Here is a 55,051-nt window from a genome sequence, read left to right as displayed (position 1 = left end):
GCCGAGACGGTGAACATGTTGATGTACTCGGCGAGGAAGAACATCGCGAACTTCAGCGAGGAGTACTCGGTGTGGAAACCACCGACGAGCTCCGACTCGGCCTCGGGGAGGTCGAAGGGCGCGCGGTTGGTCTCACCGACCATCGAGATCATGAAGATGATGAAGCTCGGCAGCAGCAGGATCGCGTACCAGCCGGGCACGTTGAAGTTGAGCTCCATGCCTAGGAGAGACAGCTGGATCGGCGGGTTCTCGCCCTGCGACATGACGATCTCGCTCGTCGACATCGACCCCGACAGCATGAACACCGCGACGATCGACAGGCCGAGCGCGACCTCGTAGGAGATGACCTGCGCGGCCGAGCGCAGCGCGCCCAGCAGCGGGTAGGTCGAGCCGGATGCCCAGCCGCCGAGCACGATGCCGTAGACGCCGAGGCCCGAGCAGGCCAGGACGACCAGGACCGCGACGGGCACGTCGGTGATCTGCAGCGGCGACCGGACGCCGAAGATGCTCACCTCGGGACCGAACGGGATCACCGCCCAGGCCGTGAACGCGCACATGATCGAGATGATCGGCGCGATGAAGTACACCGCCTTGTCGGCCAAGGTCGGCATGATGTCTTCCTTGAGCGCCAGTTTCAGCGCGTCGGCGACACTCTGCAGCAACCCGAAGGGGCCGTACCGGTTGGGACCGGGACGGTGCTGCATCCGGCCGACGACCCGGCGCTCGAACCAGATCATGAGGATCGTCGAGACGATCAGGAAGACGAAGACCGCGAGGATCTTGATGATGACCAGCCAGAACGGGTCATGGCCGAACGCGTCGAGGCCCATCAGGCTCCACCTTCTTGCGCAATTCGGTCGCCCGGACCAGCTGTGGTCAGGGGGCGAGCTCCGTACCGCTCTTCCCTCATCACGCCGTCCCTCCAACCGAGGCGATCGAAACAACAGAACCCGCGGTGACCCCGAGCGTGCGATTCACGCCGGAGCCCGGGGAGTTCGTCGGCAGCCACACGACACCGTCGGGCATCTTCGTGACCTTCAGCGGCAGCGTGATCGCGCCCGCGTCGGAACCGACCGTCACGCCCTGACCGTCGGCCGCGCCGACGGAGGCGGCGGTGGCCGCCGACAGCCGCACCACGGGGGTGCGGGCCGTCCCGGCCAGGTTCTCGTCGCCTTCCTGCAGGCTGCCCGCGTCGAGCAGGTGGTGCCAGGTCGCCAGAACCGCCTCGCCGTGCCCGGGAAGCGTCGCCGAACCGGCCGCGACCGACGGGCGCGCCGCGCGCGTCCCGGCCTTCGGCAGGCCCGCGAGCTGACCGCGCACGGTCCGCACGTCACCGGTGTCGATCTTGGCGCCCATCAGCGCGGCGATCGAGTCGAGGACCCGGCCGTCGGCCATCGCGCTCGAATCGAGCACCGCGTCGAAGACGCGCAGGCGGCCTTCCCAGTTGAGGTAGGCACCGGCCTTCTCGACCGCCGGGGCGATCGGGAACACCACGTCGGCCCGCTGTGTCACCGCGCTCGGGCGCAACTCGATCGACACGACGAAGTCGGCGGCGATCAGCGCGGCCTCGGCGGCCTTCGGGTCGGCCAGGTCACGAGTCTCGACGCCCGCGACGACCAGGCCCGACAGCTCGCCGCCCGACACCGCGGCGATGATGCCGTCGGTGTCGCGGCCCTCGCGCTCGGGCAGGTTCTCGACGTCCCAGTAGGCCGCGAGGTGCGCTCGGTCCTCGGCGCTGGCCGCGAGGCCGCCACCGGGGAGCAGGTTCGGGAGGACACCGGCCTCAACCGAGCCGCGGTCACCCGCCCGGCGCGGAACCCACGCGAGCTTCGCGCCGGTCGTCCGCGCCAGCTTCGCCGCCGCGCTCAACGCGCCCGGCACCGAGGCCAGGCGCTCGCCGACGAGGACGACCGCGCCCGGAGTGCGCAGCGCGTCGCCGACCTCGCTCGGCCCGAGGAGGGACTCGATCAGTTCGGCCTCGCCGCCCGGGACGGTCGGCAGGAGCGTCCCGCCGATCTTCTCGGTGCCGCGCGTGGCGTAGGGCGCCACGACGTAGGCCGACAGCCCGTTGTTCTGGTTCGCCTTGCGCAGGCGCAGGAACAGGATCGGGCACTCCTCTTCGGCTTCGAGGCCGAGGAGGAGGACGGTCGGGGCCGTCTCGATCTGCTCGTAGGTGACACCGCCGTTGCCGGGGTTGACGCCGACGACCGCGTGCGCGAGGAACTCGGTCTCCTCGGCCGACAGCGGCCGGGCCCGGAAGTCCACGTCGTTGGTGCCGAGGGCGACGCGCGCGAACTTCGCGTACGCGTAGGCGTCCTCGACGGTCAGGCGACCGCCGGTCAGGACACCGACGCCCTTCGACGCCTTCGCGGCGGCGAGACCCTCGGCGGCCTTGCGCAGCGCCTCGGGCCAGCTCGCCTCGCGCAGTTCACCGGACTTCGCGTCACGGATCATCGGCTGCATCAAACGGTCGTTGGCGCGGACGTACTGGAAGGCCCAGCGGCCCTTGTCGCAGTTCCACTCCTCGTTGACCTGCGGGTCGTCACCGGCCAGGCGGCGGGTGACCTTCCCGCGACGGTGGTCGGAGCGCTGCTCGCAGCCCGCCGCGCAGTGCTCGCACATGCTCGGCGAGGACACCAGGTCGAAGGGCCGGGCCTGGAAGCGGTACTGCGCGCCGGTCAGCGCGCCCACCGGGCAGATCTGCACGGTGTTGCCCGAGAAGTAGGACTCGAAGGGCTCGTCCTCGTAGATGCCGACCTGCTCCAGCGCCGAACGCTCCATCAGCTCGATGAAGGGATCGCCGGCGACCTGCTTGGAGAAGCGGGTGCAGCGCGCGCAGAGCACGCAGCGCTCGCGGTCGAGGAGGACCTGCGAGGAGATCGGCAGGGCCTTCTTGTAGGTCCGCTTCTGCTCCTCGAAGCGCGTCTCCGTGCGGCCGGTCGACATGGCCTGGTTCTGCAGGGGGCACTCGCCGCCCTTGTCGCAGACCGGGCAGTCGAGCGGGTGGTTGATCAGCAGGAACTCCATGATCCCCTTTTGCGCCTTCTCGGCGACCGGGGAGGTGTTCTGCGTCTTGACCACCATGCCGTCGGCGACGGTGACGGTGCAGGAGGCCGCGGGCTTCCGCTGGCCCTCGATGTCGACCAGGCACTGGCGGCAGGCGCCGACCGGTTCGAGCAGCGGGTGGTCGCAGAAGCGCGGGATCTCGACGCCCACCTGCTCGGCGGCGCGGATGACCAGGGTCCCCTTGGGGACGGTCACCTCGATGCCGTCGATGGTGAGCGTTACCGTGTCGGTCTTTTCAGGAGTGACGGTCATTTAGTGCGCCCCAACCAGGTCGGCTTCGTTGAGCAGGGGACGGCGGTGACCCTCGATGTAGTCGAGGTAGTCCTGCTTGAAGTACTGGAGCGAGGACGTCACCGAAGACGTGGCACCGTCGCCGAGACCGCAGAAGGACCGGCCGAGCAGGTTGTCACAGGTGTCCAGAAGGGTGTCGAGGTCGGCGTGCGTGCCCTTGCCCGACAGGATGCGGCGGTAGGTCCGCGTCATCCAGTAGTTCCCCTCGCGGCACGGCGTGCACTTGCCGCAGGACTCGTGCGTGTAGAACATGAGCCAGCGGTAGGTGGCGTACACCGGGCAGTCGCGGTCGGAGAAGATCATCGTCGCGGTCGTGCCGAGGATCGAGCCCGCCTTGGCGACCCCGTCGAAGTCCAGCGGGACGTCGAGGTGGTCGGCGGTGAGCATCGGCGTCGAGGAACCGCCGGGCGTCCAGAACTTCAGGTTGTGCCCGGGGAGCATCCCGCCGGCCAGCTCGATCAGCTCGCGCAGGGTGATGCCCATGCCACACTCGTACTGGCCGGGGTTCTGCACACGGCCCGACAGCGAGTAGATCATCGTCCCGGCCGAGTTCTCCGAACCGAGCGATTTCCACCAGGCACCGCCGTTGAGGACGATGTGCGGGACCGAGGCGATCGAACCGACGTTGTTGATGACCGTCGGGCAGCCGTACACCCCGTGCGTCGCCGGGAACGGCGGCCGCAGGCGCGGCTGGCCCCGGTAGCCCTCCAGCGAGTCGAGGAGAGCCGTCTCCTCACCGCAGATGTAGGCGCCGGCACCGGAGTGGATCACGATGTCGAGGTCGTGTCCCGAACCGAGGATGTTCTTGCCCAGGTAGCCCTTGGCGTAGGCCTCCTCGACGGCGTTGCGCAGCCGCCGCGCGGCGTGGATCGCCTCCCCGCGGATGTAGACGAAGGCCTTGTTCGAGCGGATCGCCCAGGTCGCGATGATCATGCCCTCGATCAGGGCGTGCGGGTCGTTCATCATCAGCGGGAGGTCCTTGCAGGTCCCCGGCTCGCCCTCGTCGGCGTTGACCACGAGGTAGTGGGGCTTGCCGTCGTTCTGCGGGATGAAGGCCCACTTCATGCCGACGGGGAAGCCCGCGCCGCCGCGACCGCGGTGACCGGAGTCCTTCATGAACGCGATCAGGTCGTCCGGGTCGGACTTCAGCGCCTTGCGCAGCGCCTGGTACCCGTCGAGCTGCTCGTAGGTGTCGATGCGCCACGCGTCGGGCGACAGCCACCGCTTGGTCAGGACCGGCGTGAGCTTCGCCAGCAACTCTGGCCGTGGGCTCGTCATTTCTTCTCCACACGGATCGGTGTGTTGAGTTCGACGTCGCCGACGGGGGCGGCGACACCGTGCTTCTCGGCCAGCCGGAGCCCGGCGAGGGTCGCCTCGCCGATACCGGTGTCGGCGAGGGCGTCCTTGCGGTCCTCCGACCAGCCCGCGAGCTGCCTGGACAGCTGCTTGAGCGTGCACAGGCGGGCACCGCGCGACGGCTGCGGGAGCTTGCCGTCCTGGAGCTCACGGACGGTCGCCAGCGCCTGCTCGGGGTCGACCTTGTCGTAGAACTCGTAGTTGACCGTCATCACCGGCGCGAAGTCGCAGGCGGCGAGGCACTCGGCGTGCTCAAGGGTGATCTTGCCGTCGGCGGTCGTCTCGTCGTGCCCGACCTCCAGGTACTCGCTCAAGACGTTGTAGACCGTCTGGCCGCCCATCACGTCGCACATGGTGTTCGTGCAGACGCTGACCAGGAAGTCACCGGTCGGCTTGCGCTTGTACATGGTGTAAAAGGTCGACACGGCCGCGACCTCGGCCTTGGTCAGGCCGAGCATCTCGGCGCAGAAGCCGATGCCGTCACCGCTGACGTAGCCGTCCTCCGCCTGCACCAGGTGCAGCATCGGCAGCAACGCCGAGCGGGACTTGCCCTGCGGATAGCGCGCGATGATCTCGCGGGCCTGGGCCTTCAGTTCCTCGTTGTCCAGCAGCATCAGCGATCACACCCACCCATGACGGGGTCCAGCGAGGCACCCATCGGGCACAGCACGTCGGCGATTCGCCCGCCGACGAGCTCAACCCAGTGGGAACCTTCCAAACCGAAAACTTCTGCACTCATCGGTCGCACCCACCCATCACCGGGTCGAGCGAGGCGCCACCCGCAATAACGTCAGCGATGAGCGCGCCTTCGGCCATGGCCGGGATGGCCTGGAGATTGATGAAACTCGGTTCCCGCAGGTGCACCCGGTGCGGCCGGGTCCCACCCTCGGAGACGGCGTGCACGCCGAGCTCGCCGCGGGCCGCCTCGATGGCGGTGTAGACCTGGCCGGGCGGTACCCGGAAGCCCTCGGTGACGAGCTTGAAGTGGTGGATCAGCGACTCCATGGACTGGCCCATGATGTGCTTGACGTGGTTGAGCGAGTTGCCGAGACCGTCGGTGCCCAGCGCGAGCTGCGCGGGCCACGCGATCTTCTTGTCGGCGACCATGACCGGGCCGGGCTCAAGACGCTCGACGCACTGCTCGACGATCCGCAGCGACTGCCGGATCTCCTCCATGCGGACCATGTAGCGACCCCACACGTCGGCGCCGTTGTGCGTGGCGACGTCGAAGTCGTAGGTCTCGTACCCGCAGTACGGCATGGTCTTGCGCAGGTCCCAGGCCAGTCCGGCCGACCGCAGCACCGGGCCGGTCACGCCGAGGGCGAGGCAGCCGGAGACGTCGAGGTAGGCGACGCCCTGCGTGCGCTCCTGCCAGATCGCCGACCCCGACAGCAGGTCCTCGTACTCGCGGAGGTGGCCGGGCATGTCCTTCAGGAACTGCTTGATCTTCGCCAGGCCCTCCGCGGGGAGGTCCTGGGACAGTCCGCCGGGACGGATGTAGGCCATGTTCATGCGCAGACCGGAGGCGGACTCGAAGATGTCGAGGATCTTCTCGCGCTCGCGGAAACCGAAGATCATCATGGTCAGCGCGCCGAGCTCCATGCCCGTCGTGGCCAGCCAGATGAGGTGCGAGGAGATCCGGTTGAGCTCCATCATCATCACGCGGATGGTGTTGGCGCGCTCGGGGATCTGCTCGGTGATGCCGAGGAGCTTCTCGACACCGAGGCAGTAGCCCGTCTCGTTGAAGATCGGCGCGAGGTAGTCGCAGCGGGTCACGAAGGTCGTGCCCTGCGTCCACGTGCGGTATTCGAGGTTCTTCTCGATGCCGGTGTGGAGGTAGCCGACGACGACACGGGCCTCGGTGACCGTCTCGCCCTCCAGTTCGAGGACGAGGCGGAGCACGCCGTGCGTTGACGGGTGCTGGGGGCCCATGTTGACGACGAGCCGCTCCTGGCTGAGCGGGTCGATCGCCTCGGTGACGCTCTCCCAGTCACCGCCGGTGACGGTGAAGACGCGTCCCTCGGTGGTGTCGCGCGAGTCGGCGTACTGGTCTTGGGTTTCGGCGCTCACTTGTACGCCCTCCGCTCATTCGGCGGCGGAATCTCGGCGCCCTTGTACTCGACCGGGATGCCGCCCAGGGGGTAGTCCTTGCGCTGCGGGTGACCCGACCAGTCATCGGGCATGAGGATGCGGGTCAGGTTCGGGTGCCCGTCGAAGACGACGCCGAACATGTCGTAGGTCTCCCGCTCCTGCCAGTCGGCGGTCGGGTAGACGCTGGTGACGCTGTCGACGTGCGGGTCCTCGGCAGTGACGGCGACCTCCAGGCGCACGCGGCGCCGGTAGGTCATCGACGTCAGGTGGTAGACGACGTGCAGGCGGGTGTCGCGGTCGGGATAGTCCACCCCGGACACCGAGTTGCACAGCTCGAAGCGCAGCGACTCGTCGTCGCGCATGACCCGGCAGATGTCGCGGATCGCGTCGGGCGCGACGTGGATCGTCAGCTCCCCGCGGTCGACGACGACGGCCTTGATCGTCTCCTCGGAGATCTCGTCGTGCTCGTTGAGGATGTCGACGACCTCGTCGAAGTACTCGCCGAACGGGCGGGGCGTCGACACCAGCGCCGACGCGGCGGTCGTGTGCCGGACGAGTCCGCCGAAGCCGGAGGTGTCACCGGTGCCGGAGACGCCGAACAGGCCCTTCTGCGAGGACTCCTGCGGCTGGACCCGCTCGGAGAGCTCGGCCGGTTCGCCCGGCGGACGGCTCTCGTTGGGCTGGCTCTTGTCGGTCACCGCTTCCCCTTCCCGGAACGGATCGCCTCACGGTCGGCCATCCATTCGGTGATGCGCAGCTGCTCCTCGCTGCCCTCTTCGACGGCCTCGCGCCACTTGGCGGCCTTGGCCTTGTTGAAGCGGTAGCTCGACGGCATCGAACCGAGGGGCACCGCGGGTGCGTCCTCCTCGGCGACGATCACCCGGCGCTTGTCCCCGAGGGGCTCGGCCTGGACCTTCTCGTGCAGCTTGAGCAGCGCGTCCATCAGCATCTCCGGCCGCGGCGGGCAGCCGGGCAGGTACATGTCGACGGGGACGATGTGGTCGACGCCCTGGACGATCGCGTAGTTGTTGAACATGCCGCCCGACGAGGCGCAGACGCCCATCGACAGCACCCACTTCGGTTCGGGCATCTGGTCGTAGATCTGGCGGAGGACGGGGGCCATCTTCTGGCTCACCCGCCCGGCGACGATCATCAGGTCGGCCTGCCGGGGAGTCGCGCGGAAGACCTCCATGCCGAAACGGCCCAGGTCGTAACGCGCGCTGCCGGACGCCATCATCTCGATGGCACAACAGGCCAGGCCGAAGGTGGCCGGCCAGAACGACGCCTTGCGGCTCCAGTTGACGACACCTTCGACGGTTGTCAGCAGGATGCCGGCGGGGAGCTTTTCCTCTACGCCCATGGTCCCTAATCCCAGTCCAGGCCGCCGCGCCGCCACACATAGGTGTAGGCGACGAAGACGGTGACGATGAACAGAAGCATCTCCACGAACCCGAACATGCCGAGCGAGTCGAAGGCGACGGCCCACGGGTAGAGGAAGACGATCTCGATGTCGAAGATGATGAACAGCATCGCGGTGAGGTAGAACTTCACCGGGAAACGCGAGCCGCCCGGAGGGGTCGGCGTCGGTTCGATACCGCACTCATAGGCTTCCAGCTTCGCCTTGTTGTACCGGCGAGGGCCGATGTAAGGCGCGATCGTCACCGAGAAGAGCGCGAACAGCGTGGCCAGCGTGAAGAGCACGACCAGCGGTACCCACTGCGAAAGCGACATCCCTATGTCCCCTTTGTCCACATCATGCTGACGGTACCGCCTTGCTGAGGGTGTTGATCACACGGTCGTGAAGATCGCCGCCGCGAGTCTCGGTCAGGTTGGCCAGCAACTTGAGCACGAACTTCATCAGCGTCGGGTGGTTCAGGCCGTGCTCGGTGCACAGGCGCATGATCTTCGGGTTGCCGATGAGCTCGACGAAGATCCCGCCCATCCGGTAGTAGCCGCCGAAGCGCCGCTGAAGTTCCTTCGGATACCGGCGAAGGGCTTCCTCGCGTCGCGGTCCGGCCTTACGTGCCAGAGCGTCGGCGGCGATCTCGGCGGCGACCTCGCCACTCTCCATCGCGTACGCGATCCCTTCGCCGTTGAAGGGATTGACCATGCCGCCGGAGTCGCCGACGAGCATCAGCCCGCGAGTGTAGTGGGGCGTCCGGTTGAACCCCATCGGGAGGGCCGCGCCGCGGATCGGGCCGTCGGCGTTGGTCTCCCCGCGCAGGCCCCACTCCTCGGGAGTGGCGTTCAGCCAGTCCTTGAGCATGGCCCGGTAGTCGGTCTTGCCGAAGCCACTGGAGGAGTTGAGTACACCGAGGCCGACGTTGACGCGCCCGTCGCCGAGGCCGAAGATCCAGCCGTAGCCGGGCAGTGCGACCTGGGGGTTGTCGGCGCTGCGCAGTTCGAGCCAGGACTCCAGGTAGTCGTCCCGCTGCTTCTCGGCGCAGTAGTAGTACCGGCGGACGGCGACGCCGATGGGCCGGTCGTCGCGCTTGGCGATCCCGAGCGCGAGCGCCAGCCGGCCCGACACCCCGTCGCAGCTGAGGACCAGCGGCGCCCGATAGGTGACGGGCTTCTTGTCCTTGCCGTGCGTCCCCGAAACGCCGACGACCCGTCCGGCGCGATCCAGGACGGGTTCGAGGACGTTGGTGGCCGTGACGAGTCTGGCCCCCGCGGACACCGCCCGCTGGGCGAGGACGTCGTCGAAGTCGAGGCGCGTACGGGTCAGGCCGTAGCTGGGGTAGGCCGCCAGGGTCGGCCAGTCCATTTCGAGGGTGGTCTTGTTCGTGACAACGCGCAGACCGCGGTTGCGGACCCAGCCGGCGCTCTCGGAGGTGTCGACTCCCATGCGCAGCAGCTGACGCACCGACCGGGGGGTCAGTCCGTCGCCGCAGACCTTCTCGCGGGGGAACTCGGTCTTCTCCAGGAGCAGGACGTCGAGGCCCTGTTTGGCGAGGTAGTACGCCGAGGCGGACCCGGCGGGGCCGGCGCCTACGACGATGACGTCTGCGGTGTCGGTCACGGCGTTGTCGCTCATGACGCGGCGGCCTTTCCGGCGGCCGGGCCGCCGAGGTGGGTCAGTGGTGCGGCGAAGTCTGCCGGGGGCTCGCTCGCGGGCTTACACACTGGGTCCTCTACTAAGGGTGATCGTCTTCTTGTGAATGCGTTCACAAGCTTCCGGCGCGAGTCTAGAACCCTTACCGGAGCGGACATGTACTTAGGTTTGCCTTAGTCAGTACTGCGGGAACTCCCGCCGGGCTTCGTGGCGCGGTGTAGCGCCACGACTCCGCCGGTGAGGTTACGCCAGGCCGCCCGTGACCAGCCCGCGGCACCCAGCAGCCCGGCGAGCTTCGCCTGGTCGGGCCACGCACGGATCGACTCCTGGAGGTACTGGTAGGCCTCCGGGTTGGAGGAGACGACGCGGGCCGCGAGCGGGATGGCCTTCAGCGCGACGTTCTCGTAGGCGAAGCGGAACGGCGCCCACGAAGCGCGGCTGAACTCACAGATAACAATCCGGCCACCGGGGCGCGTGACCCGCAGGAGCTCGGCAAGCGCACGCTCGGTGTTGGGCACGTTGCGCAGCGCGAAGGAGATCGTGACGGCGTCGAAGACGCCGTCACGATAGGGAAGTTCGAGCGCGTTCCCCGCGACGAGGGGGACGCCGCGGTGGCGCCCCGCCCGAAGCATCCCGAGAGAGATGTCGGTGCCGATCGCGTAGGCGCCCTCGGCGGTGTACTCCACAGTGGAGACGCCTGTACCGGCGCCGAGGTCGAGGACGCGGTCGCCGGCCCGAAGGGCGAGCGCCTTGCGCGTGGCCCTGCGCCAGAGGCGGTCCTGGCCGAGCGAGATGACGGTGTTGGTCAGGTCGTAGCGCTTGGCCACGCCGTCGAACATCTCGGCGACCTCGTGCGGATCCTTGGCGAGGGTTGCTCGGCTCATGGGTGCCACTGTGCCACTCGCGGCCGGATCGGCCGGGGGCGGGGTTTTGGGGGGTCCACGCCGCGACGCGAACGGCGCCCCCACCTCGCGGTGGGGGCGCCGTGGTCACGGCTGTGCGCCGTTACTTCTTCTTCTTGCCGTCGCCGGTTCCGGCGTCGCCTTCCGGCGCCTCGTCGGCGTCCGCCTCGGCGGCGGCGGCGGGCTCTTCGGCCTCCGCCTTGGCGACCTTCTCGTCGGCCACGGCGGCGGCCTCGTCCACCTCGGCCTCGGCCTCTTCGGCGGCCGCGGCCGCTTCGTCGGCGTCGGCGCTGCCGGCGGCCGCGGCCTCGTCGGCTTCGACCGCCTTCTCGGCGGCGGCCTCGGCGGCTTCGACGGTCGCGGCCTCCGCTTCGGCGGCCTCTTCCGCGGCCTCTTCGGCGTCGGCGGTCCCGCCACCGGCACCGGCGTCAGGACCGGCCCCCGCGACTCCGGACCCGTCGGGGCCTTCCGCCACGGCGGCGCGGCGCTTGCGGCCGAGCAGCACCAGTGCGCCACCGACGGCGAGCAGCACGGCCGCGGCGATGCCGGCGATCGTCAGGTTCTGCCCGGTCACGGGCAGTCCCCCGCCGCCACCGCTGAGGACGTTGACGACGACCGCGGCGGCGTTGTTCTTCTCGTCGGTGTCGGCGAACCTGGCGACGACCTCGGCCTTGCCGTCCTCGACGGTCCCGCCGTCGATCTTGAGCTTGAAGGTCCCCTTGTTCTCCTTGCCGACGGGGATGGTCGCGTCGGTCGTGCAGACCCACACGCCCTTCGACTGCTCCTTGCAGTCGTCGGGTGCCGACACCACCGACGTGCCCTTGGGCGCGGTGAAGGTGACCTCGGCGCCGCCGGGCGAGTCGGCGGGCCCGTTGTTGCCGACCGCGACGACGACGGAGACCGTCGCGCCGACCTTGCCCTCGGCCTCGGTGGAGGTGACCTTCACGTCGGCGGGGTTGGCGGTGGTGAACACGGCCCAGCTCACGACGTTGTCGCCGGGGGCCTGGTCGTCCTGCTCGTCGGCCTTGGTGAGCATCTGCCCGGAGCCGGCCCCGCGCATCTCCTGCGGTTCGAGCACGCCGAGCGCGGCGGCGGTGGCCGTGGCGTCACCGATGCTCAGCGGGCCGGGCGCGTTCTTCGCCACGGTGATCCGGAAGGGGGTCTCGTCGGCGATCGCGAAACCGTCCTGGTTCTCGGCGAGCTGGTGGTCGTAGGAGCAGTTGGCCTTGCGGCCGTCGGCGCTGTACTCGCAGTTGCCGTAGTCCTTCTCGAAGGACGCGTACGCGGGCAGCGTCAGCGACAGGGAGATCCCGTCGATGGGGGTGTTGCCCTCGTTGTAGACCTGCACGAAGCCGTCCCCGGCGAAGGAGGCGGTCTTGCCGGGGTCGATCGTCATGTCGGTGCCGATGTAGGCGGACACGTCGACGCCGGCGTCCACGACGGTGATCGTGAAGGGCGCGGAGTTGTTCTTCTCGTCGTCGTCGGGAGTCTCCGACTCGACCGACGCGACGCCTTCGACGACGTCGCCCTCGGCGCCGATGCCGTGCTCCAGCTGGAGGAACGCGAGGTTGCTGACCGCGCCCGGGGCGAGGGCGTAGTCGGGCTTGTCGCTGAGGTCGCAGGTGAACACGACGTCACCGGTGGCGGGCGTGGGGGCCGTGTCGCAGAAGTCGCCGGCGCCGGTGAGCTCGTAGCCGTCGGAAGGGTCGTAGTCCTTGATCGCGAAGGTGACCACGGGGTTCTTGGCGGGCTCCGGGCCCTTGTTCTTGACCTCGACGGTGATCATCTTGCGGACGTTCGCGGCGCCACCGGGCGTCGACTCGCTCGACCGGACCTTGACCGACAGGTCGGCGCCGGTCGCCATGGGCTTGACGTCGGGATCGGCGGGCGCGGGCGCGACCGTGGGCTCCCCCGAGGCCGCGGGTTCGGTGCTCGGGTCGGGATCGGCGTAGGCGGGCGCGCTGAGGGCGAACAGCGCCGTCATGGTCGCCGCTGCGCAAGCGGCCGCCGCCGCGCGCGCACCCCCTGATCGTGGTGACCTCATAGGGGGTCCCCCGTCCTCTTTTGAAGAGATGCTGACGCGGCGGAAACATAGCCCCGTCCACAGAGGACGTCCAGCTTAGGGCGGGTCTATCCCAAACCCGTTGATAGCGTCGGTTACCGACCGTGTTCGATCATCCACCGTGGACGATACGGCCGCCGACGGCCGTGGCGACACAGGTTCCGGCGCCCTCGTTGACGAGCGCGGCGTAGGGCGCGCGGGCGTCGGCGGCGGCGAAGACGGCGAAGTCGGCGCGTTTTCCGGGCGTGATCGTGCCGTACTCGGCGAAGCCGCCGAGGGCGCGGGCGCCGCCGGCGGTGGCGGCGGTGAACAGCCAGCGGTCGAGGTCCTCCTCGCCCGATCCCTGCGACAGCGCCATCTCCCGCAGGACGGGCAGTTCGCCGAGGATGTCGAGGTCGGGCGCCGAGGCGAGGGAGTCGGTGCCGACGGCGATGAGGTTGCCTTCGGCGCGGTAGTCGGCGACGGGCGCCCGCCCGCATTCGAGGCGCGCGTTGGAGCGCGCGCACAGGGCCACGGCGGTGTTGTACCGGCGGAGCGCGGCACGGTCGGCGGCGTCGGTGTGCACGCCGTGGGCGACGTGGCAGTCCTCGCCGAGGGCGCCGAGGACCTCGTTCTGCAGCGTCGGGCTGTGCCCGGTGCCGCCGCTGGCGAGGATCTCGAACTGCCAGCCGATCCGGGCGACCATCTCGGCGAACGGCCCGGATCCACTGTGGACGTACAGGCTCTCGGCGGGGCTCTCGGCGACGTGCGGGTGCAGGCGCAGTTTCCGTTCGCGCGCCAGCGCCAGCAGTGCAACCTGCACCGAGGTGCTGAGCGTGAACAGGGTGTGGGGACTGACACCCACGGTCATCCCACCGCCGACCTGACCGATCGCCGCCTCCAGCGCGGCGGTCCACACCGGGCCCTCCACCGCCCAGATGGAGTCGTCCGCCCCGACCACCTCGTAGAAGGCGGTCCCACGCAAGTCCGAGGAGAGGAGGACCTCGAAGGACGCCGCCGGAGTGACCACATCGGACACGGCCGTGACACCGGCCGCGATCGACCGCGCGACCCCGTCGGCCGTCGAGGCCCGCCAGTCCTCGGGCGTCATCGACGGGTTCTGCCGGGCGAAGCCCTGGATCCACTCCGGGAAGGCCAGTCCATTGCCGTAGAAGTCGGCGTAGGCCGAGAAGCACAGATGCGTGTGAGCGTTGACCAGACCGGGCGTGAGCGTCCCGTCCCATTCGCGCACGCGCGCGCCGGGATGCGCGGGCAGCAGCTCGTCGGCCGGGCCCACCGCGAGGACCAGACCGTCGCGGACGATCACCGCGCCGTCGGCGATCGGCTCGCCGTCGACGGGCACGACCACGCGCGCCCGGTGGGCGCTCGTCCCGGAGAGGGGCTCCGTCATGTTCTCGATACCTCTTATACGCGCGGGCTAGTTCTTCGCGAGCTGATCTTCCACGGGCCGGTCACGCTCCAAGATCGGCAGCGCGATCGAGGATACGTGCGAGCGCACCCGGTCGTCCGTCGGGTCGTCGGCCGGAGTCCAGTGCACCGACAGGTGCTCGTAGAGGGTGTTCCGCTGCGCCGGGATACGCCCGGCGGTGCGGATCAGCTCGACCAGCTCGGTCAGCCGCGAACGGTGCTTGGCGCCCGCCGAGGAGATCACGTTCTCCTCCAGCATGATCGACCCGAGGTCGTCGACGCCCATGTGCAGCGACAGCTGACCGGCCGGCTTGCCCGTCGTCAGCCACGACGACTGCAGGTGCGCGACCTCGTCGAAGAACAGCCGCGCGACCGCGATCAGCCGCAGGTACTCCAGGGTCGTCGCCTGCGTGCGGCCCTTGAGGTGGTTGTTCTCCGGCTGGTAGGTCCACGGGATGAACGCCCGGAAACCGCCCGTGCGGTCCTGCACGTCACGGATCATCCGCAGGTGCTCGATGCGTTCGGCGTTGGTCTCGCCGGTGCCCATCATCATCGTCGCCGTCGACTCAAGGCCGTGCCGGTGCGCGACCTCCATGATCTCCAGCCAGCGCTCGCCCGACTCCTTCAGCGGGGCGAGGGCCCTGCGGGGGCGCTCGGGCAGCATCTCGGCGCCGGCGCCGGCGATGGAGTCGAGCCCGGCGGTCTTGATACGGGTGATCGCGTCCTCGATCGACACGCCCGACACCTTCGCCATGTGCCCGATCTCGCTCGGGCCGATGGAGTGGATGACCAGGCCGGGGTATTCGGCCTTGACGGTGCCGAACAGCTCCTCGTAGTACTCCACGCCGAAGTCGGGGTGGTGCCCACCCTGGAGCATGACCTGCGTGGCGCCCAGGTCGACGGCCTCCGCGCACCGGCGGAGGATCTCGGCCATGTCGTGGCTCCAGCCCTCCTTGTGCTTGGGGGCGCGGTAGAAGGCGCAGAACTTGCAGGCCGTGACGCACACGTTCGTGTAGTTGATGTTGCGGTCGATCAGGTACGTGACGATGCCGTCGGGGTAGCGGCGGCGGCGCACGACGTCGGCGGCCTCGCCGAGCGCGTGGAAGGGTGCCTGCTCGTACAGGGCGAGCGCCTCCTCGGGGCTGATCCGCCCGCCGTCGGCCGCGCGCTGCAAAACCTCGTCGATCTCCCGGCTCATGGCCTTGAGGGTACGCGCCGGGCGGGCCGCGCGGCCGGGTCGGGTGTGTGAGCCGGGCCCCGTTGGGGCGGTCCGTCCGTAGACTCCTCCCGTGACCGAAAGCGCCGGGGAAGAGGCCCTCCCGCCCGACGAGTCCGGGGACGAGCCCGACGAGGGATCCTCCCCCGCCGTGGCGTTCCGCAAGGGCGGACCGAAGGCGTTCATGGCCTTGACCTGCGGTTTCCTGGCCTTGTTGTGCTGCCTGGGGAGCTGTGTGGTCGGCGGGTCCTTCGGGCTCATGCGGATGCGCAATCTCGACGACGCCCGTGTCGAGCTGGGCGCTCCGGCGGGCTGGTCGACGAGTGAGGACAGTGCCTGGCCGTGGGCGGCGTACGCGACGATCACGGGCCCGGCCGACGCGCTGGCCTTCGAGTCGTGGCTGACCGCGCGCGGAGCCGAGTACGACTCCGCGGCGGTCGCGTCCTGCCTGGCCGCCGCCGAGGTGTGCGAGCTGGAGTTCGCCGTCGGGGACCGCACGGTCCGGTTGTCCTATCACGGGGGCGACGACGGCCGGGCGGATCTGATCGTCACCTAGGCGGGGCAGGCCGCGCGGATGTCGTCGAGGTCGACGCCGCCGACGTACCCGGCGAAGCCCTCCTCGCGGTAGCCGCCGCACGCGTCGGCGATCTTGGCGGGGTCGTCGGCGTAGTCGACGGCCAGGATGAGCTTCCCGGCGTCGTGGAGGCGCCGGACGGCGGCGAGGTTCTCGGCGCAGAAGCCCTCGGCGCAGGGTTCGTCGGTGGCGAGGTAGTAGAGCTCTTCGACGCCGAGCCCGTCGACGGCGTCGGTGTACCCGGGCAGTTCCTGAAGCTCCGGTGAGTTCTGCGGGAGGATGAGGAAGCCCGGCCGGACCGACTTCGCGTACTCGCTGACGCGGACGATCAGGTCGACCATCTCCCGCGCGAGGGTCTCGCGGGTCTCGCCGGGGACGAGCGCGAGGTCGATCTCCTCGTAGGCGTTGGGGACGTCGAGGTAGGCGCCGTCGAAACCGGCGGCGAGGGCCTGGTCGACGCGGGGTTTCATCGCCAGGGTCCACCAGTCCTCGGTCCAGTACTTCACGAAGTGCTCGTCGGGCCAGTCGCCCCACTGGTTGAGCAGGAGCCCGGCGTCGCCGACCGCGCCGGCCTCGGGACGGTAGTTCTCGATCGAGCCGATCGTGTAGTAGGACAGTGCGAGTTTCCCGCTGCCGCGAACCGTGCCGACCTCGGCGGCCGTCCAGTAGCCGTCGCTCCCGTCGCGCGCGAGGTCGAAGACCGCGGCCTGCCCGGGCGCGGCGGCGATGGCGTCAAGCCCGCTGCCGGCGTTGTCGGCGTAGCCGCTGAGCTGGTAGACCCAGTCGCGCACGACCGGCGGCCCGGCCATCGGCGGGCTCACCGTGACCGGGGCCGGTGCCGAGGGTTCGCCCGCCGCGGGCGGTGGGTTCGAACCGCACGCGCTGAGGGCTAGCGCGGTGGCGGTGCAGGAGAGGAGTATGCGACGCATGGGGTCAGATTAGGCGCGGCGATGCGACTGTTTTGTCAGACCTGTACATGAGGATCCGCCCGATCGGACAGGATCGGCGGTGTAGCTCTCTCCACGTAGAAGGAGCAGTCATGTCCAAAGAGTTCGCCAACGGAGAACCCTCCTGGGTAGACCTCGGAAGCACCGATCTTTCGCAGTCGAAGGATTTCTACGGGCCGCTGTTCGGCTGGGACTTCCAGGACCTGGGGGCGGAGGCAGGGCACTACCACTTCATCATGAGCGACGGTAAGCAGGTGGGCGGCCTCGGGCCGATCATGGAGGAGGGCGCCGAGCCCGCCTGGACCACCTACTTCCAGGTCGCCGACGCCGAGGACACCGCGGCCAGGGTCGCCGACGCCGGCGGCACCGTCCGCTTCCCGCCCATGGACGTCATGGGGCAGAACGCGATCGCCGGGTTCACCGACCCCGCCGGTGGCCAGTTCGCCGTGACCCAGCCCAAACTGCACAAGGGCGCCGAATCCTGGGCCGACGACAACGCCGTCTGCTGGGTCGAGTACTCCGGCGCGGAGATCAAGCAGGCGCTCGACTTCTACCACCGCGTCTTCGGCTGGCGCAGCCAGCAGGCCCCGCAGGCACCCGACATGGAGTACCTCGTGCAGATCGCCGAGGGCGGCGAGCAGATGGGCTTCGGCGGCGCCATGGCCAACCCCGAGCACCCGGCGGGCGCGCCCCCGCTGTGGTACGTCTACTTCGCGACCGCCGACACCGACGCCGTCGCCGCCAAGGCGAGCGACCTGGGCGGCACGCTCATGCTGTCGCCGATGACGATGGAAGGCGTCGGCCGCATGTCGGTCATCATCGACCCCCAGGGCGCGGTCTTCGCGACCCTGACGCCGGAGATGCCGAGCTGACACGTGGAGCGCCCCGCGCGCGGCGGTGTCGCGGGTGGGGCGCTACTCCAACCCGGCGAGCGTGGCCGCGTACTTCGCCGACAGGCGCGTTCGCGTCGTCTCGTCGAGCTGGGCGAGGCGGGCGGGGCTGGAGTTGTGCGCGACGTCGGCCCGCTTCACCAGGACCGCGCCGGGTGTGGCCTTCACGCGCTCCAGGTAGTGCGGCAGCGGCTCGCCCGGCCTCTTCGACAGCGCGTTGACCAGTTCGCGCACGCCGTCGGGGACGCCGAGGTCGGCCAGGTGCGGCAGTGTCGCCGAGGTGTCCTCGACGACGTCGTGCAGCAGGGCCGCCATCTGCTGTTCGAGGCTTCCGCCGTCACGTTTCACGATCGCCGACACGGCCCGCGGGTGCCCGATGTACTCGGCTCCGCTCTTGTCGCGCTGGCCGCGGTGCGCGGCCGCCGCGAGGGCGTCGGCGAGTTCGACGGTGTCGACGGCCGGGGCGGCGAGGTAGGGGTACACCTCGGTCCAGGCCTCGAACTTCTCGGCGCCGTCGGGCAGGACGGCCGCCTCGTCGAGGAAGTGCAGCGCGGCGGCGAGCTGCGCGATGTAGGGGTCGTCCTCGTCGTGGGCGTCGTCGTGGACGAAGGCGTGCACGGCACGGAGCTTCTCCACAATGGACGGTTCGGCCAGTCCGAAGAATCCGGCCTCGGCGGGGGTCCAGTCGGGGTTTTCCGCGTTGACGTGCATGGTCCCAGCCTAGAGGGAGCCCGCTTGGGCGGCGGCGGCCCGACTTGCGCGGACCGCCGCCGTGCGCCTTAGAAGAGGTACTCGACGATCGGGTCGGTGCCTCCGGCGAGGATGTCGCTCCACGGCACGCCGATGACCCGGTAGGGGACGCCGACGGGGGTCGTCGACACGAGCAGCCGGTCCCGGGTCCCGCCGATGTGGTCGGGGGCCAGGAGCATCCCGTCGGGAATCCCGCTGCCGCCGGCCTCCAGCCAGATCGCCGAGGTGCCGAGGGCGGGGTGGAAGACGTGCAGCGCGGGCATGTCGCGGCCTTCGCCGTCCCCGGTCTCCGTGCCCGTGTGCGTCACGATCGCGGGCCCGCCGTCGGTGAGGACCTGGACGACCGTCGACGCGAAGCGGTCGCCGGTGTCGACGGTCCCCGGCACACCGGCCGAGCCCTGGTCGACGGCGAGGTACTCGCCGTAGCCGCCGACGAGGTCGTCGATGTGGAAGGCGTGCAGGCCGCCCGCCCGCGCGTGGTCGCCGATGGCCTCGTCGGGCACACCGACGGCCAGGCTGTGCCGCCCGTCATCGCCGGACGGGACCAGCGACACCGACCAGCCGAAGTGGTCGCCCGTCTCGGGGGTGCCCGTCACGCCGGGCCGGCCCTGGTCGATGGAGTTGAGGGTCGCGGGGGCGGGCCACGCGTTGTTGGGGGTCCCGTCGGGCCTGATCGTGACGAGCTGGACGGCACCGGCCCCGGGGACCGAGCCGACGCCCTCGTGAGGCGTGCCGACGGCGAGGAGGTAGCCGTCGATCGAGACCGACCAGCCGTAGCGGTCGCCGGTCTCGTTCGTGCCGGCGATGTTCGCGCTGTCCTGGTGGAAGGAGACGATCCGCTCGTTGCCGATGACGGTGACCGATCCGGCGTCGGCGACATCGCCGACGTCCTCGCCGGGTGAACCGATCGCGAGCTCGCGCCCGGCCGACAGGGACCAGCCGAAGCGGTCGCCCGCTTCGAGGGTCCCGGGCACGCCGCCCTTGCCCTGGCGGTAGGTGTAGGTGCTGCCGAACTCCAGGCCGGTCGCCGACCCGGGGATCACCCAGATCTCACCGGACTCGGTGGCCGAGCCCGCGCCTTCGAGGGGGGCGCTGATGACGAGCGCGGGGTACTCGTCATAGGGCGAGTTCCACGCCGCCACGGCGTGGCCGAAGCGGTCGCCGGCCTCGGCCGCGCCGGGGATGCCGACGGCGTTCTGGGTGATGAGGACCGAACCGGCCCCGCCGCCGAAGATGACGCGGACGGCGCCCGCCGCGGCGTTGCCGTCGACGGTCTCCTCGGGGTAGCCGGTGACGACGTCGGCGAAGCCGTCACCGTTGAAGTCGGCGCCGGAAGCGACGGGATCCCGCTCGGCGAGGACCGGCGGGGCCGCGCCGGCCGGGGCGGAGAGACCGATGGGGGCCGCGAGGGCGGCGACGAAAAGGCCCGCCAGCGCGAGCGATCTGGAACCACGCATTCTTGCTCCCCGAGTTGTGGCCATGTTCTGTTAACCGACATCACGCGGGGAACGGGACGGCGGTTGCGTGAAGAGGGCGGTGGGATACGACGGATCGGTGTGGTGGGAACGGATCGGGGTGTTACGCGCCGACCATCCGGAAGCTCGCGCTCACCCGTACCATCCCGCCACCGTCTCCGCGCCGGTGTAGTTCGGCCCCACCCGGTCGTCGGCGCCGAGGTACCGCCACGGCCAGACCACGTCGGCCGTGCCGCCGATGCGGGTGACCAGCCGCCGCCGCGTGTCGTAGCCGAATCCCGCCGCCCGCAACGCGGCCACGGCCCGCCGCCCGAGCGCGCCGCCGTCCTCCCCGCGCAAGGACTCCACGTCGAAGTTCGCCGCGAAGACCCCGCCTTCGCGCAGGACGGCCGCGCAGTACCGCAGCGCCCCGAGCTTGTCGCCCACGTAGTGCAGCCCGTGCACGCACGTCACCAGGTCGAACTCGCCAAGGTCGAGCGCGGCGAGTTCGCCGACACCGGCGACGATCCAGCGCACGCACGGGTCCTCGTGCGCGAAGTGGCCGACGAGGTCGACGGCCACGATCTCGGTCCCGGGGAGTGCGGCGGCGGCTTCGGTGGCCGCGCGGCCTTCCCCGCAGCAGAGGTCGAGCCAGCGGGCGCCGGGACCTCTCGCGGCGAGGACCTCGGCGATGTCGAGGCCCAGTTCCCTTCCGTAGGAGGCGATGCCGCGCCCCCGGTTCATGATCGTGTTGGCGACGATCGGCGACCAGGCCAGATCCTCGTCTCCGATGAGGTCAGCCATCCCACCCCGCCCGCGCCTCCAGCAACGCCGGCAGGTTCGCCGCGGCCCAGTCCCGGCACGCCTGGATCGGCGCGAGCAGCGTCCGCCCGAGGTCCGTCAGCTCGTACTCCACCCTCGGCGGGACCTCCGCGTACGCCGTCCGCGTCACCATCCCGTCGCGTTCCAGCGATCGCAGTGTCTCCGTCAGCACCTTCGACGTGACCGCGCGCATCGGGCGCTTGAGCTCGGTGAAGCGCAGCGGCCCGTTCTCCAGGAGCACGACCACCATCCCGCCCCACTTCTCGCCCACGCGGATGGGCATGGCGCTCGACGGGCACGCCGGGTCGAAGAAGTCCTCGTCGGGTATGGGCCGCGTCACAGGTCGCTCCCGCCATTGGTTCCGTTGAAGTAACCGGTATCCAAAAGATACCTTCGGCCTTCCCGACACCAAGGAGAGCCCGCATGTCCCACCTCATCGTCCTCGGCGCCGCAGGTCAGGGCGGTCGTGCCGTCGTCGCCGCCGCGCTCGCGCGCGGCCACGAGGTCACCGCGTTCGTCCGCGACGCCGCCAAGGCGCCCGCGGCCACCCGCGTCGTCCAGGGCGACGTCACCGACGCCTCCGCCGTCGCCGAGGCGATCCGGGGGCACGACGTCGCCGTCAACGCGACGGCCACGCTCGACGTCGATCCCGCCGTGTTCTTCCCGGCCGCCGCCGACGCGCTGATCGCCGCCGCGCCGCCGCGGCTGATCCACGTCTCGCTGTCGTCGCTGCTGGAGCTCTCACCCGGAGAGCGCCTGGTCGACGCGCCCGACTTCCCCGCCGAGTTCAGGCCGTTCAGCCTCGGCCACGCCGCCGGGTCCGCGCGACTCGCGTCGTCCTCATTGGACTGGACGGCCGTATCCCCCACCACCGACTTCGACCGCGAGTCGGCGCCCACGGGCTCGGCGAAGGCCGCGACGCTCGCCGACCTCGGCGTGACGAACTTCGCCGAGGCCTACGGCGGCGTCGGCCGGATCACCTACGCCGACTTCGCCACCGGGATCCTCGACCTCGTCGAGGACCCCGGCCACCGCGGAGTCCACATCGGACTCATCGCGGGCTGACCCGGCCCGGTCCGCCGCGCCCCCGGCGCGGCGGACCGTCGCCCGGTCAGCTCGCGTAGACCTCGAACTCCGAGCACTGACCCGCCGGCCAGCCGCTGTTCGCGGTGAACGTCAGGCGCAGGAAGCGCGCCGACGTGGCCGCGAAGGTGATCGTCGCGGTGTTGCCCGTCGCGGGATCGAAGGTGTACGACGTGGCACCGACGACGGTGGAGTAGCCCCCGCCGTCGGCCGACTTCGCGACCGCCACGGTCTGCGAACGCGTCCCCCACGCCGAGGACGGCGGGAGTTTCAGCACGATCCGGCCCACGTTCCGCGCCGAACCCAGGTCCACCGTCAGCGTCTGCGGGAAGGCGTTGTTCGCGCTCTCCCAGTAGCTGGAGGCGTTGCCGTCGACGGCGTTGCCCGGCCCGTACACCTGCGTGTAGCTGCTCGCCGACACCGGCCGGTTCAGCGCCAGGTTGGCGTTGGCCGTGGTTCCGTTGCCGGACAGGGAAACCGTGTGCGGGCTCCCCGTCGCGTTCGACGACACCGACAGCGCGCCCGTCCGCGAGCCCGCCGCCGTCGGCGTGAAGGTCACGTTCGCCGTGCAGCTCGCGCCCGGTGCGAGCGTGGCGCCGCAGTTGGTGGTGCGGGCGTAGTCGCCGGAGACCGACACCGAGGAGATGTTCGCGGTGGCGTCACCGGGGTTGCTGATCGTCACGGCCCTGGCCGCGCCGGTGGTGCCGACCTGCTGGTCGCCGAAGGCCAGGGCCCCTGGGCTCACGGCGATCCGGGGCCCGGTCGGTGTCGTTCCGCCGTAGTTCGGGGGCGGGAACGGTCCGCAGTAGGTGTTCGGCAGTTTCGTGTTCCAGCCCGAGTTGCCGCCGCCCTGGGTGATGGTGAAGCCGGAGCCCAGGCAGCTGTAGATCGGTTCGGTGAAGCCGATCCCGGTCGCGGTGACGTTCGTGAAACTCGCCGCACCCGGGTCGTTGAGCTGGATGGCGAAGGTGCCGGTCCGGTTGATCCGGACATTGTTGAAGTTGACGCCCCTGGTCGTGCCGGACACGAAGTGGATGGCCGCGTAGGAGCTGTCGATGATGTCGGTGTCGGTGACGTTGATGGTCGCGTTCACCATCGGCTCGTTGCGCGCGTCGAACCAGATCGCGCCGATCGGGAACGGCCAGTTGTAGTCGCCGTTACCGGCCCGGATCAGGGTGTTCCGCGCCAGGGTGAAGGTCCCCAGCACGCCCGTCGGGCCGTTGACGCCGTCGTACCTGTTGCCGACGTGCAGGCCGCCGCCGTTGCTGACGGTGTCGGCGACGACGTTGTCGGAGACGTTCATGTCCCGCCCGCCGTAGACGACGATGTTGTTGGCCAGGATCGGCAGCACGACGGTGTTGCGGACGAAGGAGTTGCCGGCGTTCGTGACTCCGCCGCGGTTCTCCGCCCACATCGCCAGGCCGTCGTCGCCGGTGTTGCGCACGAAGGTGTTCTCCACCGAGGAGTTGGTCACGCCGATGTGGAAGTTCACGCCGTCGGCGGTCTGGTCCAGGATGCGGCTGTTGACGATCCGGAAGCGGTCCATCGGCCCGTCCATCCAGGCGCCGACCTTGGTGTGCTGCATCCACACCGCGTCCACGGTGGAGTTCGACATGGCTCCGCCGATGGCGTTGACCTGGTCGCCGTCGACGCGCTCGGCGATGTCACCGATGATCGCGAAGTCCTTCAGCGTCACGTTCTGCGAAGGCCCGCCCTCGCCGACGTACTTGCCGTAGATCCCGACGGCCTTCTGCCGCTGCGTCGGGTGCCGGCCGGTCAGCACGCTGTACCACTGCCCGGCGCCGGCCAGCGTCACCTGGTCGACGATCACGTGGTCGTACAGGAAGTAGGTGCCCTGCGGGATGTAGACGACCTTGCCCTGAGTCCGCCCGGCGTCGACCGCGGCCTGGAACGCGGCCGTGGAGTCACCGCCGCCGTTGGGGTTGGCGCCATAGTCCACAACGGACAGTGCGCCCGCCGGGCGCCCGATCGGCGCGGCGACGTTCTCGAAGTCGGCGAGGTCGATGGTGAACGACGACGCGCCCATCGACGCGACCTGAAGCCGGACCTTCGTGCCCGCACCGAGAGTCGAGCCGAACATGGTGCGCGTCTCGTCGTAGAAGTGGTGCGGCTTGTCGCCGGGCTGGTTGGTGAACGGGTAACTGCCGTAGAACCAACCGTACTTCGAGGTCAGCGGCAGGTCCCTGACCTTCGAGCCGTTCACCCGCAGGTCGATCGGTGCCGTAATGCCGGTCCCGGCGGCATTGTCGGGCAGGCTGTAGCGGACCGTCATCGCGTTGGCCGGCGCCGTGAGGGTGAACTCGACGTACTCGCCGACCGCGTCGAGGGTCACCGCCCGGCGGCCCGAAGCCTCCGACGGAAGCGTCGTGTACAGCCGGTTCGGGCCGATCACGGTCCCGTTGTGGGCGACGTTCTCAGCCTCCTGCTCGATGAACGGGACGGTCGCACCGCCGGCGACGTCGAAGGCCGAGACCTCCGGCGCCGGGGCGGCGGCAACGTTGTCTCCTAAAGGCTTCCCGGCGGTCACCGGGCCGGCCGACAGGACACCGGCGGCCAGCACCGCCGTCGTCGCGAGCACCGGCCAGGCCCTCCTTCGTAACATGGTCATCGCACTTTCCTCTCCATCTCGGGGTTCTCGGGCAGGGCGGTGTGGCCGCGCAGCCAGACCGCGGAGTCGGTGGGAAGCGAACCGCCGTCGAGTTCGGCGCTGGCCAGCAGCACCTCGGCGCCCTCGGGCAACGCGACGGGATCCGGCGACAGGTTGACCACGCAGGTCACCTGGTCCTCACGGGTGAAGGCCAGCACGCCCTCCGGCGCGTCGACCCAGGCCATCGGGCCGTGACCGAGGGCGGGTTCGCCGCGGCGCGCGCGAAGCGCCCTCCGGTACAGGTTCAGCATGGAGGCCGGGTCGCCGTCCTCGGCCTCGGCGGTTCGGTCGCGCCAGGCGGCGGGCTGCGGCAGCCACGGCGTCGTCCCCTGTGGACCGAAGCCGAACGGCGGTTCCTGCCCCGACCAGGGGATCGGGACACGGCAGCCGTCACGACCGGGATCGGCGTGGTTCGAGCGATGCCACATCGGATCGTCGCGCAGCTCCTCGGGAATGTCCTCGACCTCCCACAACCCCAGCTCCTCGCCCTGGTAGACGTAGGTGGATCCGGGCAGTGCCAGGCACAGCAGCAACGCCGCCCGCGCCCGGCGCTCGCCGAGGGCGAGGTCGACGGGGATCTCACCGGCGCCGTTCTTCTTGGCGGCGAAGCTGAAGGACGTGTCGGCGCGGCCGTAACGGGTGACATGGCGGGTGACGTCGTGGTTGGACAGCACCCACGTCGCCGGCGCCCCGACGGGCTCGTGGTAACGGATGGTGTCGTCGACGACCTTCCGCAGTTCGCCCGCGTCCCAGGGACAGCCGAGGAAGCCGAAGTTGAAGGCGGTGTGCATCTCGTCGGGCCGCAGGTAGTTGGCGAAGCGGACCGGGTCGGGCAGCCACACCTCGCCGACGAGCATGCGGTCGCCGTCGTAGGTGTCGCTCAGCGCCCGCCAGGAGCGGTAGATGTCGTGGACCTCGTCGCGGTCGGTGAACAACGGGTCGGCGTCGTCGCCGCCGTCGGGCAGCGCCGGATCCTTGACCAGCAGCGCCGCGGAGTCGACGCGGATGCCGTCGACGCCCCGGTCGAGCCAGAAGCGCAGCACGTCGAGGAACTCCTCGCGCACCGCCGGGTGCTCCCAGTTCAGGTCCGGCTGCTCGGGTGCGAACAGGTGCAGGTACCACTCCCCGGGCGTGCCGTCGGCGTTCTTCGTGCGGGTCCAGGCCGGTCCCCCGAAGATCGAACGCCAGTCGTTCGGCGGCTCGGCGCCGTGCTCGCCGCGGCCCGGCCGGAACCAGAAGCGTTGCCGCATCGCGCTTCCCTCGCCGTCGGCGAGCGCCTGCTGGAACCACGGCATCGCGTCGGAGCCGTGGTTGGGGACGACGTCGACGATGATGCGCACGCCCAGCCCGTGCGCCTCCTCGATGAGCGCCTCGGCCTCGGCGAGGGTCCCGAAGACCGGCGCGATGTCGCGGTACTCGATGACGTCGTATCCGGCGTCGGCCATCGGTGAGGGATACCAGGGACTGAACCAGATCGCGTCGATCCCGAGTTCGGCCAGGTAGGGCAGTCGCGCGCGGATCCCGGCGAGGTCGCCGACGCCGTCGCCGTTGCCGTCGGCGAAGCTGCGGGGATAGACCTGGTAGATGACCGCGTCCTGCCACCAGGCGTTGGTTGTAGCCACAGACGGACCTGCTTTCGTTGCGGGGATGGGGATCGCGGGCCGGGTTCAGCCCTTGACCCCGCCGGCGGACAGTCCGGCGAGGATCTGGCGTTGCAGCGCGAGGAAGATCACGACCATGGGGACGCTGGCGATGACGAGACCGGCGAACATCTCGCTGTCGGTGATGTAACTGGTGTTGGCCAGGCGGCTCAGCGCGACGCTGAGGGTCTGGGTGTCGGGGTCCTGCAGGACGAGGAAGGGCCAGAGGAAGTCCTTCCACATGCCGATGACGGCGAAGATCGACACCACCGACAGCACCGGCCGCGACAGTGGGAGCACGACACTCCACAGGATCCGCAGCCGTCCGGCGCCGTCGATGCTGGCGGCGTCGAGGAGTTCACCGGGGATCTGGTCGAAGAAACGCTTCAGCAGGTAGATGTTGAAGGCGTTCGCGGCGGCCGGAAGCCACAGCGCCCAGGGCGTGTTCAGCAGGTTCACGCCGAACAGCGGGACGTCGGCGACGGTCATGTAGGCCGGGATCAGCAGCGCCGTCGCCGGGAGCATGAGGCTCGCCAGCATCGCGCCGAGGACGACCCGGCCGCCCCACGGCCGCAGGCGCGACAGGGCGTAGGCGGCGCACACGTCGACGGCGATCTGGATGAACCAGCCGCCCACGGCGTAGAAGGCGGTGTTGAGGAAGTACTTCCCGATCTGGAGCTGCGTCCAGGCCGTGGCGAAGGAGTCGAGGTTCCACGTCTCGGGGATCAGCGTCGGTGTGGCCCGCGCGAGCTCGTCGGGGTCCTTCACCGCGCCGGTGACCATCCAGTACAGGGGGAAGAGGAAGACGAACGCGAACACGACGACCGTCACCGCGACGGCGGTCAGGTGCAGGAGCCGGCCGCGCCTGCGCCGCAGGACGGTCTCGGAGATGAGGGTCCGGGTCATGCCGACTCCCTTTCGCGGGTGACGCGCAGGTAGATCGCGGAGAACAGCGCGAGGACGACGAACAGGACGACGCTCATCGCCGCGGCGAGCCCGAAGTCGTGGTTGACGGTGAACGCGTACCGGTAGACCAGGACCATCACGGTGATCGTGTCCGGGTTGGTCGTGCCGGTCAGCTGGTAGGGCTCGATGAAGACCTGCATCGTGGAGATGATCTGCAGCAGCAGCATGACGAGCAGGACGAAACGCGTCTGCGGGATCGTCACGTGCCGGACGCGCTGCCAGACGCTCGCGCCTTCGAGTTCGGCGGCCTCGTAGAGCTCGCCGGGGATGTTCTGGAGGGCGGCGAGGTAGATGATCGTGGTGCCGCCGAGGTTCGCCCAGGTCGCGACGAGGACGAGGGAGACCATCGCGGTGTCGGGCGACTGGACCCACTGCGACGGCGGGAGGCCGATGCCGCTGAGGATCGAGTTGAACAGGCCGTTGCCGGGGTCGTAGAAGTACTGCCACAGCAGGACGACGACGATCGGCGGGAGCATCAGCGGGAGTTAGACCGCGATGCGGAAGAAGCCCTTGAGGGCGCGGAGTTCGTTGAGGAACACCGCGAGGACGAAGGGGACGGCGAAGCCGAGGACGAGGGCGATGCCGGTGAAGACGAGGGTGTTCTTCCAGGCCGTCCAGAACAGCGGATCGGCGAAGAGGGAGTCGTAGTTCTCGGTGCCGACCCAGTAGGGGTCGGTGACGAAGTTGACCTGCTGGAAGGACAGGATCACGCCGCGGACGAGGGGATACCAGGAGAAGAGCGCGAAGCACGCGAGGCCGGCGGCGAGGAAGAGGTAGGCGAGGGCGTTGTCGCCGAGTTTGCGGCGGATGCGCACGGGGATGCGGGCGGCCAGGCCGTTGGGCCTGCGCGGGGTGGGGTCGGGCGCGTCGGGGAGGCGCGACCACTGGGGGGAGTTCTCGCGGCCGCCGGGGTTCGTCCGGTCCTTCGGGACGGCCGCGCCGGTGGTGGGGCCGGTGGTGGCGGGGCCGGTCATGGCCGGCCGCCGCTCGACGGCCCCGGAGGGGCGGGACGGCGGCCCGGCGCCACGGCCGGGTCCGTCCACTGTGGGTTGTCCACATTGGTCCTGTTGTCCACAGGAAAGCCCTTTCATGTTCGACGGCCGCGCGTGGCGCCGATCTACCGTCAGATGTAGGGAGGAGGCCGGGAGGCCCCTGGCTTGGGTTCTGGGCGACGGGGGGTGACGGGGTGCGGTGACGGGGATGCGGTGACGGCGGCGGGGTGACGGGGTGACGGGCCGGGCGGCAGTGACCGCGTGGGGTTCGCGGGCCGCTCGGGCGGCGACGCGACTCTGGGGAACGACGCGACCGGGTGGACCGAGACGCCCTGGTGGGACGAGCCGACCCGGTGGATCGAGACGACCCGGCGGGACGACGCAAGCCAGGCGGGACGACCCACCCCGGTGGACCGAGCCGACCCAGTGGATCGAGCCACCCCGGCAGGACGACGCGACCCGGTGGACCGACCCACCCGGTGGACCGACCCACCCCGGAGCGAAGACCCACCCCGAGCGGAACGCGGCGGCCCGTAGAGCACCCGACCCGAGAGCCGGCACCCGACCCGAGAGCCGAGTCCCCTCGCGAGGCGGCACCTCCCAGGGCCGGAAACCCGGCCCCACGGAACGTCCCTCCCCGGCGGCGAACCCGCCGCGGCCGCGGGTGCCGAGCCCGGAGGCTGCTCGGCACCCGCGTGCCCGGCCGGCCGAAGGGAAACCCGCCGGGCCGTGCGAGGTGAGCCGGGCGTGGAGCCCTAACCCGTCACTTCACGGCCGCGAGGATCGAGTTCGCCTGCGTCTCCGCGTCGGCCAGCAACGCGGCTATGTCGGCGTTCTCGTCGGTCAGCACCTTGTTCATCGGCACGTCCAGCAGCGCGTAGAGGGCCTGCGCGTTCGGCGGTTCCAGCTTCAGCGGGATCGTGCTCATCGCGTTGACGAAGGGCGAGAAGTTCTCGACCGGCATGTTGGCGTACTTCGCCCGCGCGTCGGTGAGGGCCTTGGCGGCGTCACCGGCCCAGATCTGCGGCTCGGGCAGCCCGACGGGGCTCCCGGTGTCGGACGACCACTTCGTGTTGAACTCGATGCGCGCCGGGTCGGGGTTGGCGAAGGCGTAGGTCAGCCACTTCAGGCCCGCGCGGATCGTCGCGGGGCTCGCCTTGGCGTTGAACATGTACCCGTCGCCGCCGGCGAGGGTCGCGGTGCCGCCCGGGATGGGGCCGAGTCCGTAGTCCTTGTACTCGCCCTTGTACTCCTGCACGATCGTCGGCAGCATGTTCGCGTCGCCGAGGTACATGCCGAGCTTGCCCGAGCCCATCAGCCGCAGCAGGTCGGCGTATTCGAGGCCCTGACGGGTGCCCATGCTGTCATCGGTCCAGCGCATGTCCTTGAGGTTCTGCAGGACCTGCTTGCCGAGGTCGTTGTTGAACGACGCCTTCCACGTCCCGCCCTCGTTGACGGCGAGGTCGCCGCCGACGGAGTACAGCGCGGTCGTGAAGTGCCAGCCGCCGGTGTTGTTCTTGCTGTACTCGCCGTAGCCGACGTAGTCCTTGCCGAGCGCGGCGATCTTCTGCGCGGCGGTGCGGACGTCGGCCCAGGTCTTCGGCGGGCTGTTGGGATCGAGCCCGGCCTTCTCGAACAGCGCCCGGTTGTAGACCAGCCCGGTGGAGTAGTTGCCCTGCGGGACGCCGTAGACGCGGCCCTTGTCGTCGGAGTAGACGGCCATCAGTTCGGGCCGGATCTGGGCGAGGGCGGGGAAGTCCTTGACGTAGTCGGTGATGTCGGCGACCTGGTGCCGCGCGATGAGCCCGGCGGGGTCGGTGAAGTACGTGTAGAACACGTCTTCGAGCTGGCCGCCGGCGAGCTTGGCCTGGAACTCCTCGGGGACCATCTTGCCTTCGCGGGCGTCGATGGTGATGTCGGGATTGGCGGCTTCGAACTCGGCGACGTCGGCGAGGAACTTCTCGCGGTTGACCTTCTCGGTCTCCGGCGGCAGGCCGTTGACGACGAGCGTCACCGGACCGTCCTGCTGGGGCTCTTCGTCGTCGCCGCAGGCGGTGAGGCTGAACGCCAGACCGGCCGCGACGACCAGGGCGGTCGCCCTGCCGTACAGGGAGCGCTTCATTTGGGGTGGGACCTTCCGGGTGTCGGGCTGTCTTGTGAGGTAGGTCATGTCATGAAGGTTGCCGCTGAACATACAGAACCGAATCTGTTTCTGCAAGATTTCAACTTGCAGATGGAACTTATAGACAGATCAACATCCGGTTTCGGGCATGCAAAAGGGCGGGATCCGTCCGGATCCCGCCCTTTTCTCGCGTGCCGTCAGTCCCTGGGCGCCGGCCCCGTCGAGCCCCGGACCACCAGCTCGGGCTCGAACAGCAGCTCGTCGGGGGTGATGGCGGCGCCGTCGATGAGGTTGGCGAGCAGGTCGACGGCGGCCTGGCCCATCGCCTCGATCGGCTGACGGACCGTCGTCAGCGGCGGGTCGGTGCACGTCATCAGCGCCGAGTCGTCGAAACCGATGACCGACACGTCCTCGGGCACCCGCAGGCCCATGCGCCGCACGGCCCGCACGGCCCCCAGTGCCATGACGTCGCTGGCGCAGATGATGCCGGTGACACCGCGCTGCACGAGCCGCGTCGCCGCGGCCCGCGCGCCCTCCATCGAGAAGGGCGAGCGCTCGATGCACTCCTCGACGCGCGCCGGGTCGGCCAGCGGCGAGCCGAGCCGGGCGGCGGCGACGCGCAGTCCTTCGGTCTTGCGCCGCGACGGGAGGTGGTCCTCGGCACCGAGGACGAGCCCGATGCGTTCGTGGCCGAGGGAGACGAGGTGGCCGAAGGCCTGCTCGACGGCGACGGCGTCGTCGGCGGAGATGCGGGAGAAGCCGAGGTTCTCGACACCGGCGTTGATGAGGACGACGGGCAGGCCGCGGTCGGTGAAGCGGGAGTAGTGGGTGTGGTCGGCGTTGGCCAGGGCGTACTGGCCGCCGGCGAAGATCACGCCGGAGACCTGGTGGTCGAGGAGCATGTCGACGTAGTCGGACTCCTGGACGCCGCCTATGGTGCGCGCGCAGAGCGCGGGGGTGAAGCCGCGCTGGGCGAGCGCGCCGGCGACGACCTCGGCGAAGGCCGGGAAGATCGGGTTCTGGAGTTCGGGGAGGACCAGGCCGACGAGGCGGGCGCGTTCGCCGCGGAGCTTGGTGGGACGTTCGTAGCCGAGGACGTCGAGGGCGGTCAGGACGGCCGCCCGGGTGGTCTCGGCGACGCCCTGGCGGCCGTTGAGGACGCGGCTGACGGTGGCCTCGCTGACCCCGGCCTTCTTGGCGACCTCACTGATGCGACGTGTCATGACCGAAAGTGTAGGACGGTTCTTTGCAAGAAGCTGTCTTGCGTTGGACGTGCGGTGACGGATGCACGTCAAGGCGGTGCCGTGGCGTGCGTCACTGTCACAGGCTTCGAAGCGGCGGCATCTCATGTCCGGCCGGTGAGACGCACCGGGACCGAAGACAGGGAGACCCCACCATGACCGTTCGCCTGAACCTCGCCGCGAGCGAGACCGTCGTCAAGGCCCAGAAGCACTTCGGGGCCGCGTCCGGCGCAATCATCAAGGGCTCGGGGCTGCCGCGGCCGCTGATCGAGATGGTGAGCCTGCGCGCGAGCCAGATCAACGGCTGCGGGTACTGCACCGACGCCCACACCAAGGAGCTCGCCCACGCCGGTGAGGACGCCGTCCGCGTCAACCTCGTGGCGACCTGGCGCGAGTCGACGGTGTACACCGACGCCGAACGCGCCGCCCTGGAGCTGACCGAGGAGGGCACCCGCATCGCCGACGCCGCCGGCGGCGTCGGCGACCACGTGTGGGAAAACGCGGCGAAGCACTACGACGAGGAGCAGCTCGCCGCGCTGGTCATGGTGATCAGCCTGATCAACGCCGCCAACCGGATGGGCGTCATCGCCCGCATGCCGGGCGGCTCGTACCGCGCCGGACAGTTCGGCTGAGCCGGACGCCGCCGCGCGCCCCGGGCACGGGTGTGCCCGGGGCCGGTGTCGGGGGCGGGACCTAGCATCCAGGGGTGCCCGGCATCGAGACCCGTTTCCCGGACGACCACGACGCGGCTCCCGTCGCGACGAGGCGAGCCGGGCCGAGGGAGGCCCACAAGCGTCACCATCGGGAGCGGCCACACCCGCGGGATCTGGGTCCGCCCCGCCGACCTCACCCGCCCCGCCCACACCTCCAGGCAGTAGGACGCCCATGCCCAGCACCCCCCAGCACCTCGCCAGCATCGAGACCCGCTTCCCCGAGCTCGCCGCCCACCGCCGCACCGCCACCCGCCTCCATCCCCGCCAAGGGACGCCCGCGTCCACCGAATCCAACGTCGGTGGTCCCCTCCTCTGGCCCGCCGGCGAGCCGTGGCCCGTCTGCCGCGAGGCGCACACGGACCTCCTGGAGTACAGCGACCTCGACGCCGTCGAAGCACCCGGCGGCGACCCGATCGGCGCCCTCACCGACGGCACGCCCGTCCCGCTGATCCCCGTCGCGCAGCTCTTCCGGCGCGACGTCCCCGACTTCTTCGGCCCGCCGGGTACCGACCTCGCCCAGGTGCTGTGGTGCCCGCTCGACCACGAGGCCTTCGTCCCGGCCGTCTCGGTCTTCTGGCGCACGGCCGCCGATGTCGGCGGAACAGTCGCCGAACCGCCCCCGCCCACGGTGTTCCAGTCCTGGTACGTCCCCGCCCCCTGCACCGTCGCCCCCGAGCAGGTCACCGAGTACGAGTACGGCCACCTCCTGCCGCCCGGCCTCCTCGCCCGCATCGAGGAGTGGGAGGCCGGCCGGGTCACCTACACCTGGGGCCGCTCGATCACGACCGGCTGGAAGGTCGGCGGTTTCGCGTCCTGGACTCTCTCCGACCCGTCCGACATGGTCTGCGACTGCGGCGAGCCCCTGCGCCTCTTCCTCAAGGTCGAGGGCGGCGAATGGCACGGTGACGACCTCTGGGTCCCCGACGACGCCGGCACCTTCGACGGGGACCCCACCCGCATCACGATCGGACGAGGTTACGCGCTGTGGATCTGGGTGTGCCCGTCCGACTACGCCCACCCCGTCCAGACCTCGACGCAGTGATCCCCACGCCGTAGACGATCCCCGCGACGACCAGTCCCGCCCCGGCCAGTTCCGGCACCGACGGCGTCCCCACGCCCAGCACCACCATCGTCAGCACGGCGCCGACCGGCATCACGCCCGCGAAGAGCCCGGCGCGGTCGGCGCCCAGACGCGGCAGGGCGTCGTACCAGAGCAGGAACGCGCCCGCGGTCACGACCACGCCGAGGTAGACGAAGGCGATGAGCTCGTCGCGCGTCGGCACCCGCAGGACGCCGGTCCCGTCGACGGCGAGTCCGATGCCGAGCAGCATCGGCACGGCGATCGCCGCCGAATACGCCGACACCCGCAGCGCCCCCAGCGTCGGCAGCAACGGCACGGCCAGCAGCGAGAACGACACCTCCCCCGCCAGGGCGCCGAGGGCGAGGAGCACGCCGGGCAGACTCGCACCGCCGAGGCCGGTCGCGATCGCGGTCCCGGCCGTCACGATCCCGGCGGCGACGAGGACGCGCGCGGCGGGCCGTCCCGAGCGCGCGACCAGCGGCCCGAGTACGGCCATGACGATCGGCCCGGAGCCGACGATGGTGCCGATCGTGGCAGGACTGGCGTAGGAGTTGCCGACGACGATGCACACGTTGAAGACGACCAGCCCCGTCGACGACAGCACGGCCAGCAGCGCCCATTGCCGAGGCGTCGGCCGGACCGGCGGTGGCCGGCGGATCGCCAGCACGGCGAGCAGCGCCGCCGCGCCGACGGCGTAACGGAGGGCCTGGCCGCCGTAGACGGGATAGTCGCCGATGCGCGCGGACACGGCCACGAGGGTGCCGACGAGCAGCATCCCGGCGGTCGCCTGCACGGCGCCGCGTTTCTGCGAGGGGGTCATACCTCGCAACGCTAAGCGGAATTGGTCTGCGAGTCCGTACCAATCAAGGCGCGATCACGCGGACCAATCTTCGCCTACGTCCCCCAGAAGCTGTGCGCGACGGCGGCGTGGTGCGAGGCCACCCACCGGCGGCCGAGTGGTGTGATGCCCTGGACGATCGGGCAGTCACCCGCCTCCGTCGCCTGGATGTATCCGGTCGCCGCGAGTTCGCGAACCGCGGCGATCACGAACGACGCGTCCATCTCGTAGGTCTCCGCCACGAGTGCGGCGGAGGCCTGCTGTCCTGCGGGCATCTCGGCGATCACGCGGAGTACCCGCCCCGTGTCCCTGGCCATGAGTCCATGCTGCCACCGCGAGCACGGCCCGGCGCCCCTAAATCGGATGATCGACGCAGGTAGTGGCCGATATGCGACAGCCCGGCACCGATCGGCCGGTTCAGATGACCGGATCGGCCAGCACCTGGGTGAGCACGCGCGTGTGGTCGGCTCGCAGCCCGGCGTCGGCGTCGAAGGCCATCACGGCGAGGGACTTCCACAGCGCCCAGCCGCGGGCTCGACGCCAGGTGTCGTCGTCGAGTCCGGCGGCTTCGCGGAAGACCGCGCGCTCTCCGCCCTCGAAGTGGGTCCAGGCCATGACGAGGTCGCAGGCCGGGTCGCCGACACCGCAGGTGCCGAAGTCGATGACCGCCGACAGGCGCCCGCCGGTGGCCAGCAGGTTCCCGACGGCGACGTCTCCGTGGAACCAGACGGGCCGCTCGGTCCACACCGAGGTCATGGCGGCGTGCCAGATCTCGCGGCAGGCACCGCTGTCGACGTCGAGGACGGCGAGGGCGTTCTGCACCTCGTCGGCGTAGGCGCTGGGGTGGCTGCCGCGAAAGAAGGAATGGCGTCCGGCGACCGGTCCGCCGTCGGCGGGGACCTCCCGCAGCGCCACCAGGAAGGCGCCGACGTCGCGGGCCAGGGCGGTGCGCTCGGGGGCGGCGTCCAGGACGGTCGCGCCCGGCAGCCATCGCCGCACCGACCACGGGAACGGGTAGCCCTCGGCGGGCTTCCCAACCGCGACGGGCGCGGGCACCGGCATGTCGAGATGCCCGGCGAGGACCGGCAGCCACCGGTCCTCCTTCGCGACTCCCGCGACGTAGCCCTCGGCACTGGGCAGCCGAACGGACAGCTCGTCGCCGAGCCGGAAGGTGCGGTTGTCCCAGCCCTGCCGCTCGACGGTGCGGACGGGCAGGTCGCGCCATTCCGGGAACTGCCCGGCGACGAGGGCGCGCGCCAGGTCCTCGTCGATGGAGCGCTTGTCGATCATCAGGGAATTCTGGCCGAGCGGTTCGCCCGCCCGCCATCGGTTTTCGCGGGGCGCCGCCGGTCCTCGCGGCCGGTGAGCCCTAGTCCTCGCGCAGGGCCGCGGCGATGTCGGCGACCCCGCGCACCTTCCCGCCGGGCGCGAAGGGCAGGCCGTCGGGTGAGTGGCGCAGGCCGAAGCGTTGCGCGTAGAAGCCCTCGGTCATGGCCACGCGGGTCATCTCGTCGCCGATCGGCACCTCGGTGCCCGACTCGCCACCGGCGAAGGCGGCGGCGAGGAGGACGTCCAGCTCCTCACCGTCTCCTGTGGACAGTCGTGCGATCTGGTCGAGGCTCCCGGTGAAGCGTTCGGCGAGCGCGGTGTCGCGGTCGGCGATCGCGGTGATGTCCTTGCGCAGGAAGGAAAGGAGCCGGGCGAGCGCCTTGGCGGTGAGGACGCCGTCGGTGTGGATGCGCATGGCGGCCAGGGTCGACAGCGACTCGACGGCGCCGATGTCGCTCTCGCCGCTGGCGAGGGCGAGGGCGAGGACGCGGCCGAGGAGGTAGGGGCCGGTGTCGTGGCGCCGTTTGCCGCCGGCGACGGTCTTGCTGATGGCCTGCTGGCTGACGCCGGTGAGTTCGGCGAGGCGGGCCTGGGTGTAGATGTCGGGGTAGGCGGTGCGGGCGATGGTGACCATGAAGGAGCGCATCTTCTCGGCCTTGCGGCCGGCCTCGACCTGGTGGGTGTAGTGGGTGAGGTAGCCGTCGATCTGTTCGGGTGTGAAGTCGATGCCGTCGGTCATGACTAGACTCTAGCGCGAACAACCCAGTTGTACAACTAGGTTGTGACTGCCTGGCCGAGGCGTGCGACAACGTCGTCCAGCACGCGCTCCGAGAGCCCCGCGAAACCGATGACGAGCGCGGCCGGACCCCTCGAAGCCAGCCGGTACTCGGACCCGCCGGGGAGGTCGAGACCGAGCTCGCGGGCGCGGGCGACGACGGCGGCCTCGTCGGCGCCCGGCGGCAGCTCGACGTAGAGGTGCTGCCCGGCGGAGACGCCGTGCGCGCGGGAGCCGGGGATGTGGCGGGCCAGCGCGGCGATGAGGGCGTCACGCCGGGAGCGGTAACGCTGGCGCATCGCGCGGACGTGACGGTCGTATTCGCCGGTCTCGATGAGGCGGGCGAGGACGTGCTGTTCGAGCATCGGCGAGCCGAGGTCGGTCTCGGCGCGAATCCGCCGGATCGCCGCCGTGATCGCCGGTGGGGCGGCGATCCAGCCGAGCCGCAGACCCGGCGCGAGGGCCTTCGAGACCGATCCGATGAGGACGGTCCTATCTGGACGAAGGCCCTGCAGGCAGCCGACGGGGTCGCGGTCGTAGCGGAACTCGGCGTCGTAGTCGTCTTCGACCGCGACGGCACCGGGACGGTCGAGCCACTCCCCGAGCGCGGCCCGCCGTGCCGCCGACAGGACGACGCCGGTCGGGTACTGGTGCGCGGGGGTGAGCAGGACGGCGGTGGCCGCACCGCGCGACAGCGCGGCGATGTCCATGCCCTCGGCGTCGACGGGGACGGGGTGGAGCCGCGCGCCGGCGGACGTGAGCAGCGGAAGCTGGCGGGGACTTGTCGGGTCCTCGACGGCGAGGTCGCGCGGGCCGAGGGCACGCATGAGGAGGCTCAGGCCGTGCGCGACGCCGCCGACGACGGTGAGGTCGGCGGCGGTGACGCTGGCGGCGCGGACCCGGCGCAGGTAGCCGGCGAGAACCTCGCGCAACGGTTCGACGCCGCCGGGGTCGGGGTAGCCGAAGGCGCTGTGCGGGAGGGTCGCCAGGACGTGGCGGGTCGCGGTGAGCCACTGCCGCCGGGGAAAGGCCGTCAGGTCGGGTGTGCCGACGCGCATGTTGAGCCCCGCCGGCGCGGGCGCCGCGGTGGGCGGGACCGGCGCGACGGGCCGCTGCGGCACGTCGGCGACCCGCGTCCCCGACCCCTGCGCCGAGCTCAGGAAGCCCTCGGCCGTCAGCTGCGCGTAGGCCTCGACGACCACCCCGCGCGACACGCCCAGGTCGGCGGCCAGGACGCGACTCGGCGGCAGCGCCGCCCCGGCGGCGAGGCGCCCGTCGCGCACGGCCTCGCGCAACTGCCCGGCGAGATCCCGCGCGAGGCCACGCCGCCGCGTGACGTCGAGGGTGAGGTGGAGGTCGGGCACGGGTCGAGGGTAATGCGCCGTCACGCCTGCTCGCGACGCCGTCCGCCACCGCGTGCGCGTAGCCGCAGTTGCGGCGCAACGGGTTCAGGTCTCGGCTTTCCGTCCTCCACCGCGTGCGCGTAACCGCACCCCCGGCTCGACGAGGAGCCGGTGGACGAACACGTACGAGCGGCCGGTGTCGGCGGCAAAGGCGCGGACGCTCTCGCCTTGGGCGTAACGCTGGACGAGATCACGCGCGAGCGGCGCCCGCCCGGTGGCGACGAGACGCCTGCCGCCGCCTTCGACAAGTGCCACGCGCGTGTCCGTCGCCGCCTCGCCGTCGGCCGAGCAGGCCGGACGCCCGGCGGGTGGCGTGCGGCCGGTGTCGGCGGCACAGGCGCGGATGCTCTCGCCTTGGGCGTAACGCTGGACGAGATCACGCGCGAGCGGCGCCCGCCCGGTGGCGACGAGACGCCTGCCGCCGCCTTCGACGAGCGCCACGCGCGTGTCCGTCGCCGCCTCGCCGTCGGCCGAGCAGGCCGGACGCCCGGCGGGTGGCGTGCGGGAACCGCGATCACGGCACGGCGAGCCCTACCCCGCCTCCTCCGCCGCCCCCGCGATCACGTCCGCCGCGCCGGCGGCGAGGAGTTCGGTCGCGACGGCCGCGCCGATGTCGGCGGCCTCCTCGGGCTTGCCGCTGGCCGTGGCCTCCAGGAACACCGCGCCGTCGGGGCTGTACACGGCCCCGCGCAACGAAAGGAGCTCGCCGTGCACGGCCCAGCCCGCGATGGGGCTGTGGCAGTTCCCGCCGAGACCGCGCAGGAGCGCGCGTTCGGCGGTCGCGGCCTGCCGCGTCGGCTCGTGGTCGAGGCGCTCGACGAGTTCACGCGTGGCCGCGTCGGTGGTCCGCGTCGTGACCACGATGATGCCGGCGCCGATGGCGGGGATCATGCGCTCGGGGTCGGCGAGGGCCGTCTCGCGGTGCGGCAGGCCGATCCGCGCGAGTCCGGCGCGCGCCAGGATCAGGGCGTCGAACTGACCACCACCGTCCAGTTTGGACAACCGGCTGTTGGCGTTGCCCCGGATCGGCGCGGTCTTCAGCGCCGGCCAGTGCCGGGCGAGCTGCGCGCGGCGGCGCACCGAGCTCGTCCCGACGATCGTGCCCGGCGTCAGGTCGTCGAGCCCGCGGCCGCTCAGGGAGATCACCACATCGCGCGCGTCCTCGCGCTCCAGGTAGGCCGCGATCATCAGCCCCTCGGGCAGATCGACGTCACCGGGCACGTCCTTCAGGCAGTGCACGCCGACCTCGAAGTCGCCTTCGACCTGCATCGCGTCGAGCTCGCGGGTGAAGGCGCCCTTGCCGCCGAGGGCGGCGAGGCTGCCCGTCCAGCGGTCGCCGGACGTGGTGACGCGCACCAGTTCCGTGCGGTCCTCGGGATGCAGGTGCCGCAGGGCACGGGCGACGGCCTCGGCCTGCGCGACGGCCATGGGCGATGAACGGGTGCCGATCCGAACGGTTCGTGGGCTCACACGGGCAGGTTACGCCGCTGCTCACCGGGCCCCGACGGCCCGTCGCGAATGGGACGGGAAGGCCCCAACCGCACCGACATTTCCGATCGGCGGCGATCTTTACCTGTGAGTCACATTCGCTTAACATGGCCTTTCGCACGCCGTCCGTACACATTGCTGATACTCCAACCTGCACGGTTACCCCCCTCGAAGTCTTGCCATCCCCCGGTAAGCGCCCGACCCTTGGAGAGTCAATGCGCCTCTCGCGCAGCATCCTGGCCGCCTCGGCGGCCCTCGCCCTCATCGCCGGCACCGTCGCCTGCTCCAAAGAAGACGACGCGGCCGGTGACAAGCAGATCGACGTCTGGATCGCCTTCACCGACTACCGCCTCGACTGGGCGAAGGCGCGTGCGGACGAGTTCAACGCCAAGCACCCCGAGCACCCGGTCGTCATCTCCGGGTACGACTCCTACGAGGTGCTCTTCGACGCCGTCAGCGCCGCCATCCAGAAGGGCACGCCGCCCGAGATCGTGCAGTACTTCGAGGCCGCGACACAGGACGCGCGCGACGCCGTGAACAAGGACGGCGAGCCGCTGTTCATCTCGGTGCAGCAGGCGATCAACGGCCGCACCGACGTCCTCGGCGAGCCGGTCGTGCTCGACGACGTCGTCGACGCCGCCCGGAACTACTACACCACCGACGGCCAGTTCAGCTCGATGCCGTGGAACACCTCGACCACGCTGTTCTACTCCAACAAGGACATGCTGGAGAAGGCCAAGGTCGGCAAGGTCCCCGAGACCTGGGACGAGATCGAGGCCGCCTGCGCCAAGATCATGAAGCTGTCCGACGCCCCGAAGCACTGCATCACCTGGCCGAACCACGGCTGGTTCCCCGAGCAGGCCGTGGCGCAGCAGGGCGGCCTGATCGCCGACAACGAGAACGGCCGTGCGGGCCGGGCGCAGAACATCGACTACACCTCCGAGGAGCTGCTCAACTTCGTCAAGTGGGAGAAGGAGCTCTACGACTCGGGCACCTATTACTACTCCGGCAAGCAGAACGACTGGGACGGCCCGCAGAACGCCTTCGCCGCCAAGGAGGTCGGGTTCCTGATGACCTCGGCCGGTGACGCGACGGCCATCGTCGGCGCCGGCAAGGACGGCGGCTTCGGCGTCGACGTCAGCCGGATGCCCTACAACGGCGACGTTCCCTACGCCGGCAACCTCATCGGCGGCGCCACCCTGTGGCTGACCGACAAGCAGGGCGAGGCCAAGCAGGACGCGTCGCTGGCGTTCATGCAGTTCCTCAACAACCCCAAGAACGCCGCCGACTGGCACAAGACCACCGGCTACATCCCGATCACCAAGGCCGCCGGCGCGCTCCTGGAGCAGGAGGGCTGGTTCACCGAGAACCCGTACCAGAAGGTCGCCACCGAACAGCTCGCGCTGGCCAACGGCACCCCGGCCGCCACGGGCGTGCTGCTCGGCAGCTTCGTGAGCATCCGCGCGGTGCTGACGCAGGCCGTCGAGGACGTGCTGGTCTCGGGCGCCGACCCGGCGACCCGTTTCGCCAAGGCACAGGAGGACGCGCAGAAGCTCCTCACCGACTACAACGCCTTGTACGGCGGCTGATCGACCGCCGTGCCGATCTATCCGCTGATGCCGCCGCTGTTCGCGGCGGTCACCCTCATCGGCGCGTTCGTCGGCTGGACGGTCTGGCGTAACGCCGGACTGTCCGGCCGGCGCGGCGCGCTCATCGTCGCCCCGGCGGCGTTCCTGGGTCCCTTCCTGACGATGGTGCCGCTCCAGTCGTGCACCTTCGAACCCGAGCGCTCCGGACTCGATCTGGGCGTCGGGATCGCCGCCTTCGCCGCCGGTGCGGCGGTCCTGACCGGCGCGACGGCCTGGATCGGCCGCGCGCTGTCGAAGCCGGGCGGCTGGGCCAACCTCGACGACCGCGCCGAGTCGGGCAGTTTCCGCGGCGGCGCCCCGGCCGCCCTGGCGCTGCTCCTGCCGACGCTGGCCGTCCTCGCCGTCTTCCTCTACTGGCCGCTGTTCGAGACGCTGCGGCTGTCGACGCAGCTGACGCGCCGGGGCAACCCGATCGAGCGTTTCTCCTGTGTGGACAACTACACCGAACTGCTCGGCCCGAGCGTGGAGGTGTGGTTCGTGGTGCCGCTGGCGGCGCTGCTGCTCGTCGCCGTCGGCGCCGAACTGGCCCGCCGCGCCGACGCCCTCGGCACCGGGCGGCTCGCGCCGGACCTGCGCCGCCTGCGCGGCTGGCTGACCGTCCTCACCGTCATCACCGGTGCGGCCTCGCTGTTCGGGCCCGAGTACCGCTCGGTCTTCGTGACCACGATGATCCTGACCAGCGCGACCGTCCTGATAGGACTCGCCGTCGGGCTCGGCATCGCCCTGCTGGTCTCGCAGCCGATCAAGGGCCGTGCGATCTACCGGACGCTGCTGATCTGGCCTTTCGCGGTCAGCCCGCCGATCGCCGGCATCCTGTTCTTCGTCATGTTCGACCCGCTGACCGGCATCGTCGGGCACCTCTACGAGGCGCTGACGCCGTGGGACATGCCGAACTACCGGACCGACCCGGTCCTGGCCCGTGGCCTGGTGATCCTGGCCAGCGTGTGGAAGACGCTCGGTTTCACCATCCTCTTCTACATCGCCGGGCTGCAGAACGTCTCGACGAACATGCTGGAGGCCGCGCGCCTCGACGGCGCCAACGCCTGGCAGCGGCTGCGCTTCTTCATCGTCCCGGCGCTGACCCCGATCACGTTCTTCCTCGTGGTCACCAACGTGACCTACGCGTTCTTCGAGGTCTTCGGCACGATCTCCTACCTCACCGAGGGCGGCCCGTCCGGCGCGACCGTCGACGCGATGTTCTCGGTGTGGCAGTCGGCCGAATGGATCGGCGACGGCGCGGCCCGCTCGCTGGTGCTGTTCGTGATGGTCCTCGCGGTGACCGCCTGGCAGTTCCGCGCCACCGGAAGGCGAGTCCACTATGGAGGCTGACACCAAGACCGGGACGGCGCAGGCCGTACGGCGCAACAAACCACGGCGGCGGACCGCGCACATCCACATCGCGCTGATCGTGATCTGCGCGGTGCTGTGCGCGCCGGTCGTCTACGCCCTGCTCGGATCGACGCAGAACAACTCGCAGCTGCTGAACTTCCGGCTGTCCCCCGGCGAGTTCTTCGGCGAGAACCTCTCGGTCGTGTGGAATGACCGGGACCTGTGGCGGTACATGCTCAACTCGGCGGTCATGTCGGCGATCATCGCCACCGGCAAGGCGATCACCGGGATCCTGGCCGGACTGGCCTTCGTGTACTTCCGCTTCCCGGGCCGGTCGATCGTCTTCGTGCTGGTGCTGGTCACGCTGATGATGCCGACGGAGGTGTCGATCCTCGCGCTGTTCGGGATCGTCGACGACCTCGGCATGTCCGACTCCCTCGCGGGGCTGACGATCCCGTTCCTGGCCTCGGCGACGGCGGCCTTCCTGTTCCGGCAGCACTTCGCCAACCTCCCGGCGAACCTGTCGGAGGCCGCGCAGCTCGACGGCGCCAACCCGCTGCAGTTCCTGTGGCGGGTGCTGATCCCCATGTCGTGGAACGTCACGGGGGCGCTGTTCGTGATCCAGTTCCTGTACGGCTGGAACATGTACCTGTGGCCGCTGCTGTCGGTGTCGGGCAGTGAGAACCAGGTCGTGCAGGTCGGGCTGGCCAGCCTCCAGGCCGCCGGTGAGGGGCAGTCCTACGGGCCGCTGCTCATGGGCGCGCTGGTGGCGTCGCTGCCGCCGGTGCTGGTGTTCCTGGCACTGCAGCGGCCGTTCATGACGGGATTCGCGCTGACACGGGACAAGTAGCGCGCCGATGTCCACAGGGGACCGTCCTTCGGGGCGGTCCCTTCGGCGTGCCGGGCGCACCCGAAACGCTCCTCGGCGCCGCCACCCCCACCTAAGCTCCCCCCATGACCGAAACCGACGAGAGCCGCGGCATCTCCCCCGAACGCTGGAACCGCAAGGACTGGTGGGGCGTCGTCATCGACACCGACGACGTCGAGACCCTCACGCTCTTCTACTCCCGGCTGCGCGGCTGGCGGATCTGGAAGATGGACACCGCCGGCTCGGCCCTCGACCTCGGCGAAGGCGCCGGCTATCTCGGCGTCCAGCACAATCCCGCCTACGTCCGCCCGGTCTGGCCCGCGCCGGAAGGCGCGCAGCAGATGATGCTGCACCTCGACTTCCAGGTCACCGACCTCGAAGCCGAGACCGCCCGCGCCGTCGAGCTCGGCGCCGAACTCCCCGAACACCAGCCGCAGGACGACGTCCGCGTCCTCCTCGACCCGGCCGGGCATCCCTTCTGCCTCTACACGTAGCCGACCCGGCCGGCACGGGTCTCCGCCGGGCCCGGCCGGACGAGCCCACGTCCGGCCGGGCGCGGGCGCGCGACCGCGGCAGCACCACGAGGGCCGCGGCTTCCCACCAGCGCGCAGGGAAAGGCGGCAGGGCGTCGATCCAGGACGCCATGGGACGCCGGGACGTGATGACCCTCCCGGCGTCGGCTGCTTCTCCGGCGACATCGGCACACGTGCGGCCACACCGTCCCCTTCGCGGTGTGGACGTCGCCACCGGCCACCGGCGGTGACGCGTGGCAAGAAGGAACGGGTCGTCTCCCACGGCCTTCCCTCCATTCCCGCGCCACCGGTGGACATCTCCACCGGTGTTCGCGGCCGGACGGGGACCGGATGGGTATCACCCGAGATCGACTATGCCGACCGGGTGCGTCGGGGTCGGCGAGCCGCCGGCGGGTTCGGCCGACAGGGCGACGCGGGTGGCGGTGCCGATGTCGACGAGGGCGGTGCTGTCGGGCATGAGCCCGGCGCTGACCATGCGCCCGTCGACGTCGAGCCACAGCTGGTAGGCCCGGTCGGGCGGCAACGCGGGCATGCCCACGCGTGTGACGACGGCGGCGTCGAGCGCGGCCGACCGCACCACGAGGAGCTCGCCGCCGTCGGTGGCGGGCACGGTCGCGGCGATCGCGTCGGGCGCGGCGAGGACCGTCGCGATCCGCTCGGTCCGCGCCTGCACGGCGTCGGCCTCGGCCTGCGCGTCGGCGACGCGCTGTTCCTGGACGGCGTAGGTGACCGCGGCGGTCCCGAAGGCGAGGATCCCGGCGGCGACGGCCACGGCCGTGCGGGTGCGCCAGCGGCGGACGACGGGCGCCTCCGCGATCGGCGTCTCGCGGGTGCGCGGCGGCAACTGGCGGGTACGGGACACCGCGCGCATGACCTCACCGCGCAGCCGCGCGGGCGGCACGGCGGCCGAGGCGTCGGCGAGCCGGGCGGCGGTCGCGGTCAGTTCGGCGGCCTCGCGCGAGCAGGACGGGCAGCGACCGAGGTGGCGTTCGACGCGGGCGCGGTCGAGGTCGTCCAGCGCGTCGAGGGCGTAGGCCCCGACGAGGGTGTGGACGTCGTCGCTCATCTCCTCACCTCCAGGCAGTCGCGGAGACGGATGAGGCCGTCGCGCATGCGGGTCTTGACGGTGCCGAGCGCGACGTCGAGGGTGGCGGCGACCTGTGGGTAGGTGAGACCGCCGTAGAAGGCGAGGGCGATCGACTCGCGCTGGAGTTCGCTCAAGGTGCGCAGGCACCGGCGGAGCTGCTGGCGTTCGAGGCGGCCCAGGGTCTCCTCGGTGACGTCGTCGAAGGGAATCTCGCCCTGACCCGCGGCGACGCGGTTCTCCCGTTCGGTGCGCGACTGGGAGCTGCGGACGCGGTCGACGGCGCGCCGGTGGGTGAGCGTCATGATCCACGAGATGGCCGAGGCCCGGGCGGGGTCGAAGCGGGCGGCGAGGCGCCACACGTCGACGAGGGCCTCCTGCGCGACCTCCTCGGCCTGCGCGGGGTCGCGCAGGACGCGGCGGGCGAGGCCGTAGACGCGTGGGGCGACCTGGTCGTAGAGCCTCTCGAAGGCGCCTTCGTCCCCTTTCGCGACGAGGCGGAGGAGGTCGTCGGGGGTGGACATGGGCGCGCCCTCGGGGTGGGCGTGAGCTTCGAAATCCCGTCTCACCGTGACTCCCGTTGTCGGTCTCCCCGGTGATTCGCGGCGGGGGCGGGAGCGGATTGGTCGGGGGCGCGGTTATCTCACTGACCGACGACGGCCACGACGCCGAGGCCCTCGCGCGCGGCCTCCCGCAGCCAGGCGAGCTGCTGGCCGACGACCCAGGCGAAGCGTTCGAGGTCGGGGACGTGTGCGTCGGTGAAGCAGTCCGGCGCGATGGCGGCCTCGATCTCGTCCCAGGCGACCCCGATGGTGTCGATCACCGCGACCCGGGCGGGCCGCAGCGCGTAGAAGGCGCCCGAGTGGGGCAGTTCCGCGTCCTCGGCGAGGTCGTCGGCGGCGGAGTCGTCGCCGTAGAAGGCGCCGATCACCGCGTCGGTGCGGGCCAGCAGCGGGCGTGAGAGCAGCGGCCGCATCCGCTCGTAGGCGAACTGCGCGGCCTGGAAGGCGAAGCGGCCGGCGAAGTCCCGCTCGGTGAAGCAGGGCGGGACGTCCTCGTGCGCCCAGAAGAAGTCGAGGCCGCGCGATGTTCGCGCGGCCTCGACGGTCGCCGGCCAGTCGGCGAGAAGTCCGTGGACGTCGTAGCCCATGGGCGGGAGCCTACTTTCGACGCAGCCCCACCCCCACCAGGACCGCCGCCGCCAGTACCAGCCCGGCGTTGACCAGCACCGCCGTCCCGACCCCGTCGAGGACGCTCCCGCCGCCGGCGACGCCCGCGGCGACGACCGCGCTCATCACCGGGATGCCCATCGTGATCCCGACCTGCTGCGTCATCGTGGCCAGGCCGGTCGCCAGGCCCTGCTCCCCGTCGGGGAGCCCGGAGGTCGCGGTGACCATGAAGCCGACGATCGCGACCATGTTCCCGACGCCGCCGAGGGCGGTGGCGGCCAGCAGGAGCGTGAGCCAGCCCCGGTCGGCGCCCAGAAGCACCAGGGACGCCGTCGCCACGGCCTGCACGGCGAGGCCGCCGACGAGGGCCGCGCGGGTCCCGATGCGGGCGATGACGCGGGCGCCGATCACGCCGCCCACCACGGTTCCGGCGCCGAGGACGCCGAAGGCGAGACCGGTCGCGAAGGCCGAGTAGCCGAGGACCTGCTGGAGGTAGAGGGTCATCAGGAACACCAGGGAGGTCTCGGTCGCGAAGGCGATCAGCCCGGCGAGGTTGCCCCAGATGACCGTGCGGCGCTTGAGGATCCCGACCGGCACGAGGGGCGCGCCGGCCCGGCGCTCGACGAGCCAGAAGGCGACCAGCAGGACCGCGCCGACCGCGAACGCCGCCAGGGCGAGGGGTTCGGTGAAGCCGTGCTCACCGGCGCGGGTGAGACCGTAGACGACGGCGAGCAGGCCACCGGTGACGGTCACCGCGCCGGGCACGTCCAGTTTCCGTTGCGGGACACGGCTTTCGGCGATCAGCATGGGCGCGACGACGAGGACCGCGACGGCGACGGGCACGTTGATGAAGAAGGCCCAGCGCCAGCTGAGCAGGTCGGTGAGCAGTCCGCCGAGGACGGCCCCGGCCGTGAAACCGGCCGACATGAGGGCGCCGTTGAGGCCCAGTGCCTTGTCCCGCAAGGGTCCTTCCGGGAAGGACGTGGTCAGCAGGGACAGCCCGGCGGGCGTCACGACGGCGGTCGCGAGGCCTTGGACGACCCGTGCGATCAGCAGGATCTCCGGCGTCTGCGCCAGACCGCCCGCCAGGGAGGCGATCGCGAGGACCGCCATGCCGCCGAGGAACAGCCGCCGCCTGCCGAACAGGTCGGCGACCCGTCCGGCGAGGAGGGTGAAACCGGCCGCGGCGAGCGCGAATCCGGTCGCGATCCATTGCAGCCCGCCGAGGGTGAAGCCCAGGCCCTCGCCGATCACCGGCAGCGCCACGTTCAGGATGGAGAAGTCGACGGCGAGCATGAACTGCGCCACCAGCAGCACCACCAGTACGGCCTTGCTCCGGCCGCTCATGCGCGTCGTCACCGGACGTTCCAGCGTCGTCGTCATCGTCTTTGCCCTTCACCGCTTGCGAATCAGTCGATGACGATCGTGCGACGGCGGCGGCACGGCTGCCAGACACCCCGATTTCCTACCACCGGCAGGGTCAGGCTCGCGGTGGCCGCGTCGGTGATCATCGGCGAATACTGGGGACATGAGCGAACTCGGCGACTTCCTGCGCACCCGTCGCGCCCGCCTCAACCCCGAGGAGGTGGGCCTGACGTCGTACGGCGCCCGCCGCCGCGTGCCGGGGCTGCGCCGGGAGGAGCTGGCGCAGCTGGCGGGGGTGAGCGTGGCGTACTACACGCGCCTGGAGCAGGGGCAGAGCCGCAACGCCTCCGACTCGGTCCTCGACGCCGTCGCGCGGGCCCTGCGGCTCGACGACGACGAGCGGGCGCACCTGCTGCATCTGGCGCGGCCGGTGAAGAAGCGGCGGCCGCCGGTGGCCCGCCCCGAGACCGCGCGGACGGCGACGAGGCAGCTCATCGAGGCCCTCGACGGCGTCCCGGCGGCGGTCCTCGACCGGCGCACGAACGTCCTGGCCTGGAACCGTTTCGGGCACGCGCTGCTCGCCGGGCACCTCGCCTTCGACGACCGCCCGAACCTCGCGCGGCTGCTGTTCCTCGACCCGCACACGCGCGAGCTCTACCCACGCTGGGACGAGGAGGCGCGCGTCGCGATCGCGTCGCTGCGGATGGTCGCCGGGGAGAACCCGGAGGACCGCGCGCTGGCCGAACTGATCGGCGAGCTGTCGATGAAGAGCGGCGAGTTCACCTCGCTGTGGGCGCGGCATCCGGTGCGGACGTGCACCTTCGGGGTCAAGCTGCTGCACCATCCGCTGGTCGGCGAGCTGGAGCTGAACTTCGAGAACATGGTCCTGCCCGACGACTCCGGGCAGCGTGTGCTGATGTACAGCGCGGCGCCGGGCAGCCCGGCCCGCGGCGGGCTGGACCTGCTGCGGGAGCTGACGGCGCCGCCGGCGCGCCTCTCGGAGCGTCAGGCCGCCGACGGGGGGTGAGGTCGCGGGTCGTCCGGCGTCTCCACATTGGACGTTTGCTCCTCGCTTGTACGCTCCACGCGACACGAGGGGGACCATTGCACCAGCCGCGAGCGCGTGAGCCGTGGTACGTCACGGCATTGCAGGCGATCGCCTGGACGGAGAGCGGTCCGGTCGCCGTCTACACCCTTTCGGTGCTGATGAGCACCGTCACCGGCCGCTTCGGCCCGCAGGGGGCCCTGGTGCCCGTCCTGGCGGTCGTGGGTCTCGGCACGACCGCGGTGATCGTCATGGCGGCCGTCGGCGCGGGCCGTCGGCGGCCGTGGGCGGCGTGGGCACTGCTCGCCGGGCAGCTCGGTCTGTTCCTCATCTGCGCGATGGTGTTCACCTCCGCGGCGCGCCGGGACAGCGGGTTCACCGCGCTCGTCTTCGCGCTGGGCGCGGTCGTCGCCGTCGGCGTCGGGGTGGTCGCGGTCCTGGCACTGAACAATCGGGTACCTCGGACCTGACGATCCCTCCGGCCCGCACCGCTCAGCCCCCGTCCAGCGCGTCGATCCAGTCCTGGAGGCGGCGAAGCTGCCCGGCCATCAAGGCGGGGTCGGCGAAGACGTTGGTGAGCAGCGAGATGCCCTGGTACGACGCGACCAGGGACACCGCGAGCTCGCGGGCGTCGGCCCGGCCCATGAGGGTGAACTGCCGCTCGACCCAGTCGACGAGCAGTCCCATCACGGTGGCGGCGGTGCGGTTGAGGCCGTCGTCGCGTTTGCCCAGTTCGGCGGACATCGAGCCGGTGGGGCAGCCGAAGCGGGCGGCCTGCTCGCGCTGTTCGGCCCAGCCGGCGAGGAGGGCCTTGAGCCGTGCCTTCGGTGTCGTGAGCGTCTCGAAGGCGTCGGTCATGGCGCGCAGGGCGCGAGCCTGTTCCTCCATGGCCGCCTCGACGAGCTGGTCCTTGGTCTTGAAGTAGTAGTAGACGTTGCCGACCGGGACCTCCGCGGTCCGCGCGATGTCGGCGATGGTCGTCTTCTCCACGCCCTGCTCGTAGAGCACCTGGGCGGCGGCGGCGACCAGCCGCTCCCTCTTGTCCACCTGTGTCCTGGCCATGCCGTCAACGATAGCGACCGCTTGAGTTAGTTACCTGACTCACAACGCTGGACAGACGGGCGGGGGGTCTCGTAGTGTTCCGCAAGTCAGTCAGTCAACTAACTAAATCTCTTGAGGAGCCATCGTGATCACCGTGACCGGAGCGACCGGAAACGTCGGCACCATTCTCGTTTCGACCCTGATCGCAGCGGGTGAGCAGGTCAGCGCGGTATCGCGCGGGGCCGCGGAATTCCCTTCCGGGGTCGTCCATCACCGTGCGGACCTGAGCGACCCGTCGAGCCTGGCGCCCGCGGTCGACGGGTCGGACGCCCTGTTCGTCCTGCTCCCCGGCGAGATGGCGGACATCGACCCGCACAAGATCTTCGCCACCGCCGAAGCCGGTGGCGTGCGGCGTGTCGTCCTGCTCTCCTCGCAGGGCGTGGTCTCACGCCCGATGCACGCCCCCCTCGGGGCCTTCGAGGAGGCGCTGAAGGAGTCGGGCCTGGGCTGGACCGTGCTGCGCCCGGCGGGTTTCGCCTCCAACGCGTTCATGTGGGCCGAGTCGGCACGGACCGCCCGCATGGCGGCCGCCCCCTTCGCCGACGTGGCCCTCCCGGTCGTCGACCCGGCCGACATCGCCGCGATGGCCGCCGCCGCACTGCTCGACGCGAAGCACGACGGGCGGACGTACACCGTCACCGGCCCGGCCCCGATCTCACCGCGCGAGCAGGTCGCCGCGATCGCCGCGGCCGTCGGCGCCGACATCGGCTTCCACGAGCTCAGCCGGGACGACGCCTTCACCGCCATGTCGGCGTTCATGCCCGCGGAGGCCGTCGAGGCGACGCTCGCCATCCTCGGCGAACCGACCGACCACGAGCGGACCGTCAGCGCCGACGTGCGGGAGGTCCTCGGCCGCCCGGCCGGGAGCTTCGCCGGCTGGGCCGCGCGGAACGCCGCGGCGTTCGCCTGACCCACCTGGAGAATCGGCGGCCGACGACACGTCGGCCGCCTTCGGCTCCGCCCGGCTCCGTGCCGGGGCGCGAGCACCGCATGTCAGGATCGGCCGGTGATCATCCGACCGCGCGAACCTTCCGACCTGCCCGCCCTCGTCGCCGCGCTGCGCGAGGTCCATGAGGCCGACGCCTACCCGGTGAACTGGCCCGACGACCCGGCGGCGTGGCTCGACCCGCCGAAACTGCTCGACGCGCGCGTCGCCGAGCTCGACGGCGAGATCGTCGGCCAGGCCGGGATCGGTGAGACCGAAGGGCTGCCCGCGAAGGTGCTCGCGGTCGTCGGCGACGAACCGGTCGCGGCCGTCGTCCGGCTGTTCGTGGCGCCCTCGGGGCGTGGGCACGGCGCCGGGAGGCTCCTGCTCGACGCGGCCGTCGCGATGGCCGCCGGGCGTGGCGCGCGGGCGGTGCTGGACGTCGAAGCCGGTGGTACGGCGGCGATCGCGCTCTATGAGCGGGCCGGCTGGAAGCGCGTCCACAGTGGACCTGGCGACTGGACGACGCCGTCGGGCGAGACCGCGCTCCTGCACCACTACGTCGGACCCTCTTGACAGTTGTACTTGCGCGTGCATATATTGCTCGCACATACATGACCGGAGGCCGCACGTGACCACGCGCAAGTTCGTCTTCATCCTCGGCAGCTCCCGTCCCGGCGGCAACACCGAGGACCTCGCCCGGCTCGCCGCCCGCGACCTCCCCGAGGACGCCGAGCAGGTCTGGCTCGACCTGGAACGGTTGCGGCTGCCCGACTTCAGCGACGTCCGCCACGCGCCCGGGCACGAATACGCGTGGCCGTCGGGCAATGAGGAGACGCTGCTCCGCGAGACCCTCTCGGCGACCGACCTCGTCATCGCGTCGCCGCTGTACTGGTACAGCGTCTCGGCGAGCGTCAAGCGCTACCTCGACTACTGGTCGGGCTGGCTGCGGGTGCCGGGCGCCGACTTCCGCGAGACCATGGCCGGGAAGACGATGTGGGGCGTCAGCGTCGTCAGCGACGAGGACCTGTCGCTGGCCGAACCGCTCAGCGGCACCCTGCGCATCTCCGCCGAGTACATGGGGATGCGCTGGGGCGGAACACTTCTGGGCTTCGGGAACCGCCCCGGGGACGTGCTCGCCGACGAGCCGAGCCTGCTGCGGGCCAAGGGCTTCTTCACCGGGTGACTGGCGCCGCGTTGTTAGCTTGGCCGGGTGTCTAACAAATTCACCCGTTTCGGGACCATCATCCTCACCGCCGCGGCGGCGGCCGCCGTCCTCGGCGCCTGCTCGAAACCGGCCACTGTGGACAACGGCGCGGACCCGGCACCCTCGTCGAGCAGCCAGGACCCGTCCCCCGGCACCTCCAGCGAGGCGCCCGGCGACGGCACCCCGGGACGCGGCAACCCGTCGCACCCCGACGGCACGACCTTTGTGGCGCTGACCCGCTCCAACCAGAACCTGCCCAACGGAGCCCCGAACGGCCCCGGAACGGTGGTGATCACCGCCGACGGCGCCTGGGCCTTCACCCCGAAGTCCGGCCCCGCCAAGAACGGCACGCTCACCGCCGCGCAGCTGGCGGACCTGAACCGCCTCGTCGCCGACCCGGCGATCTCCGGCTCGACCGACAAGAGCAAGTGCCCCGCCGACACCCCGACCTACATGCTGACCCTGCCCGGCCAAGCCCTCACCGGCACCTGCGGCACGAAGCGCAACGCGGTCTTCACCGAGGTCGTGGACCTGATCCTCGCGGCGACGGCGATCTAGCCGGGCGGCCCGAACGCCAGCGCCGCCTTCGCCATCGTGTTCCGGACGCCCGTCCAGCGCATCGCCGTCAGCCGCCCGACCCGGCGGGCCATGGCGGCGACGCGTTGCGACGGGCGTCGGCGGCGGCGGTCGTACTCGGCCAGGCCGGTACTCACATCCGCCTGTGCGGCAAGGCATTCCGCCAGGACGAGGCCGTCGATGAGGGCCTGGCAGGCGCCCTGCCCCAGGTCGGGGGTCATGGCGTGGGCGGCGTCGCCGAGGAGGGCGACGTTTCCCCGCACATAGCTCGGCAGCGGCGAATCCAGGTAGTGCAACTCATGGCGCAGCACCGTCGATGCGTCGATCGCGGCGATCACCGCGGGGATCGGGTCGTGCCAGGCCCCAAAGGTGTCGCGGAGGGTGTCGAGGCCTTCGGGGAGTTCGGCGGCGGGTCCATATAGGACGCCGTAGAAGTTCGTGGTGCCACCGCTTTGCGGGGTCACGCCGAACTTCGCGCCCTTGCCCCAGGTCTCGCCGCCAGCCGGGACGGCGATGTCGGCGGCGCCTCGCCACACGACGCCACCGGCGTACTTGAGCGTGTGGGCGGGCCCGAGCAGGGCCGTCCGGACGGCGCTGCGGATGCCGTCGGCGCCGATGACGACGTCGTGGGAGGCGCGCAGCGCGTCGAGATCGGTGACGTGCGAGCCGAAGCGGACGACGCCGGGCGCGAGCCCCTCGGCCAGCAGTCCGAGCAGTTCGGGCCGGGTGAGCAGGTGCACCGGCTCGCGCATCTTCTCGACGTCGAGGATGCCGATCTTCGAGCCGTCGGGGCGCCGGATCGTGCCGTTGACCTGCCGGAAGCCGACGGCGCGGGCGCGCTCGCCGAGACCGAGCCGGTCGAGGGCGTCGAGTGCCTCCGGCCAGATGCCGAGACCGGTTCCCCTGTCGGGCAGCGCTTCGGCGCGCTCGTGGACGACGACGTCCCAGCCCGCGCCCTGTAGTCCGATCGCGGCCGCGAGGCCGCCGATTCCGCCGCCGACGACGGCCGCTGTCTTCGTCATGACCACAACGTACTACAGATGTAGTCTCGTTGACTACGCCTGTAGTGTGCATCTCATGACGGACAGAAGGCGGGTGCTCCTCGACGCGGCGATCTCGGTGCTCGGCAACCGGGGGCTGCGGCAGCTCACGCACCGGACGGTCGACGCCGAGGCGGGCCTGCCGACGGGCGCGACCTCCAACGTCTTCCGGACCCGCGAGGCGCTCGTCGAAGGCGTCCTCGGCCGCCTTCAGGAGCTGGAAACCTCGGCCTGGCAGGCGATCGCGGGAACGCCGAAGCCCGCATCGGCCGAGGAGTTCATCGCGCTGCTCGGCCGGATGGCGCGCGACCTCGCCACGGGCGAAGGCCGCGTCCTGACCCTCGCACGGCACGCGATCTTCCTGGAGGCGGCGCTGAGTCCCGTTCTCCAGCAACGGATCACGGAGAACAAGGCGACCCTGGAGGCGTGGGGAGTGCCGTGGGTCGCGGGGCTCGGCTCGCGCGATCCCGCCGGCGACTTCTGGGCACTGCTATCCACTCTGGACGGTCTGCTCGCGAACCAGCTCGCCGCGCCGGCGGCCGACTGGGATCCCGAGCGCCGGATCGCCGTCGTCGTCAAGGGAGTGCTCGCCTGAAACGAAAAGGGCCGCACCCCCTCACACAAGGGTGCGGCCCGGCTCGCCTTCGGTCAGGGTAGTTCGGCCGCCGCGGCGGCGATGTCGTCGGCGAAGTTGCTCACCTGGGTGTAGACACCGGGCTTGCCGGGACGGGCACAGCCCTCACCCCAGCTGACGATGCCGATCTGCACCCACTCGCCGTTGGCGTCCTTCTGGACCATCGGCCCACCGGAGTCACCCTGGCAGGTGTCGACGCCGCCCTCGTCGAGGCCGGCGCAGATCTCCTCGGCCGCGATGAGGTTGGGGTAGGCCGTCGTGCAGGCCGTGTCGTCGACGAAGGGGACCTGGGCTTCGAGCAGGTACTGCTGCTGCGCGCCGCCCTCGCTGTCGGCTCCCCAGCCCATGATGGTGAAGTCGCCGGAGTCGAACTCGTCGGTGCTCGCGGTCGGCAGTGTCGGGATGCCGTCGAGAGCGGTGTCGAGCTTGATGAGCGCCCAGTCCTTGCCGTTGCCGTCGTAGCCGGGCGCCTGGAGGACGTAGGTCGACTGGGCGGTCACGGCCGCCGGGTCTTCGAGGTCGACGACGCCCGCCGTGACACCGATCGAGGTGTCCTCGCCGGTCCCGTCGACGCAGTGCGCGGCGGTCAGGACCACGTCCGGCGCGTACATCGCGCCGCCGCAACCCATGGACAGACGGACGATCCAGGGGTACTCGCCCTGGTCGGCCGGCGTGCCGCCGACGACGTTCGGGGTGATGTCACCGGCCGGTTCGGCCTGCGCCGGGGCGCCGGCGAATCCCGCGATTAAAAGACCGGTCAGGGCGACGCCCGCCAGTCCCATCAGTTTCCGAGCTGTTCTCCTCACGAAGAACTCCTATCTCCTGTACGGAGAGCGCGTGTGCCAGGTACGCGCTCGGGTCTAGTGACCATAACGACCTAACGACCCTTAAGGGGCTTCTCGGCCTGTGAGTTCCCTGAGTATCCTCCAGTCACCGAGAATGACGGATCGGTGACACTCTCCTTCCATTCCAATGAATCCGCGCACACAATGGAATCCTCCAATGTGGACGATCGGGAGTGGGCATGGGCGGCCGAAGACGTCCCGTTCCGTGGTGGCCGCAGGCCGCCGACGTGCCCCTTCGCGCCCTCGACGGCCGCGTCCTGACCCAGTTGAGCGCGCGTTCTCGCGCATGGACGGAATCGCTGGCACCGCGAGCCGACACCGGGCACGGCGGGCTGGTCCTCACCGGAGAGCAGGGCGGCCGACGCCTGCGAGAGTTGCGCGCCAACGGTTTCAGCGCCCCGATCCTGCTCGATCGCGGCGCCTATGAACGCGCCGGCGCGCGTTACGACTCGCCTTTCG

Annotated in this window: 55 protein-coding genes and 1 pseudogene (2 of these 56 cut by a window edge); 17 read left to right on the top strand and 39 right to left on the bottom strand. The window is 70.7% G+C overall.

The genetic code is table 11. The annotated features are described in order from the left end of the window. The 13 genes and pseudogenes from nuoH to mqnC form a co-directional block, all read right to left on the bottom strand. Nucleotides 1-830: the 5' portion of an NADH-quinone oxidoreductase subunit NuoH gene (gene nuoH, locus HNR73_RS24325; RefSeq protein WP_184789920.1), read on the bottom strand. The gene continues 511 nt to the left of window position 1, outside the view; 830 of the gene's 1,341 nt are visible here — the first part of the coding sequence; it begins with the start codon at nt 828-830; its stop codon lies beyond the left edge, outside the window. A 79-nt stretch (nt 831-909) separates the two neighbouring features. Next, nucleotides 910-3,318, bottom strand: coding sequence for an NADH-quinone oxidoreductase subunit G (locus HNR73_RS24320; protein WP_184789919.1), 2,409 nt, complete (start codon nt 3,316-3,318; stop codon nt 910-912). Then, entirely contained in the window at nt 3,319-4,635 is a 1,317-nt protein-coding gene (gene nuoF / locus HNR73_RS24315) for an NADH-quinone oxidoreductase subunit NuoF (protein ID WP_184789918.1), read from the bottom strand. 11 nt (nt 4,636-4,646) lie between these two features. Further along, nucleotides 4,647-5,327, bottom strand: a pseudogene (gene nuoE / locus HNR73_RS24310) (NADH-quinone oxidoreductase subunit NuoE); the annotation flags it as partial. Between the two features lie 121 nt (nt 5,328-5,448). Next, the gene (locus HNR73_RS24305) at nt 5,449-6,783 is read right to left on the bottom strand and encodes an NADH-quinone oxidoreductase subunit D (protein ID WP_184789916.1); all 1,335 of its coding nucleotides are present in this window, start codon (nt 6,781-6,783) and stop codon (nt 5,449-5,451) included. Beyond that, nucleotides 6,780-7,502 (bottom strand): NADH-quinone oxidoreductase subunit C, encoded by a 723-nt coding sequence (locus HNR73_RS24300; RefSeq protein WP_184789915.1) that lies wholly within the window; start codon nt 7,500-7,502, stop codon nt 6,780-6,782. Before HNR73_RS24300 ends, HNR73_RS24305 begins: the two co-directional genes overlap by 4 nt. Next, nucleotides 7,499-8,164, bottom strand: coding sequence for a NuoB/complex I 20 kDa subunit family protein (locus HNR73_RS24295; protein WP_184789914.1), 666 nt, complete (start codon nt 8,162-8,164; stop codon nt 7,499-7,501). The genes HNR73_RS24300 and HNR73_RS24295 overlap by 4 nt, the downstream gene beginning before the upstream one ends. Before the next feature lie 5 nt (nt 8,165-8,169). Continuing rightward, nucleotides 8,170-8,535, bottom strand: coding sequence for an NADH-quinone oxidoreductase subunit A (locus tag HNR73_RS24290; protein ID WP_184789913.1), 366 nt, complete (start codon nt 8,533-8,535; stop codon nt 8,170-8,172). Between the two features lie 22 nt (nt 8,536-8,557). Beyond that, the gene (locus tag HNR73_RS24285; RefSeq protein ID WP_184789912.1) at nt 8,558-9,841 is read right to left on the bottom strand and encodes a geranylgeranyl reductase family protein; all 1,284 of its coding nucleotides are present in this window, start codon (nt 9,839-9,841) and stop codon (nt 8,558-8,560) included. 191 nt (nt 9,842-10,032) lie between these two features. After that, a complete protein-coding gene (locus HNR73_RS24280) occupies nt 10,033-10,743 on the bottom strand; it encodes a demethylmenaquinone methyltransferase (RefSeq protein ID WP_184789911.1) in 711 nt (236 codons plus the stop codon). A 121-nt stretch (nt 10,744-10,864) separates the two neighbouring features. Then, entirely contained in the window at nt 10,865-12,745 is a 1,881-nt protein-coding gene (locus HNR73_RS24275; protein ID WP_184789910.1) for a COG1361 family protein, read from the bottom strand. 190 nt (nt 12,746-12,935) lie between these two features. After that, on the bottom strand, nt 12,936-14,213 hold the full coding sequence (locus HNR73_RS24270; protein ID WP_184789909.1) for an amidohydrolase family protein: 1,278 nt from the start codon (nt 14,211-14,213) through the stop codon (nt 12,936-12,938). A 27-nt stretch (nt 14,214-14,240) separates the two neighbouring features. After that, nucleotides 14,241-15,428: a cyclic dehypoxanthinyl futalosine synthase gene (gene mqnC / locus HNR73_RS24265; RefSeq protein WP_184789908.1), complete on the bottom strand. Its 1,188-nt coding sequence runs from the start codon at nt 15,426-15,428 to the stop codon at nt 14,241-14,243. A gap of 91 nt (nt 15,429-15,519) precedes the next feature. On the opposite strand from mqnC, the gene HNR73_RS24260 reads away from it, so the two are divergent. Then, nucleotides 15,520-16,002, top strand: coding sequence for a hypothetical protein (locus tag HNR73_RS24260; RefSeq protein WP_184789907.1), 483 nt, complete (start codon nt 15,520-15,522; stop codon nt 16,000-16,002). Here HNR73_RS24260 and HNR73_RS24255 read toward each other — a convergent pair. After that, nucleotides 15,999-16,949 (bottom strand): glycoside hydrolase family 191 protein, encoded by a 951-nt coding sequence (locus HNR73_RS24255; RefSeq protein ID WP_203686706.1) that lies wholly within the window; start codon nt 16,947-16,949, stop codon nt 15,999-16,001. The two genes, HNR73_RS24260 and HNR73_RS24255, sit on opposite strands and share 4 nt — an antisense overlap. Before the next feature lie 110 nt (nt 16,950-17,059). Here HNR73_RS24255 and HNR73_RS24250 point away from each other — a divergent pair, with 110 nt between their 5' ends. Next, nucleotides 17,060-17,839, top strand: coding sequence for a VOC family protein (locus HNR73_RS24250; RefSeq protein ID WP_184789906.1), 780 nt, complete (start codon nt 17,060-17,062; stop codon nt 17,837-17,839). A 42-nt stretch (nt 17,840-17,881) separates the two neighbouring features. Here HNR73_RS24250 and HNR73_RS24245 read toward each other — a convergent pair whose 3' ends face one another. From HNR73_RS24245 to HNR73_RS24230, 4 genes are all read right to left on the bottom strand, one after another. Continuing rightward, entirely contained in the window at nt 17,882-18,568 is a 687-nt protein-coding gene (locus HNR73_RS24245) for an HD domain-containing protein (protein ID WP_184789905.1), read from the bottom strand. A 68-nt stretch (nt 18,569-18,636) separates the two neighbouring features. Continuing rightward, on the bottom strand, nt 18,637-20,064 hold the full coding sequence (locus tag HNR73_RS24240) for an FG-GAP repeat protein (RefSeq protein ID WP_184789904.1): 1,428 nt from the start codon (nt 20,062-20,064) through the stop codon (nt 18,637-18,639). A 150-nt stretch (nt 20,065-20,214) separates the two neighbouring features. Next, nucleotides 20,215-20,865, bottom strand: a complete 651-nt coding sequence (locus HNR73_RS24235) for a class I SAM-dependent methyltransferase (RefSeq protein ID WP_184789903.1) — start codon at nt 20,863-20,865, stop codon at nt 20,215-20,217. Further along, complete coding sequence (locus HNR73_RS24230) at nt 20,858-21,223, bottom strand: winged helix-turn-helix transcriptional regulator (protein WP_239122280.1); 366 nt, start codon at nt 21,221-21,223, stop codon at nt 20,858-20,860. Before HNR73_RS24230 ends, HNR73_RS24235 begins: the two co-directional genes overlap by 8 nt. An 83-nt stretch (nt 21,224-21,306) precedes the next feature. Here HNR73_RS24230 and HNR73_RS24225 point away from each other — a divergent pair, with 83 nt between their 5' ends. Then, nucleotides 21,307-21,948 (top strand): NAD(P)-dependent oxidoreductase, encoded by a 642-nt coding sequence (locus HNR73_RS24225; protein WP_184789902.1) that lies wholly within the window; start codon nt 21,307-21,309, stop codon nt 21,946-21,948. 46 nt (nt 21,949-21,994) lie between these two features. Here HNR73_RS24225 and HNR73_RS24220 read toward each other — a convergent pair whose 3' ends face one another. The 7 genes from HNR73_RS24220 to HNR73_RS24195 all read right to left on the bottom strand — a co-directional run bounded on the left by HNR73_RS24220 (nt 21,995) and on the right by HNR73_RS24195 (nt 31,577). After that, on the bottom strand, nt 21,995-24,595 hold the full coding sequence (locus tag HNR73_RS24220; RefSeq protein WP_184789901.1) for a choice-of-anchor D domain-containing protein: 2,601 nt from the start codon (nt 24,593-24,595) through the stop codon (nt 21,995-21,997). Continuing rightward, complete coding sequence (locus HNR73_RS24215) at nt 24,592-26,256, bottom strand: glycoside hydrolase family 13 protein (RefSeq protein WP_184789900.1); 1,665 nt, start codon at nt 26,254-26,256, stop codon at nt 24,592-24,594. Before HNR73_RS24215 ends, HNR73_RS24220 begins: the two co-directional genes overlap by 4 nt. Nucleotides 26,257-26,301: 45 nt before the next feature. Further along, on the bottom strand, nt 26,302-27,180 hold the full coding sequence (locus HNR73_RS24210) for a carbohydrate ABC transporter permease (RefSeq protein ID WP_184789899.1): 879 nt from the start codon (nt 27,178-27,180) through the stop codon (nt 26,302-26,304). Further along, nucleotides 27,177-27,716: a carbohydrate ABC transporter permease gene (locus HNR73_RS40085; protein WP_239122281.1), complete on the bottom strand. Its 540-nt coding sequence runs from the start codon at nt 27,714-27,716 to the stop codon at nt 27,177-27,179. Before HNR73_RS40085 ends, HNR73_RS24210 begins: the two co-directional genes overlap by 4 nt. Before the next feature lie 9 nt (nt 27,717-27,725). After that, complete coding sequence (locus HNR73_RS40080) at nt 27,726-28,214, bottom strand: carbohydrate ABC transporter permease (protein WP_239122282.1); 489 nt, start codon at nt 28,212-28,214, stop codon at nt 27,726-27,728. 781 nt (nt 28,215-28,995) lie between these two features. Then, complete coding sequence (locus HNR73_RS24200; protein WP_184790082.1) at nt 28,996-30,354, bottom strand: ABC transporter substrate-binding protein; 1,359 nt, start codon at nt 30,352-30,354, stop codon at nt 28,996-28,998. Nucleotides 30,355-30,551: 197 nt separating this feature from the next. Continuing rightward, nucleotides 30,552-31,577 (bottom strand): LacI family DNA-binding transcriptional regulator, encoded by a 1,026-nt coding sequence (locus HNR73_RS24195; RefSeq protein WP_184789898.1) that lies wholly within the window; start codon nt 31,575-31,577, stop codon nt 30,552-30,554. 173 nt (nt 31,578-31,750) lie between these two features. Between HNR73_RS24195 and HNR73_RS24190 the strand changes: the two genes are divergently transcribed. Further along, on the top strand, nt 31,751-32,227 hold the full coding sequence (locus tag HNR73_RS24190) for a carboxymuconolactone decarboxylase family protein (protein WP_184789897.1): 477 nt from the start codon (nt 31,751-31,753) through the stop codon (nt 32,225-32,227). 253 nt (nt 32,228-32,480) lie between these two features. Beyond that, nucleotides 32,481-33,350 carry a hypothetical protein gene (locus HNR73_RS24185; RefSeq protein ID WP_184789896.1) on the top strand — a complete coding sequence of 290 codons (870 nt, stop codon included), beginning with the start codon at nt 32,481-32,483 and terminating at the stop codon, nt 33,348-33,350. Here the strand turns inward: HNR73_RS24185 and HNR73_RS24180 are convergent. The 7 genes from HNR73_RS24180 to hemC form a co-directional block, all read right to left on the bottom strand. Continuing rightward, the gene (locus HNR73_RS24180) at nt 33,268-34,209 is read right to left on the bottom strand and encodes a DMT family transporter (protein WP_203686712.1); all 942 of its coding nucleotides are present in this window, start codon (nt 34,207-34,209) and stop codon (nt 33,268-33,270) included. The two genes, HNR73_RS24185 and HNR73_RS24180, sit on opposite strands and share 83 nt — an antisense overlap. 74 nt (nt 34,210-34,283) lie before the next feature. Then, complete coding sequence (locus tag HNR73_RS24175; protein ID WP_184789895.1) at nt 34,284-34,544, bottom strand: hypothetical protein; 261 nt, start codon at nt 34,542-34,544, stop codon at nt 34,284-34,286. 100 nt (nt 34,545-34,644) lie between these two features. Continuing rightward, nucleotides 34,645-35,517 (bottom strand): aminoglycoside phosphotransferase family protein, encoded by an 873-nt coding sequence (locus HNR73_RS24170; RefSeq protein WP_184789894.1) that lies wholly within the window; start codon nt 35,515-35,517, stop codon nt 34,645-34,647. 79 nt (nt 35,518-35,596) lie between these two features. Beyond that, nucleotides 35,597-36,295, bottom strand: coding sequence for a hypothetical protein (locus tag HNR73_RS24165; protein WP_184789893.1), 699 nt, complete (start codon nt 36,293-36,295; stop codon nt 35,597-35,599). 35 nt (nt 36,296-36,330) lie between these two features. Further along, nucleotides 36,331-37,695: a MocR-like pyridoxine biosynthesis transcription factor PdxR gene (gene pdxR / locus HNR73_RS24160; RefSeq protein ID WP_184789892.1), complete on the bottom strand. Its 1,365-nt coding sequence runs from the start codon at nt 37,693-37,695 to the stop codon at nt 36,331-36,333. Nucleotides 37,696-37,779: 84 nt separating this feature from the next. Then, on the bottom strand, nt 37,780-38,175 hold the full coding sequence (locus tag HNR73_RS41330; RefSeq protein ID WP_239122284.1) for a helix-turn-helix domain-containing protein: 396 nt from the start codon (nt 38,173-38,175) through the stop codon (nt 37,780-37,782). A gap of 90 nt (nt 38,176-38,265) precedes the next feature. After that, nucleotides 38,266-39,204 carry a hydroxymethylbilane synthase gene (gene hemC / locus HNR73_RS24150; RefSeq protein ID WP_239122285.1) on the bottom strand — a complete coding sequence of 313 codons (939 nt, stop codon included), beginning with the start codon at nt 39,202-39,204 and terminating at the stop codon, nt 38,266-38,268. 233 nt (nt 39,205-39,437) lie between these two features. On the opposite strand from hemC, the gene HNR73_RS24145 reads away from it, so the two are divergent. The 4 genes from HNR73_RS24145 (at nt 39,438) to HNR73_RS24130 (ending at nt 43,562) form a co-directional block, all read left to right on the top strand. After that, nucleotides 39,438-40,811, top strand: coding sequence for an extracellular solute-binding protein (locus tag HNR73_RS24145; protein WP_184789891.1), 1,374 nt, complete (start codon nt 39,438-39,440; stop codon nt 40,809-40,811). A gap of 9 nt (nt 40,812-40,820) precedes the next feature. Continuing rightward, on the top strand, nt 40,821-42,200 hold the full coding sequence (locus tag HNR73_RS40845) for a carbohydrate ABC transporter permease (protein WP_184789890.1): 1,380 nt from the start codon (nt 40,821-40,823) through the stop codon (nt 42,198-42,200). Continuing rightward, nucleotides 42,190-43,050: a carbohydrate ABC transporter permease gene (locus HNR73_RS24135; protein ID WP_184789889.1), complete on the top strand. Its 861-nt coding sequence runs from the start codon at nt 42,190-42,192 to the stop codon at nt 43,048-43,050. Before HNR73_RS40845 ends, HNR73_RS24135 begins: the two co-directional genes overlap by 11 nt. Before the next feature lie 104 nt (nt 43,051-43,154). Continuing rightward, on the top strand, nt 43,155-43,562 hold the full coding sequence (locus HNR73_RS24130) for a VOC family protein (protein ID WP_184789888.1): 408 nt from the start codon (nt 43,155-43,157) through the stop codon (nt 43,560-43,562). Nucleotides 43,563-43,938: 376 nt separating this feature from the next. Here HNR73_RS24130 and HNR73_RS24125 read toward each other — a convergent pair whose 3' ends face one another. The 4 genes from HNR73_RS24125 to HNR73_RS24110 form a co-directional block, all read right to left on the bottom strand. Beyond that, complete coding sequence (locus HNR73_RS24125; RefSeq protein ID WP_184789887.1) at nt 43,939-44,667, bottom strand: anti-sigma factor; 729 nt, start codon at nt 44,665-44,667, stop codon at nt 43,939-43,941. Beyond that, on the bottom strand, nt 44,664-45,209 hold the full coding sequence (gene sigK, locus HNR73_RS24120; protein ID WP_184789886.1) for an ECF RNA polymerase sigma factor SigK: 546 nt from the start codon (nt 45,207-45,209) through the stop codon (nt 44,664-44,666). The genes HNR73_RS24125 and sigK overlap by 4 nt, the downstream gene beginning before the upstream one ends. 119 nt (nt 45,210-45,328) lie before the next feature. Further along, entirely contained in the window at nt 45,329-45,835 is a 507-nt protein-coding gene (locus HNR73_RS24115; RefSeq protein WP_184789885.1) for a hypothetical protein, read from the bottom strand. A 10-nt stretch (nt 45,836-45,845) separates the two neighbouring features. Further along, a complete protein-coding gene (locus HNR73_RS24110) occupies nt 45,846-47,237 on the bottom strand; it encodes an MFS transporter (RefSeq protein WP_184789884.1) in 1,392 nt (463 codons plus the stop codon). A gap of 145 nt (nt 47,238-47,382) precedes the next feature. On the opposite strand from HNR73_RS24110, the gene HNR73_RS24105 reads away from it, so the two are divergent. Continuing rightward, nucleotides 47,383-48,246 carry a helix-turn-helix transcriptional regulator gene (locus HNR73_RS24105; protein ID WP_184789883.1) on the top strand — a complete coding sequence of 288 codons (864 nt, stop codon included), beginning with the start codon at nt 47,383-47,385 and terminating at the stop codon, nt 48,244-48,246. A 77-nt stretch (nt 48,247-48,323) separates the two neighbouring features. Further along, nucleotides 48,324-48,734: a hypothetical protein gene (locus HNR73_RS24100; RefSeq protein WP_184789882.1), complete on the top strand. Its 411-nt coding sequence runs from the start codon at nt 48,324-48,326 to the stop codon at nt 48,732-48,734. Between the two features lie 22 nt (nt 48,735-48,756). Here HNR73_RS24100 and HNR73_RS24095 read toward each other — a convergent pair whose 3' ends face one another. Further along, a complete protein-coding gene (locus HNR73_RS24095) occupies nt 48,757-49,326 on the bottom strand; it encodes a TetR/AcrR family transcriptional regulator (RefSeq protein WP_184789881.1) in 570 nt (189 codons plus the stop codon). Between the two features lie 124 nt (nt 49,327-49,450). Here HNR73_RS24095 and HNR73_RS24090 point away from each other — a divergent pair, with 124 nt between their 5' ends. The 4 genes from HNR73_RS24090 to HNR73_RS24075 all read left to right on the top strand — a co-directional run bounded on the left by HNR73_RS24090 (nt 49,451) and on the right by HNR73_RS24075 (nt 52,055). Continuing rightward, entirely contained in the window at nt 49,451-50,275 is an 825-nt protein-coding gene (locus HNR73_RS24090) for an SDR family oxidoreductase (RefSeq protein ID WP_184789880.1), read from the top strand. 96 nt (nt 50,276-50,371) lie between these two features. Then, entirely contained in the window at nt 50,372-50,866 is a 495-nt protein-coding gene (locus HNR73_RS24085) for a GNAT family N-acetyltransferase (RefSeq protein ID WP_203686714.1), read from the top strand. Nucleotides 50,867-50,921: 55 nt separating this feature from the next. Further along, nucleotides 50,922-51,476 carry a flavodoxin family protein gene (locus tag HNR73_RS24080; protein ID WP_203686716.1) on the top strand — a complete coding sequence of 185 codons (555 nt, stop codon included), beginning with the start codon at nt 50,922-50,924 and terminating at the stop codon, nt 51,474-51,476. Nucleotides 51,477-51,503: 27 nt separating this feature from the next. Beyond that, the gene (locus HNR73_RS24075) at nt 51,504-52,055 is read left to right on the top strand and encodes a hypothetical protein (protein ID WP_184789878.1); all 552 of its coding nucleotides are present in this window, start codon (nt 51,504-51,506) and stop codon (nt 52,053-52,055) included. Here the strand turns inward: HNR73_RS24075 and HNR73_RS24070 are convergent. Further along, on the bottom strand, nt 52,052-53,095 hold the full coding sequence (locus HNR73_RS24070) for an FAD-dependent monooxygenase (RefSeq protein WP_184789877.1): 1,044 nt from the start codon (nt 53,093-53,095) through the stop codon (nt 52,052-52,054). The genes HNR73_RS24075 and HNR73_RS24070 overlap by 4 nt on opposite strands. Before the next feature lie 55 nt (nt 53,096-53,150). Here HNR73_RS24070 and HNR73_RS24065 point away from each other — a divergent pair, with 55 nt between their 5' ends. Then, complete coding sequence (locus HNR73_RS24065) at nt 53,151-53,708, top strand: TetR/AcrR family transcriptional regulator (RefSeq protein ID WP_184789876.1); 558 nt, start codon at nt 53,151-53,153, stop codon at nt 53,706-53,708. Nucleotides 53,709-53,761: 53 nt separating this feature from the next. Here HNR73_RS24065 and HNR73_RS24060 read toward each other — a convergent pair whose 3' ends face one another. Then, entirely contained in the window at nt 53,762-54,553 is a 792-nt protein-coding gene (locus HNR73_RS24060) for a S1 family peptidase (RefSeq protein ID WP_239122286.1), read from the bottom strand. A gap of 218 nt (nt 54,554-54,771) precedes the next feature. On the opposite strand from HNR73_RS24060, the gene HNR73_RS24055 reads away from it, so the two are divergent. Beyond that, a protein-coding gene (locus tag HNR73_RS24055; protein WP_184789875.1) for a hypothetical protein crosses the window boundary here: on the top strand, nt 54,772-55,051 show its 5' portion. Its footprint extends 845 nt past the window's final position; the window shows 280 of its 1,125 coding nt (coding positions 1-280); its start codon is at nt 54,772-54,774; the stop codon falls past the right edge of the window.

Origin of the sequence: Phytomonospora endophytica (genome assembly GCF_014202425.1) — a bacterium.
Lineage (GTDB): Bacteria > Actinomycetota > Actinomycetes > Mycobacteriales > Micromonosporaceae > Phytomonospora > Phytomonospora endophytica.
This window is presented reverse-complemented; position numbering and strand designations above follow the sequence as displayed.

Excerpts from the sequence above, each read along its gene's own strand:
- HNR73_RS24145 (WP_184789891.1), top strand. The coding sequence starts at position 39,438 with ATGCGCCTCTCGCGCAGCATCCTGGCCGCCTCGGCGGCCCTCGCCCTC.
- HNR73_RS24185 (WP_184789896.1), top strand. The coding sequence starts at position 32,481 with ATGCCCAGCACCCCCCAGCACCTCGCCAGCATCGAGACCCGCTTCCCC.
- HNR73_RS24070 (WP_184789877.1), bottom strand. The coding sequence starts at position 53,095 with ATGACGAAGACAGCGGCCGTCGTCGGCGGCGGAATCGGCGGCCTCGCG.
- HNR73_RS40080 (WP_239122282.1), bottom strand. The coding sequence starts at position 28,214 with ATGACCGGCCCCGCCACCACCGGCCCCACCACCGGCGCGGCCGTCCCG.
- HNR73_RS24165 (WP_184789893.1), bottom strand. The coding sequence starts at position 36,295 with ATGACCGACGGCATCGACTTCACACCCGAACAGATCGACGGCTACCTC.
- HNR73_RS24245 (WP_184789905.1), bottom strand. The coding sequence starts at position 18,568 with ATGCACGTCAACGCGGAAAACCCCGACTGGACCCCCGCCGAGGCCGGA.
- HNR73_RS24130 (WP_184789888.1), top strand. The coding sequence starts at position 43,155 with ATGACCGAAACCGACGAGAGCCGCGGCATCTCCCCCGAACGCTGGAAC.
- HNR73_RS24235 (WP_184789903.1), bottom strand. The coding sequence starts at position 20,865 with ATGGCTGACCTCATCGGAGACGAGGATCTGGCCTGGTCGCCGATCGTC.
- HNR73_RS24110 (WP_184789884.1), bottom strand. The coding sequence starts at position 47,237 with ATGACGACGACGCTGGAACGTCCGGTGACGACGCGCATGAGCGGCCGG.
- HNR73_RS40085 (WP_239122281.1), bottom strand. The coding sequence starts at position 27,716 with ATGCTCCCGCCGATCGTCGTCGTCCTGCTGTGGCAGTACTTCTACGAC.
- HNR73_RS24210 (WP_184789899.1), bottom strand. The coding sequence starts at position 27,180 with ATGACCCGGACCCTCATCTCCGAGACCGTCCTGCGGCGCAGGCGCGGC.
- HNR73_RS24255 (WP_203686706.1), bottom strand. The coding sequence starts at position 16,949 with ATGCGTCGCATACTCCTCTCCTGCACCGCCACCGCGCTAGCCCTCAGC.
- nuoF (WP_184789918.1), bottom strand. The coding sequence starts at position 4,635 with ATGACGAGCCCACGGCCAGAGTTGCTGGCGAAGCTCACGCCGGTCCTG.
- HNR73_RS24195 (WP_184789898.1), bottom strand. The coding sequence starts at position 31,577 with ATGACACGTCGCATCAGTGAGGTCGCCAAGAAGGCCGGGGTCAGCGAG.
- HNR73_RS24280 (WP_184789911.1), bottom strand. The coding sequence starts at position 10,743 with ATGAGCCGAGCAACCCTCGCCAAGGATCCGCACGAGGTCGCCGAGATG.
- HNR73_RS24240 (WP_184789904.1), bottom strand. The coding sequence starts at position 20,064 with ATGCGTGGTTCCAGATCGCTCGCGCTGGCGGGCCTTTTCGTCGCCGCC.
- HNR73_RS24295 (WP_184789914.1), bottom strand. The coding sequence starts at position 8,164 with ATGGGCGTAGAGGAAAAGCTCCCCGCCGGCATCCTGCTGACAACCGTC.
- HNR73_RS24180 (WP_203686712.1), bottom strand. The coding sequence starts at position 34,209 with ATGACCCCCTCGCAGAAACGCGGCGCCGTGCAGGCGACCGCCGGGATG.
- HNR73_RS24115 (WP_184789885.1), bottom strand. The coding sequence starts at position 45,835 with ATGGGCTACGACGTCCACGGACTTCTCGCCGACTGGCCGGCGACCGTC.
- HNR73_RS24190 (WP_184789897.1), top strand. The coding sequence starts at position 31,751 with ATGACCGTTCGCCTGAACCTCGCCGCGAGCGAGACCGTCGTCAAGGCC.
- HNR73_RS24270 (WP_184789909.1), bottom strand. The coding sequence starts at position 14,213 with ATGACGGAGCCCCTCTCCGGGACGAGCGCCCACCGGGCGCGCGTGGTC.
- HNR73_RS24135 (WP_184789889.1), top strand. The coding sequence starts at position 42,190 with ATGGAGGCTGACACCAAGACCGGGACGGCGCAGGCCGTACGGCGCAAC.
- HNR73_RS24320 (WP_184789919.1), bottom strand. The coding sequence starts at position 3,318 with ATGACCGTCACTCCTGAAAAGACCGACACGGTAACGCTCACCATCGAC.
- mqnC (WP_184789908.1), bottom strand. The coding sequence starts at position 15,428 with ATGAGCCGGGAGATCGACGAGGTTTTGCAGCGCGCGGCCGACGGCGGG.
- HNR73_RS24285 (WP_184789912.1), bottom strand. The coding sequence starts at position 9,841 with ATGAGCGACAACGCCGTGACCGACACCGCAGACGTCATCGTCGTAGGC.
- HNR73_RS24200 (WP_184790082.1), bottom strand. The coding sequence starts at position 30,354 with ATGAAGCGCTCCCTGTACGGCAGGGCGACCGCCCTGGTCGTCGCGGCC.
- HNR73_RS24275 (WP_184789910.1), bottom strand. The coding sequence starts at position 12,745 with ATGACGGCGCTGTTCGCCCTCAGCGCGCCCGCCTACGCCGATCCCGAC.
- sigK (WP_184789886.1), bottom strand. The coding sequence starts at position 45,209 with ATGTCCACCCCCGACGACCTCCTCCGCCTCGTCGCGAAAGGGGACGAA.
- HNR73_RS24065 (WP_184789876.1), top strand. The coding sequence starts at position 53,151 with ATGACGGACAGAAGGCGGGTGCTCCTCGACGCGGCGATCTCGGTGCTC.
- HNR73_RS24125 (WP_184789887.1), bottom strand. The coding sequence starts at position 44,667 with ATGAGCGACGACGTCCACACCCTCGTCGGGGCCTACGCCCTCGACGCG.
- HNR73_RS24105 (WP_184789883.1), top strand. The coding sequence starts at position 47,383 with ATGAGCGAACTCGGCGACTTCCTGCGCACCCGTCGCGCCCGCCTCAAC.
- HNR73_RS24220 (WP_184789901.1), bottom strand. The coding sequence starts at position 24,595 with ATGACCATGTTACGAAGGAGGGCCTGGCCGGTGCTCGCGACGACGGCG.
- HNR73_RS24225 (WP_184789902.1), top strand. The coding sequence starts at position 21,307 with ATGTCCCACCTCATCGTCCTCGGCGCCGCAGGTCAGGGCGGTCGTGCC.
- HNR73_RS24175 (WP_184789895.1), bottom strand. The coding sequence starts at position 34,544 with ATGGCCAGGGACACGGGGCGGGTACTCCGCGTGATCGCCGAGATGCCC.
- HNR73_RS24170 (WP_184789894.1), bottom strand. The coding sequence starts at position 35,517 with ATGATCGACAAGCGCTCCATCGACGAGGACCTGGCGCGCGCCCTCGTC.
- HNR73_RS24095 (WP_184789881.1), bottom strand. The coding sequence starts at position 49,326 with ATGGCCAGGACACAGGTGGACAAGAGGGAGCGGCTGGTCGCCGCCGCC.
- HNR73_RS24290 (WP_184789913.1), bottom strand. The coding sequence starts at position 8,535 with ATGTCGCTTTCGCAGTGGGTACCGCTGGTCGTGCTCTTCACGCTGGCC.
- HNR73_RS24250 (WP_184789906.1), top strand. The coding sequence starts at position 17,060 with ATGTCCAAAGAGTTCGCCAACGGAGAACCCTCCTGGGTAGACCTCGGA.